The 57671-nt window shown below is 69.8% G+C and carries 44 protein-coding genes (1 of these 44 running past the window's edge); 21 read left to right on the forward strand and 23 right to left on the reverse strand.

Going from position 1 to position 57671, the window contains the following annotated elements:
• Positions 1-167 precede the first annotated feature (167 nt).
• The 3 genes from ACYVD1_RS09075 to ACYVD1_RS09085 all read right to left on the reverse strand — a co-directional run bounded on the left by ACYVD1_RS09075 (position 168) and on the right by ACYVD1_RS09085 (position 2325).
• On the reverse strand, positions 168-692 hold the full coding sequence (locus ACYVD1_RS09075) for an NUDIX domain-containing protein (protein ID WP_460770238.1): 525 nt from the start codon (positions 690-692) through the stop codon (positions 168-170).
• 86 nt (positions 693-778) lie between these two features.
• The gene (locus tag ACYVD1_RS09080) at positions 779-1651 is read right to left on the reverse strand and encodes a 1,4-dihydroxy-2-naphthoate polyprenyltransferase (protein ID WP_460770440.1); all 873 of its coding nucleotides are present in this window, start codon (positions 1649-1651) and stop codon (positions 779-781) included.
• Between the two features lie 116 nt (positions 1652-1767).
• Complete coding sequence (locus ACYVD1_RS09085; RefSeq protein ID WP_460770240.1) at positions 1768-2325, reverse strand: GNAT family N-acetyltransferase; 558 nt, start codon at positions 2323-2325, stop codon at positions 1768-1770.
• A 92-nt stretch (positions 2326-2417) separates the two neighbouring features.
• Here ACYVD1_RS09085 and ACYVD1_RS09090 point away from each other — a divergent pair, with 92 nt between their 5' ends.
• The 9 genes from ACYVD1_RS09090 (at position 2418) to ACYVD1_RS09130 (ending at position 13040) form a co-directional block, all read left to right on the forward strand.
• On the forward strand, positions 2418-2798 hold the full coding sequence (locus ACYVD1_RS09090; protein WP_460770242.1) for a phage holin family protein: 381 nt from the start codon (positions 2418-2420) through the stop codon (positions 2796-2798).
• Between the two features lie 420 nt (positions 2799-3218).
• Positions 3219-4190, forward strand: a complete 972-nt coding sequence (gene dapA / locus ACYVD1_RS09095) for a 4-hydroxy-tetrahydrodipicolinate synthase (RefSeq protein ID WP_460770244.1) — start codon at positions 3219-3221, stop codon at positions 4188-4190.
• Entirely contained in the window at positions 4187-5872 is a 1686-nt protein-coding gene (locus tag ACYVD1_RS09100; protein WP_460770247.1) for a ribonuclease J, read from the forward strand. Before dapA ends, ACYVD1_RS09100 begins: the two co-directional genes overlap by 4 nt.
• 225 nt (positions 5873-6097) lie before the next feature.
• Positions 6098-8575 carry a DNA translocase FtsK gene (locus ACYVD1_RS09105; protein WP_460770249.1) on the forward strand — a complete coding sequence of 826 codons (2478 nt, stop codon included), beginning with the start codon at positions 6098-6100 and terminating at the stop codon, positions 8573-8575.
• Positions 8576-8694: 119 nt separating this feature from the next.
• Positions 8695-9750 (forward strand): helix-turn-helix domain-containing protein, encoded by a 1056-nt coding sequence (locus ACYVD1_RS09110; RefSeq protein ID WP_460770252.1) that lies wholly within the window; start codon positions 8695-8697, stop codon positions 9748-9750.
• A 198-nt stretch (positions 9751-9948) separates the two neighbouring features.
• On the forward strand, positions 9949-11382 hold the full coding sequence (gene rimO, locus ACYVD1_RS09115; RefSeq protein ID WP_460770254.1) for a 30S ribosomal protein S12 methylthiotransferase RimO: 1434 nt from the start codon (positions 9949-9951) through the stop codon (positions 11380-11382).
• Positions 11379-11984: a CDP-diacylglycerol--glycerol-3-phosphate 3-phosphatidyltransferase gene (gene pgsA, locus ACYVD1_RS09120; RefSeq protein WP_460770257.1), complete on the forward strand. Its 606-nt coding sequence runs from the start codon at positions 11379-11381 to the stop codon at positions 11982-11984. The genes rimO and pgsA overlap by 4 nt, the downstream gene beginning before the upstream one ends.
• A gap of 4 nt (positions 11985-11988) precedes the next feature.
• Entirely contained in the window at positions 11989-12522 is a 534-nt protein-coding gene (locus tag ACYVD1_RS09125; protein WP_460770259.1) for a CinA family protein, read from the forward strand.
• Positions 12523-12683: 161 nt separating this feature from the next.
• Positions 12684-13040, forward strand: coding sequence for a helix-turn-helix domain-containing protein (locus ACYVD1_RS09130; RefSeq protein WP_460756979.1), 357 nt, complete (start codon positions 12684-12686; stop codon positions 13038-13040).
• A gap of 113 nt (positions 13041-13153) precedes the next feature.
• Here ACYVD1_RS09130 and ACYVD1_RS09135 read toward each other — a convergent pair whose 3' ends face one another.
• From ACYVD1_RS09135 to ACYVD1_RS09155, 5 genes are all read right to left on the reverse strand, one after another.
• Positions 13154-13618 carry an RrF2 family transcriptional regulator gene (locus tag ACYVD1_RS09135; RefSeq protein ID WP_460770262.1) on the reverse strand — a complete coding sequence of 155 codons (465 nt, stop codon included), beginning with the start codon at positions 13616-13618 and terminating at the stop codon, positions 13154-13156.
• 267 nt (positions 13619-13885) lie between these two features.
• A complete protein-coding gene (locus ACYVD1_RS09140) occupies positions 13886-15352 on the reverse strand; it encodes a glycoside hydrolase family 3 protein (RefSeq protein ID WP_460770265.1) in 1467 nt (488 codons plus the stop codon).
• Between the two features lie 85 nt (positions 15353-15437).
• The gene (locus ACYVD1_RS09145; RefSeq protein WP_460770267.1) at positions 15438-16319 is read right to left on the reverse strand and encodes a carbohydrate ABC transporter permease; all 882 of its coding nucleotides are present in this window, start codon (positions 16317-16319) and stop codon (positions 15438-15440) included.
• Positions 16316-17296, reverse strand: coding sequence for a carbohydrate ABC transporter permease (locus tag ACYVD1_RS09150; RefSeq protein ID WP_460770269.1), 981 nt, complete (start codon positions 17294-17296; stop codon positions 16316-16318). The genes ACYVD1_RS09145 and ACYVD1_RS09150 overlap by 4 nt, the downstream gene beginning before the upstream one ends.
• A gap of 129 nt (positions 17297-17425) precedes the next feature.
• A complete protein-coding gene (locus tag ACYVD1_RS09155) occupies positions 17426-18712 on the reverse strand; it encodes an extracellular solute-binding protein (protein ID WP_460770271.1) in 1287 nt (428 codons plus the stop codon).
• Positions 18713-18969: 257 nt separating this feature from the next.
• Between ACYVD1_RS09155 and ACYVD1_RS09160 the strand changes: the two genes are divergently transcribed.
• Positions 18970-20184, forward strand: coding sequence for an ROK family transcriptional regulator (locus ACYVD1_RS09160; protein ID WP_460770274.1), 1215 nt, complete (start codon positions 18970-18972; stop codon positions 20182-20184).
• Positions 20185-20262: 78 nt separating this feature from the next.
• Here the strand turns inward: ACYVD1_RS09160 and ACYVD1_RS09165 are convergent, their stop codons facing one another.
• The 5 genes from ACYVD1_RS09165 to ACYVD1_RS09185 all read right to left on the reverse strand — a co-directional run bounded on the left by ACYVD1_RS09165 (position 20263) and on the right by ACYVD1_RS09185 (position 29509).
• Complete coding sequence (locus ACYVD1_RS09165; RefSeq protein WP_460770277.1) at positions 20263-20883, reverse strand: hypothetical protein; 621 nt, start codon at positions 20881-20883, stop codon at positions 20263-20265.
• 33 nt (positions 20884-20916) lie between these two features.
• Positions 20917-22563: a serine/threonine-protein kinase gene (locus ACYVD1_RS09170; RefSeq protein WP_460770279.1), complete on the reverse strand. Its 1647-nt coding sequence runs from the start codon at positions 22561-22563 to the stop codon at positions 20917-20919.
• Between the two features lie 143 nt (positions 22564-22706).
• On the reverse strand, positions 22707-24296 hold the full coding sequence (locus ACYVD1_RS09175) for a serine/threonine-protein kinase (RefSeq protein WP_460770281.1): 1590 nt from the start codon (positions 24294-24296) through the stop codon (positions 22707-22709).
• Positions 24297-24342: 46 nt separating this feature from the next.
• Entirely contained in the window at positions 24343-24813 is a 471-nt protein-coding gene (locus ACYVD1_RS09180; protein ID WP_460770441.1) for a GNAT family N-acetyltransferase, read from the reverse strand.
• 154 nt (positions 24814-24967) lie between these two features.
• The gene (locus ACYVD1_RS09185) at positions 24968-29509 is read right to left on the reverse strand and encodes a DEAD/DEAH box helicase (protein ID WP_460770284.1); all 4542 of its coding nucleotides are present in this window, start codon (positions 29507-29509) and stop codon (positions 24968-24970) included.
• 144 nt (positions 29510-29653) lie between these two features.
• On the opposite strand from ACYVD1_RS09185, the gene ACYVD1_RS09190 reads away from it, so the two are divergent.
• From ACYVD1_RS09190 to ACYVD1_RS09200, 3 genes are all read left to right on the forward strand, one after another.
• Positions 29654-29848 (forward strand): DUF3046 domain-containing protein, encoded by a 195-nt coding sequence (locus ACYVD1_RS09190; protein WP_460770286.1) that lies wholly within the window; start codon positions 29654-29656, stop codon positions 29846-29848.
• A gap of 181 nt (positions 29849-30029) precedes the next feature.
• Complete coding sequence (recA, locus tag ACYVD1_RS09195; RefSeq protein ID WP_460770289.1) at positions 30030-32243, forward strand: intein-containing recombinase RecA; 2214 nt, start codon at positions 30030-30032, stop codon at positions 32241-32243.
• Positions 32236-32859 carry a regulatory protein RecX gene (locus ACYVD1_RS09200; protein ID WP_460770291.1) on the forward strand — a complete coding sequence of 208 codons (624 nt, stop codon included), beginning with the start codon at positions 32236-32238 and terminating at the stop codon, positions 32857-32859. Before recA ends, ACYVD1_RS09200 begins: the two co-directional genes overlap by 8 nt.
• 80 nt (positions 32860-32939) lie before the next feature.
• Here the strand turns inward: ACYVD1_RS09200 and ACYVD1_RS09205 are convergent, their stop codons facing one another.
• A complete protein-coding gene (locus tag ACYVD1_RS09205; protein WP_460770293.1) occupies positions 32940-35051 on the reverse strand; it encodes a S9 family peptidase in 2112 nt (703 codons plus the stop codon).
• Between the two features lie 322 nt (positions 35052-35373).
• On the opposite strand from ACYVD1_RS09205, the gene ACYVD1_RS09210 reads away from it, so the two are divergent.
• From ACYVD1_RS09210 to miaB, 4 genes are all read left to right on the forward strand, one after another.
• Positions 35374-36408 (forward strand): TAXI family TRAP transporter solute-binding subunit, encoded by a 1035-nt coding sequence (locus ACYVD1_RS09210; RefSeq protein ID WP_460770295.1) that lies wholly within the window; start codon positions 35374-35376, stop codon positions 36406-36408.
• Positions 36409-36473: 65 nt separating this feature from the next.
• The gene (locus tag ACYVD1_RS09215; RefSeq protein WP_460770297.1) at positions 36474-36944 is read left to right on the forward strand and encodes a DUF1850 domain-containing protein; all 471 of its coding nucleotides are present in this window, start codon (positions 36474-36476) and stop codon (positions 36942-36944) included.
• A 42-nt stretch (positions 36945-36986) separates the two neighbouring features.
• Entirely contained in the window at positions 36987-39983 is a 2997-nt protein-coding gene (locus tag ACYVD1_RS09220) for a TRAP transporter permease (RefSeq protein WP_460770301.1), read from the forward strand.
• Positions 39984-40176: 193 nt separating this feature from the next.
• Entirely contained in the window at positions 40177-41643 is a 1467-nt protein-coding gene (gene miaB / locus ACYVD1_RS09225; protein ID WP_460770443.1) for a tRNA (N6-isopentenyl adenosine(37)-C2)-methylthiotransferase MiaB, read from the forward strand.
• A 125-nt stretch (positions 41644-41768) separates the two neighbouring features.
• Here the strand turns inward: miaB and ACYVD1_RS09230 are convergent, their stop codons facing one another.
• Both ACYVD1_RS09230 and ACYVD1_RS09235 read right to left on the reverse strand, forming a co-directional pair.
• Positions 41769-43049 carry a cytochrome P450 family protein gene (locus ACYVD1_RS09230; RefSeq protein WP_460770304.1) on the reverse strand — a complete coding sequence of 427 codons (1281 nt, stop codon included), beginning with the start codon at positions 43047-43049 and terminating at the stop codon, positions 41769-41771.
• Between the two features lie 18 nt (positions 43050-43067).
• Entirely contained in the window at positions 43068-43808 is a 741-nt protein-coding gene (locus ACYVD1_RS09235; protein ID WP_460770306.1) for a TetR/AcrR family transcriptional regulator, read from the reverse strand.
• A gap of 184 nt (positions 43809-43992) precedes the next feature.
• On the opposite strand from ACYVD1_RS09235, the gene ACYVD1_RS09240 reads away from it, so the two are divergent.
• Positions 43993-44673, forward strand: coding sequence for a class III extradiol dioxygenase subunit B-like domain-containing protein (locus tag ACYVD1_RS09240; RefSeq protein ID WP_460770308.1), 681 nt, complete (start codon positions 43993-43995; stop codon positions 44671-44673).
• 34 nt (positions 44674-44707) lie between these two features.
• Here the strand turns inward: ACYVD1_RS09240 and miaA are convergent, their stop codons facing one another.
• Positions 44708-45700 (reverse strand): tRNA (adenosine(37)-N6)-dimethylallyltransferase MiaA, encoded by a 993-nt coding sequence (miaA, locus tag ACYVD1_RS09245; RefSeq protein ID WP_460770310.1) that lies wholly within the window; start codon positions 45698-45700, stop codon positions 44708-44710.
• Between the two features lie 110 nt (positions 45701-45810).
• Here miaA and dapF point away from each other — a divergent pair, with 110 nt between their 5' ends.
• A complete protein-coding gene (dapF, locus tag ACYVD1_RS09250) occupies positions 45811-46635 on the forward strand; it encodes a diaminopimelate epimerase (protein WP_460770312.1) in 825 nt (274 codons plus the stop codon).
• 17 nt (positions 46636-46652) lie between these two features.
• Here the strand turns inward: dapF and ACYVD1_RS09255 are convergent, their stop codons facing one another.
• The 4 genes from ACYVD1_RS09255 to aceB all read right to left on the reverse strand — a co-directional run bounded on the left by ACYVD1_RS09255 (position 46653) and on the right by aceB (position 52665).
• A complete protein-coding gene (locus tag ACYVD1_RS09255; RefSeq protein WP_460770314.1) occupies positions 46653-48047 on the reverse strand; it encodes a (Fe-S)-binding protein in 1395 nt (464 codons plus the stop codon).
• 38 nt (positions 48048-48085) lie between these two features.
• The gene (locus ACYVD1_RS09260; RefSeq protein ID WP_460770317.1) at positions 48086-49315 is read right to left on the reverse strand and encodes an FAD-binding oxidoreductase; all 1230 of its coding nucleotides are present in this window, start codon (positions 49313-49315) and stop codon (positions 48086-48088) included.
• A 43-nt stretch (positions 49316-49358) separates the two neighbouring features.
• Positions 49359-50849, reverse strand: coding sequence for an FAD-linked oxidase C-terminal domain-containing protein (locus ACYVD1_RS09265; protein ID WP_460770320.1), 1491 nt, complete (start codon positions 50847-50849; stop codon positions 49359-49361).
• A gap of 211 nt (positions 50850-51060) precedes the next feature.
• The gene (gene aceB, locus ACYVD1_RS09270) at positions 51061-52665 is read right to left on the reverse strand and encodes a malate synthase A (protein ID WP_460770323.1); all 1605 of its coding nucleotides are present in this window, start codon (positions 52663-52665) and stop codon (positions 51061-51063) included.
• Between the two features lie 404 nt (positions 52666-53069).
• Between aceB and hflX the strand changes: the two genes are divergently transcribed.
• Complete coding sequence (gene hflX, locus ACYVD1_RS09275) at positions 53070-54605, forward strand: GTPase HflX (protein WP_460770325.1); 1536 nt, start codon at positions 53070-53072, stop codon at positions 54603-54605.
• Between the two features lie 452 nt (positions 54606-55057).
• On the forward strand, positions 55058-56266 hold the full coding sequence (locus ACYVD1_RS09280; RefSeq protein ID WP_460770327.1) for an amidohydrolase family protein: 1209 nt from the start codon (positions 55058-55060) through the stop codon (positions 56264-56266).
• 49 nt (positions 56267-56315) lie between these two features.
• Here the strand turns inward: ACYVD1_RS09280 and holA are convergent, their stop codons facing one another.
• Positions 56316-57278: a DNA polymerase III subunit delta gene (gene holA / locus ACYVD1_RS09285; protein ID WP_460770331.1), complete on the reverse strand. Its 963-nt coding sequence runs from the start codon at positions 57276-57278 to the stop codon at positions 56316-56318.
• A 92-nt stretch (positions 57279-57370) separates the two neighbouring features.
• Positions 57371-57671 carry the final stretch of a ComEC/Rec2 family competence protein gene (locus tag ACYVD1_RS09290; RefSeq protein WP_460770334.1) on the reverse strand. Its footprint extends 2036 nt past the window's final position, so only the last 301 of its 2337 coding nucleotides appear in the window; its start codon lies off the right edge, out of view; its stop codon occupies positions 57371-57373.

A 57671-nucleotide genomic window follows, 5' to 3' on the forward strand; every position in this document is an offset into this window, starting at 1 on the left:
AGCCGCCAACCCGCCGTCGTAGCGGAGCGGGTCAAGGTGGAGCGCCGTTGACGCGCGAAGCGCTCGATGGCGACGACCTTGAGGCGCGCAGCGGAGACGGCCACAATCGGGCGGCGGGAAAGGAGGGCACCCCAGACCAACAAGGAACCCCCACCACCCCACCACCATCACCGTGGCAGGACGGGCTGCCCGTCTTCTAGGTAGACCGGAGCCCCACCACTGTCATCCACCGAGACCGCGGCCAGCATTCGTCGTGCGATGTGCTCGGGCAGGTACTCGTGGAGCTTCTCGGGCGGTACCCACTCCCAACCGGACAGCTCGTCGGGCGGCAGCTGGAAACTCACCTCCGGAGCTCCCATCGGGGAACCCGTCCCCGGAACGCCCACCCGGAACAGCCACTGCAGGGCCGCTGTGCGGGGCGGGCGAGGCGGCACCCAGTCCACCACCAGAAGGCCGCCCACCCGGGCCGTCACGCCCAGCTCCTCACCGATCTCCCTTCGACAGGCGGCGAGTGGGGATTCCTCGGCCTCGATGACCCCGCCGGGGATCCCCCAGGGCTGGTCGGGCTTGTACGTGCGCCGCACGAGCAGCACGTCTCCCGATCCCGAACGGATCAGCGCGCCCGCCGCGCCCCTGGTCGCGGGCAGGCTCGCGTAGAAACTCTCGTCGGTCGCGTCAGACAGGTATCGCATCCGCTCAGCCTCCGCACGGAGCCAGTCCACTTCGGAGCCAGACCCCTCGGAGTCAGCCCCCCTAGGAGTCAGCCCTGCACTCGGTATCAGCCCAGGGCGAGCGCGATCGAGAACAGCACACCGAAGGCCATCTGCAGCTTCCCCGTCTCACCCAGACCCAACACCAGTTCACGCCCCACCTGGCCGCCCAGGACGCGGCGGAGCGGCTGCACGGCCAACGGCGCGGAGAGCAGCACCAGCGGCACCCACCAGGACACGGGGGTCAGCACGAGCGCCACGACGAAGGACCCCACGACCATCCCCGCGAACAGGCGCCGTGTGCCGACCTCGCCGAGGCGGACGGCCAGTGTGATCTTGCCGGTCTCCCGGTCGGTGGGGATGTCGCGCAGGTTATTGATCACCAGCACCGAGCAGGACAGCAGCCCCACCGGGACCGACGCGACCCAGGCCTGCCAGGGTGCCGACTCCAGCTGCACGAACACTGTGCCGACCACGGCGACGACGCCGAAGAACACGAACACGGAGACCTCACCCAGCCCCCGGTACCCGTAGGGCGTCCGACCGCCCGTGTAGTACCAGGCGGCGGCGATCGCGGCCGTACCGATGAGCAGCAGCCACCACGAGGTGGTCGCCACCAGCACCAGTCCGATCACACCCGCGAGGGTGAAACTCCCCAGTGCCGCCGCCAGCACCTGCTTGGGAGCGGCCAGCCCGGTCGCGGTCAGCCGTGTGGGCCCGGTCCGTTCCTCGGTGTCGGTGCCCTTGACCCCGTCGCTGTAGTCGTTGGCGAAGTTCACCCCCACTTGGAGTGCCATCGACACGGCCAGGGCGAGCAGTGCCTTCCACCACACGAACCCGTCCAGGGAGTAGGCCAGCGCGGTGCCGACCGCAACCGGGACGACCGAGTTCGGAAGCGTGCGGGGACGCAGCCCCGAAACCCATTCACTGACCGTGGCCACGCGCCGGTCCTCCAGTTCGCTCAGGCGGTACGCCGTGGGGCGCACCAGACAACTACCCAACGGTAGTACCTGGTGGGACTACTCGGAGCTGGCGGGACCATTCGGAGCTGGCGAGACTACTGCGAGATCGCGGCGTGCAGCCGGGCCATCGGCAGCAGGCGGCCCATGTCGATCTCCCGCCGGGCACCGTCCGCCCGCCAGCCCGACGCTTCGAAGAACGACCGCAGGGCGTTCTCCTCCTCGGGGGTCCACACGTGCACCTTGCCGAACCCGGCCTCCACCAGGTGGTCCACACAGGCGTTCAGCAAGCGGCTCCCGTGCCCCTCCCGAACCCGCTCCGGGTCCACGTGCAGCGCGAACACCTCCGCGTCCGTGGCGGGCCACAGGTCCGGGTCCCCGGCCGGGCCGAAGGCCGCGAACCCCACCACGGTCCGCACCCCGCCGACCTCGTCCGTGGCGACCACCAGCCGGTGCTTGGACGTAGGGGGCGACTCCAGGGACACCGTCCACTGTTCGTGGAACTGCCGACGGGCCTCCGCCCCGGACAGGCCCTCGGTCACGTCCTCGGGCAACAGGTCCCCGTACACCGCCCGCCACGACGCCACCTGCAGGTCCACCACCGTGGCCACATCGGCTGCGCGGGCGGGGCGGACGAACTGCTGGGCACTGGACACGGGGGCCTCCTGAAGGGGCACGGGGCGCGGGTCGACAAGATCACCGTCACCGGAGTTTTCGGACCTTGCCTTGGCATGGGAACATCTACGTTGTGAGCCTCATTATCAGAGTAATCGTGAACGCGCTCGCCCTTTGGGCGGCTGTCCTCCTGGTCTCCGGAGTCGAGGTCAGGACACAGGACACCACCGAGCAGATCGTCACCTACCTTGCGGTCGGTGCGATCTTCGGCTTGGTCAACGCGGTCATCAAACCGATCGTGAAAACGGTCGGCTGCCTGTTCTACGCCCTGACGCTCGGCCTCATCGGCCTGGTCGTGAACGCGCTGCTGTTCCTGCTCACGGAGTGGATCTCCGACGGGTTCGGCCTGCCCTTCCATGTAGAGGACTTCTGGGCCGCCTTCTTCGGCGCCATCGTCGTCACCGTCGTGAGCTGGCTGGCCAGCATGTTCCTTCCGGACAAGAAGGACGACTGAGCACCAAAGGTCGACTGAGTACCACCTGACAACCCCCGCCCCCGCCGCCTAACCGCGGCGTCCCCGGGTCCGGCCCGCGTGGCGCGGGCCCGGGGAGGGTAGGTTCACTGGTCTAGGCTCGACTCGGGCTCCACATTCGGTTTCACCCGCCGGGACGCCCCTCACCTCAACCAACGAGGACGGGGGCCGAACCGGATCAGCTTCCGCGCACTCCCATGAGCGGGGCGACACAGACTTTCCCGCTTCCGGCCGCACACGCCGGTCGCGGCGACGGACGTACAGCGCCGTCTTCGCCCGTGCACGGCGGAAAGCACCCGGCACGGGACACACCCATTGATTTCTGACGCACATGGAGAGGAGGAGGGGCACCCGAGGGCCCACCGCCGTTCCGGCACCGGGCCCGAGAGCCTTTCAGACGCGATGGTAGAGAACCAGTACCGCCCATTCGGCAAGATGTTGACCGCGATGGTCACCCCGATGCTCGAGGACGGGGAACTCGACTACGACGGAGCCGCGAGACTCGCCACCTACCTGGTGGACGAGCAGCACAACGACGGCCTGATCATCAGCGGCACGACCGGTGAGTCGCCCACGACCAGCGACGACGAGAAGGATCGCCTGCTCCGCACGGTCGTCGAGGCCGTCGGTGACCGCGCCCAGGTCGTCGCCGGGGTCGGCACCAACGACACCCGGCACAGCGTCCGGCTCGCGAAGGCCGCCGAGAAGGCGGGCGCGCACGGTCTGCTGGCCGTAACGCCGTACTACAACAAGCCCCCGCAGGAGGGCTTGATCCGGCACTTCTCGGAGATCGCCGACACCACCGAGCTGCCGGTCATGTTGTATGACATCCCCCACCGCACGGGCACGCCGATCGCCTCCGAGACCCTGGTCCGGCTGGCCGAGCACCCGCGCATCGTCGCCAACAAGGACGCCAAGGACAACGTCGGCGCCAGCTCCTGGGTCATGGAGCGCACCGACCTGGCGTACTACTGCGGTACCGACATCCTGAACCTGCCCCTGCTCTCCGTGGGCGCGGCCGGCTTCGTGAGCGTCGTCGGCCACATCGTCGGCAGCGACCTGCGCGACATGATCGACGCCTTCGACGACGGTGAGGTCGGCCAGGCGCTGGCGATCCACCGCCGCCTCACCCCGGTCTACACCGGCATGTTCCGCACCCAGGGCGTCATCACGACCAAGGCCGTCCTCAACCTCTTCGGCTTGCCCTCCGGGCCGGTCCGCACACCGCTCGCCGACGCGTCCTCCGAGCTCCAGGCACTCCTCCGCGAAGACTTGGCGGCCGCCGGGGTCAAGGGCCCGATCGGGCTCGCCCCGCACCAGGCCGTGCCTGCCAGCGCTGTTCGCGTCGAACGTCTCACGGAGGGTTCCGTATGAGTCACCCGCACCCCGAGCTCGGCCCGCCCCCGCCCCAGGGCGAGGGCGTCCTGCGCGTCGTCGCCCTTGGCGGTCTCGGCGAGATCGGCCGCAACATGACGGTCTTCGAGTACGACGGCCGTCTGCTCATCGTCGACTGCGGTGTGCTCTTCCCTGAGGAGGAGCAGCCCGGTGTCGACCTGATCCTGCCGGACTTCGACTACATCCGGGACCGTCTCGACGACGTCGAGGCGATCGTGCTCACCCACGGGCACGAGGACCACATCGGCGGCGTGCCCTTCCTGCTGCGTGAGCGGGCCGACATCCCGATCATCGGTTCCAAACTGACCCTCGCGCTGATCAGCGCCAAGCTGGGCGAGCACCGCATCAAGCCGGAGACCGTCCTGGTGGAGGAGGGGGAGCGCCACGACTTCGGCCCCTTCAACCTCGAGTTCTTCGCGGTCAACCACTCCATCCCGGACGCGCTCGCCGTGGGTATCCGTACCCCCGGCGGCACGGTGCTGCACACCGGTGACTTCAAGATGGACCAGCTGCCGATGGACGGGCGCCTCACCGACCTGGCCGGGTTCTCCCGGTTCGGTGACGAGGGCGTCGACATGCTGCTGTCCGACTCCACCAACGCCGAACAGCCCGGTTTCATCGTCAACGAGCGCGACCTGAACGCCGCCATCGACAAGGTGTTCCGGCAGGCCGAGAAGCGCATCGTCGTGGCGTGCTTCGCCTCGCACGTGCACCGGGTCCAGCAGGTCATCGACTCGGCGACCGCGCACGGCCGCAAGATCGCGTTCGTGGGCCGTTCCATGGTCCGCAACATGAACATCGCGCGCGACCTCGGCTACCTGAGCATCCCCGGCGACACCATCGTCGACGTCAAGCAGCTCGACAAGCTGCCGGCGGACGAGGTCGTGCTGGTCTGCACCGGCTCGCAGGGCGAGCCCATGGCCGCGCTCAGCCGCATGGCCAACCGCGACCACCAGATCCGCATCGCGGAGGGCGACACCGTCCTGCTCGCCTCGTCGCTCATCCCGGGCAACGAGACCTCGGTCAACCGGGTGATCAACGGTCTGACCCGCTGGGGTGCCAACGTCGTGCACAAGGGCAACGCCCTGGTGCACGTCTCCGGGCACGCCTCCGCCGGCGAACTGCTCTACGTGCTCAACATGGTGCGCCCGCGCAACTTCATGCCGGTGCACGGTGAGTGGCGGCACATGCGCGCCCACGCCGACCTCGCCAAGCTCACGGGCGTCCCGAACGACCGCATCGTCATCGCCGAGGACGGCGTGGTCGTCGACCTGTACAAGAACCGCGCCAAGATCGTGGGTGCCGTGCAGGCCGGGTACGTGTACGTGGACGGCTCGTCGGTCGGCGACGTCACCGACGCCTCGCTCAAGGACCGCCGCATCCTCGGAGAGGAGGGCTTCATCTCCGTGGTCCTCGCGGTGGACTCCAACACGGGCAAGATGCTCGGCGAGCCCGAGATCCACACCCGGGGCGCGGGCATCGGCGCGGACGCCTACGACGACGTCATCGACAAGCTCCAGGCCGCTCTGGACAAGGCGGCCTCCGACGGCGTCAACGACCCGCACCAGATCCGGCAGCTCATCCGCCGCAGCACGGGGCGCTGGGTCAACGAGACCTACCGCCGTCGTCCCATGATCATCCCTGTTCTGGTCGAGGTCTGACCCGAACACGCTACGCCGAACGGCCCGGGAGGACTCCCGGGCCGTTCGGCGTGAGTGCCCTCGGCGCCGGAACACTGCCGGCGCCCGAACGGGTATCGCGGCTTGACGGGCATCACGACACGCCGTCCAGCGTTCGTGCCTCGGCTATGCCGTCTTAGTAGGCTTCCGCCGTGCCGGGCGGCTGTGTCCGGGCTCCAACCCCGTCCCCCGTGGAGGTGACCCCCGATGGCCACGCGCGCCTCCTCTGGTGGTTCCGGGCGTAAGAAGTCCAGCGGGCGCAAGCCCCCCGCCCAGAAGCGCATGCCTGACGGGCCCATCGCCTACGTGTTCACCCTCTTCGGCCAGTTCCTGCTCGTGCTGTGGAAGCTCATCGCGCACACCGTGGGCGGCGCGGCGCGAGCGGTCGGTCGCAGCGCACGCGACCTCGACCCGGACCTGCGGCGGGACGGCATCGGCCTGGTACTGCTGGCCTTGGGCATCCTCGTGGCCGCCGCGGTGTGGTGGCAGAGCGACGGGCCTCTGCTGGAAGCCACCCGCTTCGTGATCGTGGGAGGCTTCGGTACCTTCTCCCCGATCCTGCCGCTGCTCTTCCTGCCCATCGCCGTGAAGCTGATGCGCACGCCGAGCACCGGCAAGGAGGGTGATGCCGGTCGGCTCTTCATCGGAGTCACCGCGATCATGCTCGGCCTGCTCGGCCTGATCCACATCGCGCACGGAATCCCGCAGCCAGCAGACGGCATCGAAGGGCTGCAGAACTCGGGCGGCCTCATCGGGTTCGTCGCCTCCGGACCGCTCAGCGCCGTGGTGACACCGTGGCTCACCGGCCTGCTCCTCGCGCTGATCCTGATGTTCGGCATCCTGGTGGTGACCGCCACCCCGATCCGGCGGATCCCGGAGCGCCTCCAGACCCTGTTCGGCGCCCTGATGGAGCGCGACACCGGCCCCGACTCCGGGATCGGCATCCTCGGAGCGGACGCCGAGGAGAAGCCCGCCAAGCGGCGTAAGCGCAAGCCCAAGGGGGAGACGGTCGCGGGCGACCACGAACGCCCCTACGACAGCCCGGTCCTGCCCAGCGAACCCGAACCGGGGCCGGTCGCCCCCGCCCTCACCGACGAGGCAGCGGGGGAGGCGGAGGCCAAGAAGCCCGCTGCCCGAAAGAAGGCCAAGGCGCCTACTCCCGATCCCACACCGCCCCCGGCCACCACCGAACAGCTGTCCATCCCCTCCCGCGTGGTGGAGGGCGACTACGAGCTGCCCGTCCCGACGATGCTCAAGCCCGGCTCGCCCGCCAAGGCGCGTACCAAGGCCAACGACGACGTCGTCGCGGCGCTGTCCGGGGTGATGACCCAGTTCAAGATCGACGCCGAGGTCACCGGATTCACGCGTGGCCCGACGGTCACGCGCTACGAGATCGAGCTCGGGCCGGCGGTGAAGGTCGAGAAGGTCACCGCCCTCTCCAAGAACATCTCGCTCGCGGTCAAGAGCGCTGACGTGCGCATCCAGTCGCCCATCCCCGGAAAGTCCGCGATCGGTGTGGAGATCCCCAACACCGACAAGGACATAGTGAGCCTCGGTGACGTGCTGAGCTCCCCGGTGGCCACGTCGGACCACCACCCCATGCTGGTGGGCCTGGGCAAGGACGTCGAGGGCACCAACGTCGTCGCCAACCTCGCCAAGATGCCGCACGTGCTGGTCGCGGGTGCGACCGGCGCCGGTAAGTCGACCTGCATCAACGGGCTCATCTCCTCGCTGATGATGCGCGCCACCCCGGACGAGGTGCGGATGATCCTCGTCGACCCCAAGCGGGTCGAGCTCACCATGTACGAGGGCATCCCGCACCTGATCACCCCGATCATCACCAGCCCCAAGAAGGCCGCCGAGGCCCTCCAGTGGGTCGTGGGGGAGATGGACCGTCGCTACGACGACCTCGCCGCCTCCGGTTACCGCCACATCGACGACTTCAACGCCGCGGTGCGCACCGGCGAGGTGACCGCCCCGCCCGGCAGCGAACGCGAGTACGAGCCCTACCCCTACCTCCTGGTGATCGTCGACGAGCTCGCCGACCTCATGATGGTCGCGCCACGTGACGTAGAGGACTCGGTCGTGCGCATCACCCAGCTGGCCCGCGCCGCCGGCATCCACCTGGTGCTGGCCACCCAGCGCCCCAGCGTCGACGTCGTCACGGGCCTGATCAAGGCCAACGTGCCCTCCCGGCTCGCCTTCGCCACCTCCAGCCTCTCCGACAGCCGCGTCATCCTGGACCAGCCCGGCGCGGAGAAGCTCGTGGGCAAGGGCGACGCGCTCTTCCTCCCGATGGGCGCGGGCAAGCCCATCCGGCTCCAGAACGCCTGGGTGGGTGAGAAGGAGATCCGCGGGATCGTCGACCACTGCAAGAAGCAGTCCGAGCCCAGCTACCGCGAGGACGTCGCGGCACCCGAGGCCAAGAAGAAGGAGATCGACGAGGACGTCGGCGACGACATGGACCTGCTGTTGCAGGCGGTCGAGCTGGTCGTCACCACCCAGTTCGGGTCCACGTCGATGCTCCAGCGCAAACTGCGCGTCGGTTTCGCCAAGGCGGGCCGCCTGATGGACCTCATGGAGAGCCGCGACGTCGTCGGCCCCAGCGAGGGTTCCAAGGCCCGCGACGTCCTCGTCACCCCCGACGACCTCGCCTCCGTGCTCACCGACATCAGGGGGGGCTGACCGGGGCGCCCGATTTGGTGCGATCTTGGCAGCTCCATGGGGCGTGGTGACCTGCGCTGAGCGGCCTTGGGTAGCAGAGTGGGGTCACGTAGGCACAGATAGTCGCGGGGGGAGTGCGCATGGCGACGATCGGCCAGACCTTGTCCGCCGCACGGATCGCGGCGGGATGCTCGCTGGAGAACCTGAGCACACGTACACGCATCCGCATGCAGGTCCTCAGAGGTATCGAGAACGAGGACTTCGTCCCCTGTGGAGGGGACTTCTACGCGCGCGGGCACATCCGGAGGATCTGCAAGTACCTCGGAATCGACCCCGCGCCGCTCCTGGAGGAGTACGACCGCGAACACGCTTCCACGGAGAAGCCGACCTTCATCCCCCCGCAGCGGCTTCCGTCCGCCAAGTCCGAGTCGGTCCGAGTCGCCGCCGCACAGGGCGGCCCGCCCAGCATCGGAGACGAGGACACCGACCCCGAGCAGCGGGCAGAGAACTGGGGCCACTTCGAACGCACCCAGAAGCTCGCCCGGCGGCCACGGGGAAAACGCGCCAAGCCCGCAGCGGCGGGGGTGCCCGAGCCCCGGCGCTCGGGCAGACGAGGCAGGGCAAAGGCCCAGAAGAACCGCGCGGCCCCGGTCGCAGCCGCGGCCCGGCCCGCGGTCACCCGGACCAGGACGCGCGGCGGCGAGAAGTTCCGACAACACTGGCCCTGGGCCGTCGTCGCCGTCATCATCGTCGCCGGCGTCTTCGTCGGCGTCCGGACCTGGCAGGGCTGGGAAGACGGAAACCCCGCCCGCACCGCCTTCGAGTCCGTCCGTGAAGACGGCGGCGACACCGTCGACTCCTCGGTGCTTTCCGAGGAGGAGGCGGCCAAGACCTCCGAGGAAGCGGCCGTCGAGGACACGGGCCCCGCGGAAGGGGAGGCCGGGGAGTTCACCGTCGCCCTCAGCGCCTACGACCGCACCTGGGTCAAGGTGAGCGACCTCGACGGCGGTGACCTCTTCACCGGATTCCTCACCAACGGAGAGGCCGAGGACTTCGTCACGGAAGAGCCCGTGACCGTGTGGGTCGGCAACGCCGGAGCGGTCGAGGTCGCCATCGACGGAGAGGACCTCGGCCCCAGCGGAGGATTCGGAGAGGTGAAGGAGATCACCGTCGGCGCCGACGGTATCGACGACTGACGAGGGCCTTCACGACGGGGAACGCCACAGTACGGCCCAAGGCCGGGGTACGGGAGGGTTGGTCAACCACGGTAGTGTGGGGGGTTGCGGGCGGCGCCACTCGACGCCGTCGCGCGACCACGAGCCGACCCGGGTATCCCGGCCTCCGGCCGTGCCGCGCCCCGTACCACTCGAAGCTCTCCCACACGCTTGGAAGCCATGTCATCGCGCCGTACTGTCTCACTCGTCACCCTGGGGTGTGCGCGTAACGAGGTCGACTCCGAAGAGCTCGCCGGGCGTTTCGCAGCCGGCGGCTGGGACCTCGTCGACGACGACACCAAGGCGGACGTGACCGTCGTCAACACATGCGGGTTCATCGACGCCGCCAAACAGGACTCCATCGAGACCCTGCTGGAAGCGGCCGAGAACGGCGGAAAGGTCGTCGCCGCCGGTTGCATGGCCGAGCGCTACGGTTCCGAACTCGCCGACGCCCTCCCCGAAGCCAACGTCATCGGGTTCGACGACTACGCCACCGTCACCGAGCGGCTCGACGACGTCGTGGCCGGGCGCGAGCTGGTCCCACACGACCCGCGCGACCGCCGCACCCTGCTGCCGATCAGCCCCGCCGAACGCGACGCCTCCCAGGTGCACGTGCCGGGGCACGCCGGGTTCGAGGACTCCGAGGGCGCGGACGGCACCGACCTTCCCTACCGCGCCACTGTCCCGCGCCGCCGCCTGACAGGCGGCCCGGTGGCCAACCTCAAGATCGCCTCCGGCTGCGACCGCAGGTGCACCTTCTGCGCCATCCCGGCCTTCCGCGGCGCCTACATCTCGCGTCAGCCCGACGAAGTCGTCCGTGAGGCGGAATGGCTGGCCAGCGAGGGCGTGCGCGAGGTGTTCCTGGTCAGCGAGAACTCCACGTCCTACGGCAAGGACCTGGGCGACGTGCGCGCGCTGGAGAAGCTCCTGCCGCGCCTGGCCGCGGTCGAGGGACTGGAACGGGTCAGGGTCAGCTACCTGCAGCCCGCCGAGGTCCGTCCCGGGCTCGTGGACGTCATCGCCAAGACTCCCGGTGTGGTCCCCTACTTCGACCTCTCCTTCCAGCACGCGAGCGGCCCGCTGCTGCGCCGCATGCGTCGCTTCGGTGACCGCGAGCGCTTCCTGGAGCTCCTGGACACCGCCCGCAGGAGCGCACCCGAGGCCGGTGCCCGCTCCAACTTCATCGTCGGGTTCCCCGGCGAGACGGAGGAGGAGTTCGAGGAGCTGGTGGCCTTCCTCACCGAGGCCCGCCTGGACGCCATCGGCGTCTTCGGCTACTCGGACGAAGACGGCACCGAAGCCCTCAACCACGAGAACAAGGTGCCTGAGGACGTGGTCGCGCAGCGCGTGGACACGCTCAACCGCCTCGCCGAGGAGCTCATGGCCCAGCGGGCCGAGGAGCGTATCGGCACCGAGGTGAACGTGCTGGTGGAGGCCGTACTGGAGGACGGCGCCTACGAGGGTCGCGCCGAGCACCAGGCACCCGAGGTCGACGGCAGCACCATCCTGTACGGCGAGGACCTCGCCGTCGGGGACCTGGTGCGGGCCACCGTCATCCAGGCGGCCGGGGCCGACCTCGTCGCGGAGCAGGACGGGGAAGCCGGAGACAGATGAGCACGCACGACCCCGCGGCCTCGTCCGCCCCCCAAGCGCCCTTGTGGAACATCGCGAACGTCCTCACGATGAGCCGGTTGGTCATGGTGCCGGTCTTCGTCTGGTTCATGTTCCTGGACGGGACGTGGTGGGAGATGGCGGCCTTCTCCGTCTTCGTGCTGGCCGCCATCACCGACCGCATCGACGGTGAGCTGGCACGACGCCGGAATCTGGTCACCGACTTCGGGAAGATTGCCGACCCGATCGCGGACAAGGCGCTCACCGGCGCCGCGCTGATCGTGCTCTCCATCCAGGGAGACCTGTGGTGGTGGGTGACCATCGCTATTCTGCTGCGCGAGTGGGGCATCACGGCGCTGCGCTTCGCGGTACTGCGCTACGGCGTCATGCCGGCGAGCAAGGGCGGCAAGCTCAAGACCGTCCTGCAGATCGTCGCGATCAGCATCTACCTGTTCCCGTTGCAGCTCCTGCCGTTCACCGAGGTGTTCGTGTGGATCGCGCACGGCGTCATGGGTGCGGCCCTGGCCGTCACCCTGTGGACCGGCCTGGTCTACGTGGTCGACGCCGTCCGCCTGGCGCGCGCCAAGGGCGCGCAGGAGAAGTAGCCACGTGACGGCGGATGAAGGGCACCGGCTCGGGGGAGCGGCGCTGGACGCGGCCGGGGCCGCCCACCGGGCCCTGCTGCGGTCCGGGGCGACCGCAGCCACTGCCGAATCCCTCACCGGAGGACTGCTCGGCGCCCACCTGACGGCGATCCCCGGGGCCTCGGCCACCTACCGGGGCGGGGCCGTCACGTACGCGACCGATACCAAGGCCTCCCTCCTCGGTGTCCCCGAGGAGCTGCTGGCCGCGCACGGCGCCGTCCACCCCGATGTCGCGGCCCACATGGCACGGGGCGTACGCCGTCTGATGGGTGCCGACCACGGGCTCGCCGTCACCGGGGTCGCCGGTCCGGAACCCCAGGACGGACAGCCGGTCGGTACCGTCTACGCCGCCGTGGCAGGATCAGGCTCACACACCGAGGTCGTCCGCTTCAGTTTCACCGGAGATCGTTCGGGTATCCGCTACGACACGGTCGAGGGTGCGTTGAGGATCCTGAGGACCGCCGTTCGCGGGGACGTGGCGGGAAACACCCGGGACTGACCCTTTCGGCGGGTTCCCCCCGCACCCCAGGGCGCGGGAACAAAACCACCCTCGTACGCGGTTCCCCCTCCAGCGAACAGGACGGCAAGAGGTGCCCGAATCGGGCGTGGGGCAGGTACGGTGTTGTATATGAAGGTCGCTACCGGTGGGAGGGAGCGCGAATGATGGTCCTGCTTCGTCACCTACTTGGTGACGTGCTCAGGCGGCTGCGGCAGCGCCAAAGCCGCACCCTCCGCGAGGTGTCGGCCGATGCGCGTGTTTCCCTCGGCTATCTGTCGGAGGTCGAGCGGGGGCAGAAGGAAGCCTCTTCCGAGCTGCTCGCCTCGATCTGCGGGGCCCTCGGTGTCCCGCTTTCTCAGGTACTCAGAGAGGTCTCCGACCAGCTCGCTCTGGCCGAGCTCCAGGAGGCCGCCCTGTTGGGCGACGCGGTCACGACAGACCCCGTCCCCGCCCAGGACCTCGGCATCGAGCCCGTTCCAGACCGTGTTCCCCAGGTCGCCGATATGGCCGGGGTCTGACACCCGGCCCGCATACGTACGTCAGCCGCCTCACAGGTCTCGTTCCAGGAGCCGGTCACCCCGCGGGGTGACCGGCTCCTCGAGTTCGTGCTCCCCGCCCCGTAGAGCGGCACTCAGCGGTGCGTGTGATTGACCCAGGCCTCGGGGTCCTCAGCCAGGGTGCGCACCTGCTCGGGGAGGTCGTTGCTGACCAGGTGCTGGAGGGTGACCCCCTCCAAGATGCCGCGCTCACTCGCGCGTAGCGCGATCCACACCTGTTGCAGGCTGCGGGCCGCACCGTCGTAGTCCACGTGTTCGGGGCGTTCCCCGCGCACGTTGGCGAGCGGTCCGTCGACCGCTCGGATGATGTCGGCGAGGGAGATCTCCCCCGGGGGCCGGGCGAGCCAGTAGCCGCCAACGGGACCCCGTTGACTGCGCACCAACCCGGCACGGCGTAGCTGGGTGAGGATGTTCTCGAGGAATTTTCCGGGGATGGCCTGCGCGCGTGCGAGCTGCTCGGCCGTCACCGGACCGTCGCTGGCGTGAGCGAGCTCTGCGGCCGCGCGTAGCGCGTAGTCGACCCGGGCTGAAAGGCGCATGCTGTGATTATGCCGTGGTTTGAAGGGCGAATGGGGCACCGGGCGCCTACGGGTGTCGTCGACGGCCGGGGTGCTACATGCTAAGGGTACTTCTCCGACCGGGTTTCGGGGACATCGGAGATGATCTTCCCCCCTTGGCCTCCCCACAGGCTTCCCCCCGCTCCGGCTTCCCCCACCAGTGCGGCCGTGCACCAGTATGGCCGGAATTGGCCACCGGCCCGGCCCGCTGAGGAGTGGGGAGTGGGGCCGGACCGGTGCGGGGGAGGATCAGTTGGTCGCCTTGAGGGCGCCCGCGGAGCCGAGGAGTTCGGCGGCGCTCAGTCCGTTGACGTGGGCGGCGCCGTAGGTGCTCACGTAGGCGCCGCAGTCGGGCCGCCAGATGGGCAGCCCCATCTCCACGACCACGGCCTTGGGCCGGGCGCTCAGCAGGCCGCTGACGAACGCCTGGGCGCTCGGATAGCGGTGCGCGTCCCGCACCACGACCACCAGGTCGCGGCCCTGGGCGGCGGCGAGTACCGCCGCGGGGTCATCCGTCTCGGGGGAGACCCGGACGGTGTCGCGGAACCACGGGCCCAGCCCCCACGGCACCTCGCCGACGGCGATCCCGGCGGGAGCGTCCACCTCGACCACGTACGGGTCCTCCAGTGGTGGGATGTCGCCGTCCACGCGGGTGGCGCGGCGGGCCCCGGCCAGCCCGACCAGTTCGGTGCCGCCGGTGCGGGACTGCCCCTCGGCGGTGCTCTTGATCCAGTCGCGCAGCCGCGCGTTGCGCTCAGCGGCCTCCTCCAGGCGCTCGCCCGGCAGGCGGCCGTCGCCGACCGCGTCGATCAGCGCTGTCCGGACCTGGGCGACCTGGTCGGCGTAGACGTAGCGGCCCAGGCAGAGCAGGTCGCAACCGGCGGCCACCGCGAGCACGCTGGCTTCGGGGATGCCGATCCTGCCGCTGACGCCCTGCATGTCCATGGCGTCGCTGACCACCACCCCGGTGAAGCCCATGTCGTCGCGCAGCAGGTTGTTGAGCAGGTAGCGGTTGAGGGTCGCGGGGCCGTCACAGCCCAGGCCGGGCAGCTCGATGTGGGCGGTCAGGATGGACCGGACTCCGGCGTCGACGGCCGCCTGGAACGGCAGGAGTTCACGTCTGCGCAGCAGATCGGCGTCTGCCTCCACTCTGGGCAGCGTGTGGTGGGAGTCCTGCGAGGTGGCACCGTGGCCGGGGAAGTGCTTGGCGCACGCGGCCACACCGGCCTCCTGGAGGCCCTGGACGGAGGCGGCGGCGTGCCGGGCCACGAGCTCGGCGTCGGCTCCGAAGGAGCGGGTGCCGATCACGGGGTTGTCGTCGGCGACGTTGACGTCCACCGAGGGGGCAAGATCAAGGTTGAAGCCGAGGTCGGCGAGTTGTACACCCAGGGCGCGCAGCGTGGCGCGGGTGAGGTCGGTGTCGTCGACCGCTCCCAGGGCGGCGTTTCCGGGGTAGTCACTGCCCCGGGCCTGGCCGATGCGGGTGACGTCGCCACCCTCTTCGTCCAGTGAGATCAGCGGGGTGTCCGTTGCCTCGCGCAGGCTCGCGTTGAGCGCGGTGACCTGCTCAGGGCTCTCCAAGTTGTTGTGGAACAGACAGACGCCGGAGATCCCGTCCGCCAGTCCGTCCAGGATCCATGTGGGGGCCTGGAGGGACTCGAAGGGCACCAGCAGCGTGGCGTTGGCCAGACGCTCCAGTGTCGGGTCGTGTGGCATGACGAACTCCGTTCGGTGATCAAGGGTGCCCCGGCGAGGGCAGACGCGTGGCGGGGAAGGTGTGCGTTGGTGGTTTGCGGGGCGGTCAGCCCTTGACCGCGCCCATGGTCAGACCGGAGACCATGCGGCGCTGGACGAAGAGGAAGAAGATCATCACGGGCACGGTGAGCAGGGTCGAGGCAGCCATGATCGACCCCCACTCCACGGACACGGCGCCGAAGTAGTACTGGAGGGAGATCGGCAGGGTGTAGGCGCCCGTGTTGTTCTGCAGGAAGGTGAAGGCCACCAGGAACTCGTTCCACGCGGTGATGAACGCGAAGATGCTGGCGGCGGCCAGGCCCGGGGCGACCAGCGGCATCAGGATCCGCCAGAAGATCGTCCATCCGCTGGCGCCGTCGATGGCGGCGGCCTCCTCCAGTTCCTTGGGCACAGCGGCCACGAAGCTGCGGACCATCAGGATGGTGATGGGCAGCGCGACCGCGACGTAGATGATGAACACGCCGCTCAGGTTGCTGACGAGCTCGATGTCGAGGGCGTTGCCCATGTGGAAGAAGTTGATGAAGAGCGAGATGATCAGCGCTTCGACCGGGACCATCTGGATGACCAGCAGCATGATGATGAAGACCGAGCGCAGCTTGAACTTGAAGCGGGCGACGGCGATCGCCGCGAGCAGGGACAGGAGCGCCGCGAAGGCGACCGAGCCCACCGTCACGATGAGGCTGTTGGTGAGAAACGACCAGAAGGACGCCCCCGGGATCAGGACCCCGGAGGTCACGCGCTCGAAGTGCTCGAAGGTGATCTCCCGCGGGAACAGCGTGGGTTCGCGGGTGAAGATCTCTCCGGTGGGCCGCAGGGCCGTGGCCAGGACCCAGTAGACGGGGAAGATCGCGAAGAGGAAGACCGCGAGGGCCGCGACGTACGGGCCGGTCTTCCCGAGGAGCTTGCGCAGGCGGTACCGGTTGTTCATCGGGCCTCCTCCTGGCGGATCATCGTGCGCAGGTAGTAGGCGCTGATGACGAGTACCAGGACGGTCATGATCACGGCGATCGCCGAACCCATGCCGTAGTTCGGCGGGGTCGAGGCGAAGCCCAGCTGGTAGATGTAGGTCGGGATCAGGGCGATCTCGCGGTTGGTGACGCCGCCGCCGAGGATGAACAGCTGCGTGAAGATCCGGAAGTCCCAGATGATCTGGAGGACCAGCAGCAGTGCGAAGAGCGGCCGCAGCATGGGCACGGTGACGCTCCAGAAGGCCGTCCAGCCGTTGGCGCCGTCGATGCGGGCGGCCTCGTAGAGCTCGCTCGGGATGCTCTTGAGCCCGGCCAGGACGCTGATCGCCACGAACGGGAACGACTGCCAGACCACGGTGATGACGAGGATCGGGAACAGCGTGCTCGGTGAGCTGAGCCAGTTGAACTCCTGCCATCCGGAGCCGACGAGCCAGTCGGGAAGGCTGGTCAGGATGGCGTTGAACAGGCCGTACCTGGTGTCGAACAGCCACCTGTAGACGATGGCGGCGCTGATCACCGGGGTGGCCCAAGCGAGCATCAGGCCGATGCCCAGCGTGGTCGACGCCCATCGCGGAAGCCGGTGCATCAGCAGACCGACGAGGGTTCCGAGGACCATGGTCAGGACCACCATGGCCAGGCAGACCAGGATGGTGTTGCGGAAGATCGACCAGAAGCGCTCGTCGGTGAGTACGTGGAGGTAGTGCCCGAAGTTGTTCCACTGTGCTTCCTGCCCCTGGAGCTGCCGCAGACCGTAGTCGTGCAGCGAGATCCACAGCATCTGGCCGATGGGCCACAGGAGGACCACGGCCAGGACGGCCACGGCGGGCAGGATCAGGAAGTAGGGAATGAACGCGTGCCGCGCTCTGGGTGAGAGGCGACTGCGGCTCTTGGGCCGCTCACCCTCAGTGGGTGCGGGGCGTTCCAGCGTTTGTGTCATCAGCCGTTCCTGGCAGGTTGAGCGGGGGCGACCGCCGTTTCGGTCCTTCCGGCCGTGGGGGTGCCGTTAGGGGTACGGTCGGCCGCCCCGGGCGCGTGTGGCGAACGCGCTGGTGATGGCTGGGGTCGGTTACTCGTCTTCGGGGCGGTTGAGCGCCTCGGTGAGCTCCTCGTTCAGCTCGGGGAGGACGTCGTCGGCGGACTCGCCGTCGGCCAAGCGCTGCACGGCGGTCTGGATGGTGGTCAGCTCCCACTGGACGTGGCCCCAGTTGGCGGTGTCCGGGAACAGGCGCAGGTCACCGGTGGCCTGGGTGGCGGCGCCGGCGAGGATCGGGTCCTCCTGGAAGGCGTCGCTCTCGAGGACGTCCTCGTAGACCGGGAACATCGACGCGACCTCGTTGTAGGGAAGCGCGTTGTCCTTGCTGTTCAGGACGGTGATGTAGTCGAAGGCGGCCTCGGGGTACTCGGTGGTGCCCCACACGGACAGGTCGGAGCCGCCGCCGAAGGCGGGGGCCATGCCGTCGGTGCCCGGGATGGGCGCGGTTGCCCAGTGGTCGACGTGGTCGTCGTTGAGCTCCTCGAGCTGGGGCTGGGCCCAGGGGCCGTCGATGAACATGCCGATGTCGCGGTTGACGAAGTCGGCGTGGGCGCACTCGACCTCGTCGACGCCCACACAGGCGCTGGGGGAGTGGCCGTCGACGGTGAGGCCGGCGTAGAACTCCAGCGCTTCGGCGGTCTCGGCCGAGTCGAGCTCGCCGACCCACTCGTCACCCTCCTGGGTGGCGAAGTCGCCGTCGTTGGCCCAGACGAAGCTGGCGATACCGTTGAGGAAGTCGGTCGGGGCGGCGAAGCCGGGAACGTCGTACTCGTCCTCGATGTCCTCGGCGACCTCGGTCAGCTCGTCCCAGGTCTCGGGGGGCTCGTGGCCGAGCTCTTCGAGCCAGTCGGTGTTGTACCAGAGAGCCCGGACCCCGCTGTACCAGGGAATACTGTACTGGGCGTCGTCGAAGGTGCCGTTGGCGTAGGCTCCTTCGAGCATGTCGTCGGTGTCGTCCCACTCTTCGGCGAGCTCGGAGACGTCGTAGAGGGCTTCGGAGTGGGCCCAGGTGGGCACCTGGTCGTTGCCGATCTCGACGACGTCGGGGCCACCGGAGACCAGGGCCGTCTGGAAGCGTTGGCTGAACTCGTCCCAGGGGATCCACTGGACGTCGACGTCGGTGTCCGGGTGCAGCTCCTGGTACTGCTCAGTCACCATGTCCATGTGGTCGTTCTGTTCTTCGCTGGCGTCACCCATGCGCCATACGGTCAGGGTGTCGGGCGCATCGCCGGCGCTTCCGCCGTCGTCGCCGGATCCATTGCCGCAGGCTGCCGCGAGCATGACCACGGCCGAGGCCAAGGCGATCTTGGAGAACCTCATGTGAACCTATCTCCCTTCGCACGACGCGCTGGGGCGCGGCGCCTGTGCCCGAAGCGACCTGGGATCATGGACGGATCCGGGCGCTTCGACGTCTATTTGGGGGGTGTGCTGGGACAGCACGTTTGGCCGCCCCGCCGGCGCGGGTACCGGTGGCCCGGGTTGCTGCTGTGGGCCTGCCGGGACGTGACCTCCTGTGAGGTTGTGAGCTAAATTAACAGGAAACTTTCCTAATAAAAACAGGGTGAGGTGTCACGGTTATGTCTCAACGTCCGGGGACTCCCCGGCTGCTGCGCCAGCTCAACGATCGCGCGGCACTGGAACTCCTCTTGTCCGGAGGTCCCTTGACCAGGACCCAGCTCGGCACGCGCACGGGTCTGTCCAAGGTCACCGCGTCCCAACTACTCGCACGGCTGGAGGAACGCGACCTGGTCCGCGTGGTCGGCAGCCAAGCAGGAGGGCGCGGACCCAACGCCGCCCTCTACGCCGTCGTCCCCGAAAGCGCCTACGTCGCGGCCCTGGACGTCAGCGCCCACCGCGTCACCGCGACCATCGCCGACATCACCGGGGAGGTCATCAGCGACGTCACCGTCGACCCCAGCGCCTCGGACGACCCCGTCGCCCTCGTCCATACCGCCGTGATGCGCCTGGTCGACAGCGCCGAGGTCCCCCTGGACAAGGTCCGCGCCTGCGTCATCGGCACCCCCGGCGTCGTCGACCCCCGCACCGGCGACATCCGCTTCTCCTTCGACCTGATGTCCTGGCACGAAGGCGTCCTCGAAGCCCTGCGCGCCGACCTCAAACGCTCGGTCATCATCGAGAACGACGTGAACCTGGCCGCCCTGGCCGAGCACGCCGAAGGCGCCGCCTCGGGCGTCGACGAGTTCGTGCTCATCTGGCTCAGCGCCGCCGGCGGTGTCGGCATGTCCGCGATGATCGACGGCCGCATCCACCGCGGCCGCTCCGGCGGTGCGGGCGAGATCGGCTACCTCCCCGTGCCCGGCGCGCCCCTCCCGGAGGAAGTGGGCCTGGACGGCGGCTACGAGGACCACAAGGAGCACGGGGACCGGGAACTGCCGCACGGTTTCCAAGCCCTCGTCAAGTCCAAGCAGGTCGTCAAGCTCGCCGCGGAGCACGGCATCAACGGCTCCGACATCACCGAGGTCATGGCCTCCGCCGCCGCCTCGGACACCCCCGAGAGCGACGCCTTCCTCGACGCCTTCGCCGGCCGGCTCGCCCGAGGCGTGGCCGCCGTCAGCGTGATCCTGGACCCCGGCCTGGTCGTCCTCGCCGGCGACGTGGCCAAGGCCGGGGGCACCAGGCTCGCCGAACGGGTCCGGGCCGCCACCGCCCGGATCGCACCGAACGCCACCGAAGTGTCCATGGGCGCGGTGGAGGGCAGCCCGCTCGTGCGCGGCGCGCTCCTGCACGCGCTGGACCACGCCCGCGACGAGGTCTTCTCCTCCACCGTCTGACCGTGTCAGAGCCCTTCGCCCGCGCCCCGGCACCCTCACCCGCCGGGGCGCGGGCGTGCGTCGCGGCGGAAACGGGCGCTACCGGGGCTCGAAGGAGTCGAAGACGTGCTCCCAGACCCCGGAGTAGTCGTCGGCGGCTTCGACCGGGATGTTGAAAGCGATGCTGTAGTTCTCCTGGCCGTCAATGGACACGGTCCGGGATACCATGTGCCGTTCCGGGGTGGTCCAGGAGTCGTTGGTGAGCGTGCGTTCGAAGAACGCCACGTCCCAGTCGTCCGGGTAGTCGTCCGGATCCTCGCGGCGGATCTCGATCCGCTCGTAGGCGCTCGTCGCGTGGTCGGGATCGTCCACGGTGGCGAGGGTCTCCTCCTCCAGCCAGCGCGCGTTGGAGCTGGCGGACAGGAGTTCGTCGGACCAGTAGAAGACCTCGATCGCGTAGTCGCCGTTGGGGTGGTTGAAGCGGACCGTGTGCCCCTGCCCCTGTGACCCGTCTTCCTCGGTGCCCTCGTCCTCCTCGTCGTCCCCGTCCCCCGGCTCTACCTCTTCGGGCTCCCACGCCTCGGGGGCTTCGATGGTGAAGTGGTCGTCGCTGTATGCGGTGTACTCCATATCGGGGCCTACGAGGCCGCACCCGGCGACGGCCGCGGCGAACGGTGCGGCGGCGACACCGCCGAAGACGCGCTGAGCGGGCGTGGGCATGCACTGCTCCAGTCCGTGGGGTCGGTGGGGCCGTCAGGCCGGGGTGAAGGACGTACGGACGTCGTCGATGATGCGGCGGTAGTCGGACCCGTCCTCCTCGGGGACGCTGATCCGCAGGTTGTAGCCCCGATTCCCCTGGACGGTGTACTGCCACACCATGAAGCGTTCGGGAAGCCGCCAGCTGCTATCACTCAGGTAGCCCTCCAGGTCCGAAGTGTCGGTGTCGGTGGATTCCTCGCGTTCCAGTCGGACCTGCTCCCAGGCGTCCGCGTCTTGGGTGAAGTTGTCCGCCATCTCCTGCAGGTCCTGATAGCTGTTCATCGGGTCTCCGGTGAACTCGTAGATCTCGACGTCGATCTGGTGGTCCCCGGCCGGGTGGACGAACACCTGGCTCTGGACCCGGGACTCGTGGTCGTCGTCCTTGGTATCGGTGTTGTCCCAGGTGTCCCAGCCCTCGGGGTGGTCGAGGCTGAAGTACTCGTTGGAGAAGTGCTCGTAGGCCACCCGCTCAGGCCCCCGGACCAGGGCGAGCCCGCCCAGACCGGCCGCGCCTAGCGCCCCGGCGGCTCCCCACCACAGGGCGCGGCGCCGCGAGGGCTGCCGGGGAGATACAGGAGGATACGGCTGCTGATACCGCTGCTGGTGCTCGGGACCCGGGCCGTGGGCCGCCTGCGTGTACTGGCGCGTATGCGGGGTGGGACCGTGCGGAGGGGGCGTGTGCGGGTCGGGCCTGTGCACGGTCGGCGTCTGGTCCGGGTGCGGTGCCGGTCCCCACGACGGCGGAGTCTGCGGGTTCCGGGGACCCGGGAACTGCGGCGGGGGAGCGGGTGGTGCGTGGGGGTTCGGTGTGGCCGTCGCCGGTCCCTTGCGGTCCAACAGGTCGAGAGCCTGCTCGGGGGTGAGCCGCCGGTCGGGGTCCCGGTCGAGCAGACCGCCGATCAGCGGGGTGAGCGGTTCCCCGGCCCGGGGGACGGGCACCGACTGCGTCAGGACCGCGGTGAGGGTCTGGGTGAGGGTGTCCCGACGGAACGGAGACGCCCCCTCCAGCGCCGCGAACAGGGACACACCCAGGCTCCACAGGTCCGAGGGCGGAGCGGCACCACCCTGGTCGAACCGCTCGGGGGCCATGTACTCGGTGGTGCCCACGAACGTGCCCGTCGCGGTCAGGACCGTGCCCTCGTCGTGGAGCAGGTTGGCGATGCCGAAGTCGGTGAGGACCGGCCGCCTGCCGTCCTCGGTGAGCATGATGTTGGCCGGTTTGATGTCGCGGTGCACGACGTCCGCCCCGTGCGAGGCGCGGAGAGCCCCGAGCATCTCCCGCGCGATCCGCGCCACCGCTTCAGGCGGGAACGTGCCCACCCGGTCCAGCCGGTCCTGGAGGGACATCCCGTCCAGCAGCTCCATGACGATGAACGGATTGCCGTCCTCGTCCAGGACGTCGTGGACGGTCACCACCGAAGGGTGGGAGATCCGCGCCGCCGTCTGCGCCTCGCGGACCATCCGGGCCCTGGCGTTCTCCCGGTCGGCCGGGTCCAGTCCGGGCGGGAGCCGGATCTCCTTGATCGCCACGTCGCGGCGGAGCCTGGAGTCGTGGGCGCGCCAGACCGTACCCATCCCTCCCGAGCCGATGGTCTCAGTGAGTTCGTAACGGTCGACGGACGTCCGCTCTGGTGGGGGCATGAGTGCCTTTCACACGGGGGCGATGTGAATGCGGTCGTATCCGTGTGACTACCCACCGATCGCTCCGGTTCGCCGTCAACCGCCACAACTTCGGGAGGCCGGGGGTGCGTGTGGAGGCGTCCCAGTCGAGGCCCGTGGCAAGGTCAGTCCTCCGAAACGGGATCGAGTGAGTCCAGGACCCGCTCGAAGTCCTCGATGCGGTCCTCCCGCTGGTCCAGGGGAAAGTTGAAGGTCACCCGGTAGGAGACACCCGAGGAAGCGTCGCTGACCTCCCGGACCAGCATCCAGCGCTCCGGGTGCTCGCGCTCTTCGTGCTGGAACACCGCCTCGAAGACGGTGCTCTCCCACCCTTCGGGCGTGGCTCCGGTATCCAGCCGCAGACGCTCGACGCCGGCATAGTCCTCGTCCTCGAGGAGGATCTCCTCCAAGCGCAACATGGAGTCCTCGGCCCCACGTGCCAGGACCTCGTAGCCTGTGGCGGTGGCTTCGGCCGTGCCCGTCGCCACCCCGGTCTCGAACTCGTACCCGGCCAGGCGGGTGGACGCCTCGCCCTCGTGCTCGTCGGTGGTGTCCGCGACCCCCCAGTCCTCCGGAACCGCCAAGCCCATGGCATCGTCGTCGATCCAGACGAAGCCATCGGGCACGTCTTCCCCCGTCGCGGTCCCGGACCCGTCGGCCTCCTCCTCGGATCCGGTGCCCCCCTCCGCCGGGGTAGCGGGCGGACCTGCGTCCTCCGCCTGCCCCGGAAGCAGGATCCGTACCGTGAGGGCTGCCGCAACCAGGACCACCAGGGCCGCGGCGGCCGCCCACAGCGCGAACCGCCGCGCGGAGCTCTTGGGCCTGCCACCCTGAGGGTCGTCCGACCCCGGCGCGGACGGGGCCGGGGAGAGCAGGGCCAGCGCCCGGTCCGGAGCCAAGCGCACCCTCGGGTCCCGTTGCAGCAGTCCGCTGATCAGCGGGACCAAGCGCCCCCGGGCCGGAGGGTCCGGTACCGGGAGGGTGAGCACCGCCGTGAGAGTCGACGTGAGCGTCTCCCGCTTGAACGGGGACTCCCCGGCCAGCGCCGCGAACAGCGTGGCGCCCAGGCTCCACAGGTCCGAGATCGCGGTCGTCTCATCCTGGTCCAGGCGCTCGGGCGCGGCGTAGGCCGCGGTGCCGAGGATCGTCCCGGTTCCGGTGAGCGAGGTCGCCCCGCTGTCGGACAGGTTGGCGATCCCGAAATCGGTCAGGACCGGCCGCGCACCGCCCTCCGACAGCATGATGTTGGCGGGCTTGACGTCCCGGTGGATCACCCCCGCCCGGTGCGCGGCCCACAGCGCGCCCAGCAGCGGCCGCGCCATCCGTTCCACCTCGTGCTCCGGCAGGGGCCCCGCGCGTTGGATCCGTTCCCGCAGTGACTCCCCGTCCAACAGCTCCATGACGATGTACGGGACACCGCCGACCTCCAACACGTCGTGGACGGTCACCACCGACGGGTGGGAGACGCGCGCCGCGGCCTGCGCCTCGCGCACCATCCGGGCGCGCGCCCGCGCCCGCTCCCGGGGCGGCATGTCGGCTGGGAGGTGGACCTCCTTGACCGCCACGCTCCGCCCCAGACGGGTGTCGAAGGCACGCCACACCGTGCCCATCGCGCCGCTGCCGAGTTCGTCGCCGAGCTCGTAGCGGCCGACGGCCTTGCTCGGCACGAGCGCGGAGAGGTCTTCGGTGGGTTCCGGGGGTTCGGTGGGAGGCATGGCCGCATTCTTCCAAATCCAGCGGAATGCACCGGACGCGGTCAGCTCAGGGGTGCCGAGACATCGCGACCCGCGGCCGCACCGAGATCCCGGCCCGCTCCTCGTCCACCCACTGCCGCTCCAACCCCGGTCCCCACTGCGACCTCGGCAGCACGGAGAAGCCCCGCCGCTCGTACCAAGGCCCGTTCCAAGCCAGGTCACGGAAGGTGGTGAGCGTGGCGCGGATGTGCCCGTGGTCCGCGGCTTCGGCGCAGACCGCCTCCAGAAGCGCGCTCCCGATACCGCGACGCCCGTGGTCCGGGTGCACGGCGAGCTGTTCCAGATGCGTGGCCCCGTCCAAGGTGACCGTGGCCGCCAGCCCGCACACGCGCCCGTCCGCGACCGCCACCAGAACCCGCTCCACGTGTCCCAGCATCTCGCGCGGGTCGTCCGGAGGAAGATCGAGTCCGGCCTCCGCGAAGAGCGTGTCGGCGGCCAGCGATACCCCCACCAGAGCGTCGACGTCCCCGTCTCCCATCGGACGGATCTCCAGCGCCACGGTTGCCTCCCAGGATCTCAGTGCGCGGACCGGCGAAGATTCTCCCGCGAAGACCAGAGACGGGCGAACGGTTTTCCGCCCCCTTACCCAACCCCGCCAGCTCCGGGCGAGCCCGAACCACTGCCGCCCGCCCTCACCGGCGCAGGCGCAGACCCTTCGGCGTGACGTGGAAACCAGCCGACACCAACGCGGTGTCCACCGGCGTACCGAACACCTCCCCGCCGTCGGCGCGCTCCACCGTCAACGACTCCACCGACCCGCCCCGCACCAAGCCCGCCAGCGCACCCGCGGCCCGCTCCAGCAAGGCCGGCGACGACCCGAAAGTCAGCACCGACCGGCCTCCCCGGCCCAAGTACAGCGTCAACCGCCCACTGTCCACCACCACCAGCGCACCCGCGAGCCGACCCGGCCTGTGCGCCACGTCCATCCCGTCCGCGCCAGCGGGCCAGGCAAGCGCCGCACCGAAGGGGTTGGCCGGATCCGTCGCGGCCAACACCACCGGGTCACCCTCCCCGCCGGGGCCACCAGCTGCACCACCGGACAGTGCCCGCAACCGGTCCACCGCACCCGGCAGCGCGAACTGCGCCCCACCGAGCCCCTCCACGAAATACCCCCGGCGGACCTGCCCCGCCTCCTCCATCGACCGCAGCACCCGGTATTCGTCCTGCGTGATCCCACGCCCCTGCTGCCCCTTGAGCAAGAGCCCGTCACGCTCCAACCGCGCTTCCACACGCGCCAGCGTGCGCCGCGTCGGGTCCGGATCGGGAACCGGCAGCGCCGACCACCGGCCCGCCGCCGTCGGCGGCCCCGACCGCGTGGGTAGAACCGGGCGCCGCCGGGCACGCGACGACGACCGGCGGGGAACCGGCCGAGCACCCAGCACCGACCGCAACGGAGCCAAGCTGTCATTGGTGACACACCCCGACCACACCAACTCCCACAGCGCCGCCACCACATCGGCGTCCGAGACCACCGCCCCACCCAAAGCACGCGCGACCCGGTCCGCGATGTCCCGGAAGAACAGGGCACCGCCCTCCCGCAGCACCCCCAGGACCGTGTCCGAAAGCGCCCCCTCCTCCGGCCAGAAGGGCTCGGGCAGCAGCAGCGGCGCCTCATCGGCCGGAACCAGCGTCAACCAGCCGTCCTCACCCGGCAGCGTCCCGACCCCGGCCCACACCACCTCACCGGCCTGCGTCAGCGCGTCCAACGAAGCCGGAACGTACCCCTCAACCCGACACGGCAACACCAGCGACTCCAAGGCAGAAGCCACCAAAGGCGCACCCCGCAACGACTCCACCGCCTCGAACACCGCGTCCGGGCCGCGCAACCGCTCACCCGCCACCGCCCGCTGCCACAACGGCGCGAACCGGGCCAACGCATCCGGGCCGACCGGTTCGACCTCCCGCCGCAACCGGGCGATCGACCCCCGACGCAGACGCCGCAGCACGTCGCTGTCGCACCACTCCGAACCGCTACCACCGGGCCGGAACCCGCCCCGCGCCACCCGGCTGCCCCGGGCCAACTCCCGCAGCGCAGCCTCCACCACGTCCCGGGCCAACCCCAGGCGATCCGCCGCCTCCGCTGACGTGAACGGCCCGTGCGTGCGCGCGTACCGCGACACCAGATCCAACACGGGCGACTCCACCGGCTCGAGAAGGGCACCCGGCACCCCCGGCGGCGGCTCCGCCCCAAGCGCGTCCCGCAACCGCGCCACATCCTCCACGGCACACCAGCGCTCACCCCCGGCCACCCGCATCCGCACCGCGCGCCCCGCCGCCGCCAGACCGAGCAGCCACTCCTCCCGCACACCCCGCTCGGCCGCCTCCGCCGTGCTCAGCGGACCCACCTCCCGCAGCAGATCCGCGGCACCCTCCAGATCCCGCACCGGCGCCGCGACCCGCTGCAACAGAGCACCCGTGCGCTCCACCACCTCCGGGTCCAACAGATCCCGCAGATCCGCGGTACCCAACAGATCGGCCAGCAACGACGGATCCAGCGTGAGCGCCTGCGCCCGCAACTCAGCGGCCGGAGCATCACCCTCGTACAGGAAAGCCGCCGTGTACTCCATCAGCAACGACCCGGCGAACGGCGACGCCTGAGGCGTCTCCACCTCCACCACCCGGATCCGGCGCGCCCGCACATCAGAGAGCACCTCCGCCAACGCGGGCACGTCGAACACGTCACGCAGACACTCGCGCACCGTCTCCAACACGATCGGAAACGACCCGTACCGACCGGCCACCGACAACAAGTGCTGCGACCGCAACCGCTGCTGCCACAACGGCATCCGCCGATCCGGCCGCTGCCTGGGCAACAGCAGCGCCCGCGCCGCGCACTCCCGGAACCGCGACGCGAACAGCGCCGAACCGGCGAGCTCGTCGGTGACCAGCGTCTCCACCTCCTCCGGATCCACGGACACCAGTCCGGCCAGCTCACCGGCCCTCCCGACCCCGCTCAACTCCACGTCCGGCAGCCGCAGCACGATCCCGTCATCGCCGTGCACCACCTGCGCGTCCACCCCGAACCGCGCACGCAGCCGCCCGCCGATCGCCAGCGCCCAAGGAGCGTGCACCCGCGCACCCAACGGCGAATGCACCACCGCCCGCCAGTCACCGACCTGGTCACGGAAGCGCTCGATCACCACCGTGCGGTCATCCGGCACACTCCCCGTCGCCTCCCGCTGGTCCGCCACGTACTCCACCAGGTTGTCGGCGGCCCAACCGTCCAACCCCGCCGCCGCAGCCAGCTCCCGGCCCGCCACCCGGTCACGCGAAGCCAGCTCGCGCGTCAGCTCACCCACCGCACGCCCCAACTCCGCAGGACGCCCCAACGCGTCCGCCTTCCAGAACGGCATCCGACCCGGCCTCCCCGGCGCCGGCGACACCATCACCCGGTCGGCGGTGATCGCCTCGATCCGCCACGACGTCGAACCCAGCACGAACACGTCCCCGACCCGGGACTCGTACACCATCTCCTCGTCCAGCTCGCCCACACGAGTCGGCGCCTTGCTGTCGGAGTCCGACGCCAGATGCACCCCGTACAGCCCGCGGTCGGGGATGGTGCCACCGCTGATCACCGCCAACCGCTGAGCCCCCGGCCGCCCCCGCAACACATCCCCGTCCCGGTCCCACACCACCCGCGGACGCAGCTCGGCGAACTCATCCGAGGGGTAGCGCCCCGACAACATGTCCAACACCGACTCCAACACCGAATCGGCCAGGTCGGTGAACGGGGCCGCACGCCGCACCAGCGCCGCCAAGTCGGCGACCGGCCAGTCGTCCATCGCCACCATCGCCACCACCTGCTGCGACAGCACATCCAACGGATTGCTCGGCATCTCCAGCCGCTCGATCCCGCCCGCGCGCATCCGCTCGGTCACCACCGTGGTCGCCAACAGGTCGCCCCGGTACTGGGGCAGGAACACCCCGCGCGACGTCTCACCCACCTGGTGGCCCGCGCGCCCGACCCGCTGGAGGCCGTTGGCCACCGACGGGGGAGCGGCGACCTGGACCACCAGGTCCACCGCGCCCATGTCCACCCCCAGTTCCAAGCTGGACGTGGCCACCACGCACCGCAGCCGCCCCGCCTTCAGGTCGTCCTCGATCACCGCCCTCTCGGCCTTCGACATGGAACCGTGGTGGGCGCGGGCGATCACCGCTTCACCGCCCCGGCTCTGCTCGGACTGGCCGGTGACCTGGGCGGCGACCTCCTCCGGCGGGAGCCCGCCAGCGCCGCCCCGTTCGCCGTACAGGTCGTTGAGGCGGGCACACAGCTTCTCGGCGGTCCGGCGGCCGTTGGTGAACACGATCGTCGACCGGTGCTCCTCCACCAGCTCCAACACCCGGCGCTCCACGTGCGGCCACACCGAACCCCGGCTCATGGTGTTGCCCGCCCGCGGGTCCGGCGGCACCCCCTCGGGCGAAGGACCGCCCGGCTCGTCCAGGTCCGGAACCGGAGCCTCCACCCGCAGGTCCATGTGCGGGGTGTCCGGCGGCGCCACGACCGTGGCCCCGCCCAGGTACTCCGCCACGGTCTCCCGGGGGCGCACGGTCGCGGACAGACCGATCCGCTGGGCGGGCCGGTCCAACAGGGCCGCCAACCGCTCCAGGCTCAGGGCCAGGTGGGCGCCGCGCTTGGTCCCCGCCAGGGCGTGCACCTCGTCGACGATCACCGTCTCCACCCCGGACAGGCCCTCGCGGGCCTTGGAGGTCAGCACCAGGAACAGGGACTCCGGTGTGGTGATGAGCACGTCCGGCGGACGCGCCGCCTGCCGGCGCCGCTCCTGGGCCGGGGTGTCCCCGGTGCGCACCCCCACCGTGACCGGCGAGAGCTCCTCGCCGGAGGCCTCGGCCGCCGCCGCGATCCCGGCCAGCGGCCGCCGGAGGTTGCGCTCCACGTCCACAGCAAGGGCCTTCAGCGGCGACACGTACAGCACGCGGCAGCGCCGGGACCGGTCCTCGGGGACTGGCGCGTGGGTGAGCCGGTCCAGGGACCAGAGGAAGGCCGACAGGGTCTTTCCGGAACCGGTCGGCGCGACGACCAGGGTGTTGCGTCCCTCGGAGATCGCCTGCCAGGCCTGGGCCTGGGCCGTGGTGGGGCCGCCGGGGAAGGCCTGGTCGAACCAGGTCCGCGTCGAGGCACCGAAGGGTTCGAGCGGGTTGGTCGCAGGGGTCATGCCGCCAGTCTGGCGAAGGGTTCGGACAGAACGGGGGAGGACACCCGGGGACGCAGACGGCTGGGACCGGGGTAGCGGGGTGAGACCGGCCCCATCCTGTGGACCGGGCCGCGCGGGTCCGTTCCATCACCCATACTGATGGCGATGAGACTCACCCTTTTCTGGCGCAGCATGCACGAGCAGTTCGGCGAGGCCTACGCGGAGAGCCTCGCCAAGGACTACGTCATCGAAGGGCTCGGATCCCGGACCGTCAACCAGGCGCTGTCCGACGGGATCGGGCCCAAGGAGGTGTGGCGGGCGGTGTGTGACGCGTTCGACCTTCCCGCCTCCGCCCGCTGACCTCGGCCGAGGCCCGACACAAGAAGATCCGACACGGCAGGGGTCTGTCCCGGCATTCGAACAGGGGTTCGGGTAGTCTGGGTTTTCCACAGGCCGACGAGGAGCGTCGCGATTGTCGTAGCGACCGCGTAGCGTCAGGCCCATTATGAAGAAAAAGGCATCGACCCAACAGGGGAACCCCGTGGCATCTGGAGACCGAGACAAGGCTCTCGAGACAGCGCTCGCGCAGATCGAGCGGCAGTTCGGCAAGGGCTCCGTCATGCGCCTGGGCGACGACGACCGCCCGCCGATCGAGGCGATCCCCACCGGAGCCATCGCCCTGGACGTCGCCCTCGGTATCGGCGGCCTGCCCAAGGGCCGGGTCGTGGAGGTATACGGACCGGAGAGTTCGGGGAAGACGACCGTCGCCCTGCACGCGGTGGCCAGCGCCCAGAAGATGGGCGGTATCGCCGCCTTCGTCGACGCCGAGCACGCTCTCGACCCGGTGTACGCCAAGAAGATCGGTGTCGACACCGACAACCTCCTCCTCTCCCAGCCGGACACCGGTGAGCAGGCGCTGGAGATCGTCGACATGCTCATCCGCTCGGGCGCCGTCTCCATCATCGTCATCGACTCCGTGGCGGCCCTGGTGCCCCGCGCTGAGATCGAGGGCGAGATGGGCGACAGCCACGTCGGCCTGCAGGCCCGCCTCATGTCCCAGGCACTGCGAAAAATCGCCGGCGCATTGAGTTCCACCGGAACGACCGCCATTTTCATTAACCAGCTTCGTGAAAAAGTCGGCGTGATGTTCGGCTGCATGCATTACAATACCCGCGTGACATTGGCCGATGGCACGCAGGAGAAGATCGGCAAGATCGTCAACCAGAAGATGGACGTCGAGGTTCTCTCCTACGACCCCGAGCGGGACGAGGTCGTTCCGCGTCGCGTCGTCGACTGGTTCGACAACGGTGTGGCCGACCATTTCCTCCAATTCACTGTGGCGCGGTCGGGGAAGAACGGTCGTTCGCAGTTCGCCGCGACCCCCAACCACCTCGTGCGGACCCCGGGCGGCTGGCGGGAGGCCGGAGAGCTCCTCCCCGGCGACCGTGTGCTGACTTCGCAGACGCATTACCTGAACGAGCAGCAGCGGCAGGTGGTCTTCGGCGCCCTCATGGGGGATGGAAACCTCTCCCCGAACACGCGGGGGCGTACGGGTACCCGCTTCAGGATGGGCCAGGGAGCAGCACAGGCTGACTACCTGGACTGGAAGGTCTCCCTGCTGGGCAACATCGGGTGCACCCGGACCAGTAACGCCAAGGGTGCGGTCTTCGCCGACTTCACCCCTCTGCCCGAACTCGCCGAGCTCCGCGAGGCCGTGTACTTCGGAGATGGGAAGAAGCACCTGAACTGGGAGTTCATCAAGGCGCTCACCCCTTTGGCGCTGGCCGTCTGGTACATGGACGACGGATGCTTCACGGTGCGGTCCAAGGGGGCGCAAGGGCGCACCGAAGGCGGCAGCGGCCGTATCGAGATCTGCGTCGAGGCGATGAGCCCCGGTACCCGTGAGCGTCTCACCGACCACCTGCGCGACACCTACGGACTCGACGCCAAACTGGTCAAGCGTGGCCAGCGGGCCATCTCCTACATCCAGTTCAGTACCGCCGCCAGCGCCCAGTTCCAGGAACTGGTGGCACCGTACGTGCACGAGTCCATGGCCCACAAGCTGCTCCCGCGCTACCAGGACCAGTGCCAGGTGGTTCCCGAACTCGCTGAACCGGTTGATCGCCTGGTGGCCTCGCCGGTCCTGGACATCCAGGTCAAGCCGGAAACCCGCAGCATGCGCAAGTTCGACATCGAGGTGGAGGGCAACCACAACTACTTCGTCGACGGTGTCATGGTGCACAACAGCCCTGAGACGACGACCGGTGGAAAGGCGCTCAAGTTCTATTCCTCGGTGCGTTTGGATGTGCGGCGCATTGAAACTCTGAAGGACGGCACCGACGCGGTGGGAAACCGGACCCGCGTCAAGGTCGTGAAGAACAAGATCGCGCCGCCGTTCAAGCAGGCGGAATTCGACATCCTCTACGGCGTCGGGGTCTCCCGTGAGGGCAGCCTGATCGACCTGGGGGTCGAGCACGCGATCGTGCGCAAGTCCGGGGCCTGGTACACCTACGAAGGAACCCAGCTCGGGCAGGGCAAGGAGAACGCGCGCAATTTCCTGCGGGAGAACGTCGACGTGGCCCTTGAGGTCGAGAAGAAGATCAAGGAGAAGATGGGTATCGGCGGTGGTGACGACAGCGCCTCCACCACCGCCGAGGACAAGGACGCCAGGGCCGAACCGGCCAAGGACGAGGCCAAGGCCCCCGCCAAGCGGGCCTCCGCCAAGACCACCAAGGCGCCCGACCCGGATGCGTGAGCGGCGCCGGTCCCCTGACCGCACCGGGCAGGCCCAGGCCGACCCGGTGAGCGCCGACGACGGGTCCGTTCCGGACGGGCAGGACCCGTCCGGAACGGACCCCGAGGGCAAGGCCCGCGACAAGCTGGAGAGCAGGGCGAGGAACCTGGTCCTGCGGATGCTCACGCACTCGCCGCGCACCCGCGCCCAACTGGAGCGGTCCCTGTACCGCAGGGAGTACCCGGACGAGGTGGTGGAGTCGGTCCTCAACGGCCTCGACGAGGCCGGGCTGGTCGACGACGAAGCCTTCGCCCGAGCGTGGGTGTCCTCGCGCCAGCACAGCCGCCACCTGTCCCGCCGGGCCCTGTCGCGGGAGCTGCGTACCCGGGGCGTCGAGGAGGAGACCGTCCGCGAGGCGGTCGCGGAGGTCAGTGACGAGGACGAGCAGGACGGTGCCCGGTCCCTGGCCCGCAAGAGCCTGCGCGGCAGCCGGAACAAGGACGAGGAGGCCCGGATCCGCCGTGCTCTCGGCGCCCTCGGCCGCAAGGGCTACCCGGGCGGCCTCGCCTACCGGATCGTCCGAGAGGAACTCGAACGGGAGGGCCTGGACGTCGACCTCCCCGACCCGGAGTTCTGAACGCCCGGCGGTGAACCGCACCCTGCTTTCTGCGCCGCCGTTGACGAGGGCGCCCGCCGCCGACAGGCAGCGGGCACCCGTCAGTCCCGTTCGGCCGTTTCGCGGACCACCGGCTCACCGGTCCCGGCGGTGACCCCGGACTCGGGGGTGACCTCGGGCAGCTGCTCGGCGACCGGCAGGTCGTCGTCGCCGTCCTCTGCTTCCGGTGCGGTTTCGGGGCGCGGCTCCGGCGGCTCCGTGGTGAGCTCCAGCGGCTCCACCCCCGGCTCGAAGCCGAACACCCTGCCGTAGAAGGCCAGTTCGGCCTCCAAGGAGCGCACACGGGCTTCTTCGGTGCGGAAGCCGTGGGCCTCGCCCTCGAACTCCAGGAGTGCGTGCGGCACCTCGCGCTCACCGAGGGCCTTGGCCATCCTGTAGGCCTGGTCCGGGGTGACCACCGGGTCGTCCATGCCTTGGAGCAGCAGGACTGGGACGTCGATCTCCCCGATCCGGTTGATGGGGGAACGCTCCCTGTAGGTCTCGACGAAGCCCGGCAGCGAGCCGATCAGCGTGTCCAGGAAGCGCGACTCGAAGTCGTGCGTGGTCTCGGTCAGGCCCAGCAGGTCGGCCACACCGAAGTACGACACCCCGCAGGCGAACACGTCGCCGGTCAGGGCCAACAGCGCGGTGAGGCCGCCCGCGCTCGGGCCGCGGATGGCCAGGCGCTTCGGGTCGGCCACGCCCTGTTCCACCAGGGCCCGGGCCGCCGCCGTGCAGTCCTCTACGTCCACCGCGCCCCACTCCTTGTGCAGGCGCTTGCGGTAGGAGCGGCCGTAGCCGGTGGAGCCGCCGTAGTCGACGTCCACCACCCCGATTCCGCGGCTGGTGAAGTAGGCCTTGACCAGGTCGAGTTCGCGGCGGGAGTGGCCCACCGGGCCGCCGTGCGCCCACACCACGTACGGGGCGGGCCCGCTAGAGGAGGCGTCGGGGTGTGTGGGCGGGTAGACGTTGGCGTGCACCGGCGCGCCGTAGCGGCCCGGAAGCGTCTCCACTCGGGGCTCGGGCAGGTAGGCGGGGTCGGGGCCCTCCGTCATCGAGCGCTGGAGTACCTCGACGGTGCGGCGCACAGGGTCCAGCCGCACCACGCACCCGGCGGTGTCCGTGGAGGCGGCGATGGCGACCACGCTCAGCCCGTCGGAGTCCAGCTGCGACCAGGAGGTCAGGTCGGTCGCGACCGGTTCCAGGTCCAGGGTGTCGGGGTCGTACACGCTCGGCCGCATGGCGGTGTCGCCGTGCAGGGCCACGACCCGCCCCGACTCCAGGATCTGGAACGGCCGGTCGCCCAGCTGCCACGGCGGGGTGTGGAACTCCTCCTCGGCCGGGTACAGGGCGATCGCCTGCCCTTTCAGGCCCGCCTGGTAGAGGTTCCAGAAACCGGGCCAGTCCGAGGCCAGGTACAGGGTGCGCTCGTCCGCCCAAGTGGGGGAGAGGACGGACTCGTCCACGCCGCCCTTGAGCGTGTACTCCCCTGACAGGCCGGTGTCGGTCAGTTCGCCCACCCGGAGTTCGGTGCCGTCCCAGGGCATGCGCGGATGGTTCCAGCGCACGTACGCCAGGTGCGCGCCGTCGGGGGAGGGGGTGGGTGAGGCGTAGAAGTGCGCTCCCGAGGCCAGCTCGCGGATCGCCGCCGGGTCCTCGGCGCCCCGGCCGGAGAGCGGTACGGACACGATCGAACGGCGCACGGTTCCTTCGGTGTGCTGTTCGCGCACGCAGACGACCTGCTTGCCGTCCGTCGTCAGTGCGGGGTCGGCGTAGCGCAGCGCCCCTCGCGCAGCGGGTTCGGGGGTGAGGGGTACCGGTTCCCTCGCGCCTCGTTCCAGCAGGTAGAGGCGCTGGTCGGAGGCCGCGGCGAAGACCACCCCGACGCGGGGGATGGCCTTGTCATCACGCCGGGGGACCGGTAGGTAGGAACGGCCGCCGTACTCGTGCACCCTGGTACCCACGCTCCATGGCGCGGGGAGCAGGTCGGAGACGGTGCCGTCCGCGTCTCGCCGCACGAGGGTCGTACGGCCCTCCTCGGCCGGTCGGTACTCCTCCCACCAGACCTCGTCGCCCCGAACGGACGGGTACGCCATCCGGCGCACCCCTCGGGCGACGTCACCGGCGCTGATGGGTGATGGCCAGGAGCCGTGGGGGCTCGACAGTTCAGACATGTCCCGCTCAGGATGGGTCGTTGGTGTGATCAGATGACATGTCGACCTTAGTCCCCAGCGTCTGAGTTGGGGGAGGCCGCGAACCGCCCTGATCTGTCCGAGACCGGAGCGGTCAGTCGTGTGACCCTGGGCAGGGGGTCAATCACGGGTGTGACATCGTTTTCTTTTCGTGACGCACGCGACACAGGCAGGGCATGCGCCGCAGTTTATGATTTCGCGGATATCACGTGGTGGCCGATGGGGTTCAGGTGGTCGTCGGCACTGGTCGACGGTTTCCTGGGGAGGGTACATCGTCACCGAACTGCTAGAGAGGATGCCAGCGATGAGCAAGGCAGGCAGGACCGCCCGGGCCTCCGTGGCTTTCGCCGCGGCCGGTGTGGTCGCACTGTCCGCGTGCGCGGCGCCGGAGGATGTGGACGGCCCCGGCGACGGCGACGCCGACGAGGAAGTGTTCCTTCAGCTGGCGACCGGTTCCACCGGCGGCACCTACTATCCGCTCGGTGGTGAGATCGCCCAGCTCTGGACCAGCAACATCGACGGCCTCCAGGTGGACACGTTCGCCACCGGCGCCTCGGTCCAGAACCTCCGAGCTCTGGAGGGGGAGACCGAGGACGAGGAAGAGGGCGCGATCGACCAGAGCGAACTCATCATGTCGATCAACGGTGTGGCGATGCAGGCCCAGGACAGCGAGGGTCCGTTCGCTGACGAGCCGCTCGCCAACCCGGACGACGTGTACGCGATGGGCAACATCTACCCCGAGGTCCTGCAGATCGTGGTCCGGGAGGATTCGGACATCGAGACGATCGAGGACCTCGAGGGTGCCAACGTCGAGATCGGTCCTCCCGGCAGCGGCAGTGAGGTCGCGGCCCAGCAGATCTTCGACATCTACGGTGTGGAGGACGTCAACACGTTCGACAGTCCCTTCGGCGACGCGGCCACCGCGCTCGGCGACGGTCAGGTCGACGCGGCGTTCGGTGTCCTCTCCGACCCCGCTGCGGGCATCATCGAGGTCTCCGCCAACAACGACGTCCGCATCCTGCCGATCGAGGGCGAGGGTGCCGAGGAGATGATCGAGGGCGACCCGAGCTACACGCCCTACACCATCGAGGGCGGCACGTACTCGGGCCAGGACGAGGACGCCGAGACCCTGACGCAGTGGGCCACGCTGTACGGCACCTCGGCTCTGGACGACGACCTCGCCTACGACATCACCCGCGTGATGTACGAGGAAGCGGAAGCGATCGGCCACGAGGTCGGTAGCCAGGTGGTTCTGGAGACCGCGCTCGACGGGCTGGGCGACCTCGAGGTCCACCCGGGTTCGGCGCGCTACTTCGACGAAGAGGGCGTCGTCGACTAATGACCTACCCGTGTGAGGCCGTCCGGTGGGTATCGGGCGGCCTCGCGCTTGTACTGGTTCTGTCGGTGTCCGTGTTGACGCTGACCGGATCCGTCGGGCCGGGCCCAGCCTGGTTCGGCATCCGGCACGCGCACAATCAGGCGACATTGCTGAGCCTTCCGGTCGAGATCGGCCAGCGCATCGAGTTGAGCCACACGCACTCCGTGCACCGGCGTCCGGTGCACGAGGTCTACTCGGTTTCGCCGTCCTCCGGGCTGGCGATGGAGGAGATGCGTTTCGACGCGCACGGCGCGAACCTCCCCTCGGGGCCTGAGACCGTCGGCGGGGTGACCACCACCTTCGAACGCGAGGGTTCCGGTTACCGTGTCGACCACCATGGGCGCCCGCTGGGGACGGTTCGCATGATGGTCGGCAGTGACGATGTCGACCACACGTTGTCCGTCGCGGGAAGGGATGTCCGGCTCTTGGACCTGGCGGGTCCGGGAACGGGCGTCGAACTGTATGTGCGGACCCACCTGGGTGGGTCGCACGAGTGAGTGAAGGCCGGGGTTCCCCCGCCTAGGACAAGGACGAAGCCGATGACATCCGACCACAAGTCCACCGGGGATCCCGGTGGTGCCGCCACCAGGGGCGGCGGTCAGAACGGGGGCGACCGAGATGTCGTCCTCGAGAAGAAGATCGAAGAGGATCTAGCGGCTCTCGAAGACCACGACTTCACCGAGGACACCGGTGTCGAGGGCAACCGCACCGAACTGCGGCCCCTGTGGCACTGGCTGGTCTTCTTCGGTGCCCTCACCCTCGCCGTCTTCCACCTGTGGACGGCGTTCACCCAGATCCTGCCCCCGATGCAGCAGCGCTCCTTCCACCTCGGGATGGGCCTTGCACTGGCCTTCCTGCTCTTCCCCACCAAACCGCGCAAGGTCCACCAGCACCGTGGTGCGTTCTACGGCGCGGCCATGGCCTTCACGGGCACGTTGATCGGGTACATGGCGGTGGGCGGGTTCTCCGGCGGGAACCCCGCCATGTACCTGTACCTGCCCCAGTGGGCCTTCGGTGCGCTGGCCGTGATCGCGCTGGGTTCGGCCTACGGCCTGATCCGGCGCCGGGGCCCGGTCGCCGAACCCTCGGCGGCCCAGCGCTCAGCGGGGTACACCCTCTTCGTCCTGTCGGCGCTGGCCAGCCTCGACCTGGTCACCAGTGACGCCGGTGGCGGGTACTTCTTCCTGCCGGTCCTGGGCGTGGTGCTGCTGGCGGCCACGATCGGCCTGTCGGTGGCGCTGCTGTGCTTCCCGGAGGCGCTGCCGAAGGTGCTGTGGACCTTCGTCACGACCTGGGGCATGACGGTCCTCGGTGTGCTGGCGCTCGTGTACATGGCCACGGCCAACATCACGGGCTGGAACGTCCTGGCTCCGGCCTTCGTGATCCTCCTGTTGGTGCAGGGCGCACGCTATCTCCACTGGAACATCTTGGGGATGCCCGCCTTCGACGTCGTGCTGGCCGGTATGGGCCTGTTCGCCGGCCTGTACATGTTCATGAACTACCAGGAGATCGTCGAGACGGTCGGCATCCGCAATCCCACCTACGTCATGGTGGGCACCATCGGCATCCTGCTGATCCTGGTGGCGGCTTCGCGCGTGCTCGGTCCGGCCCTGGTGGTCCTGGCCGGGGGCATGCTGGCCTTCGCCTACTTCGGCCAGGAGATGCCCGGCTTCCTGCGCCACCGCGGCGCGAGCGTCGACCAGATCATCACCAACATCTTCGTGGGCACGGAGGGGGTCTTCGGGACACCGCTGGGTATCTCGGCGACGTTCATCTTCCTGTTCATGATCTTCGCCGCGATGCTCCAGCGCACAGGCATGGAGAAGTTCTTCACCGACGTCGCGCTGGGCTTGACCGGCTCCGCGGTGGGCGGTACAGGCAAGGTCAGCATCATCACCAGCGCCTTCTCGGGAACCATCACCGGTAGCTCGGTGGCCAACACGGTCTCCAACGGCGTGTTCACCATCCCGCTGATGAAACGGTCGGGGTTCAACTCCGAGTACGCCGGGGGCGTGGAGGCGGCCTCCTCCACAGGTGGCCAGATCCTGCCGCCCATCATGGGTGCGGGCGCTTTCATCATGATCGAGTTCACCGGCGCCAGCTACCAGCAGATCCTCCAGGCGGCGGCGATCCCCGCGGTCATGTTCTTCGTCTCGCAGTACGTGGTCGTGCACTACGACGCGAAGCGCTGGGGCGTCGGGGGGCTGCCCAAACACCTTCTGCCGAACGTGCGCCAGGTGATGCTCACCCGCGGCTACCTGCTGATCCCCATCATCGCGATCTTCGCCCTGCTCACGGCCGGCTACTCGCCGATGTTCTCGGCGATGGGCGCGGTCGCGGCCACGGTCGGCGTCAACCTCGTGGTGCAGCTGCTCAGCATCCCCTGGGAGAAGGTGGACGGGAAGCTGCGTCCGCGGGCCGTTGGCGTGGCCCTCTTCCTTGCGGTCAGGCTGGCCCTGCCGATCATCGTGGCCGCCGCCGGCGCGTCGGTGGTGGCCACCGCAGTCCAGTTCGCCAACACCACGTTCGATCTGGGCATGGACCGCGGTGTGGTCGCCCTGGCCGTGTCGGTGCTCATCACGCTGACCGCCATGGCCGTCGCCCTGATGTTCAGGAAGTGGAAGGAGACCAGGAACGACCAGCTCAACCTGCACTCCTTCATGGACGGGCTGGTCGGTGCCGCCCGGTTGGCGATGCCGATCATCATCGCCTGTGCCTCCGCGGGCATCATCGCCGGTGTCATCACGACTACGGACCTCGGGCTCAAACTCAGCGCGGGCCTTCTGGGACTGGCCAGCACCATCACCGACGGCATCGCCTACGCCATCACCGCGGTCGCGACCTCCCCGCTGTTCGCCTGGACCGGTGCCGGTCCGGAGTTCGGGGCCCAGGCCGTGGTCGACCTGCGCCTGGACCTGGCGCTGGTGCTGTTCATGTCGATGATCGCCTGCCTGGTGCTGGGTATCGGCCTGCCGACCACCGCCAACTACGTCATCACCGCGACCCTCGCCGCTCCGGCGATCGTGATGGTGCTGGAGGGCGAGTTCGACACCCGCACGCTGTCGATGATGCTGATGGCGCACATGTTCGTGTACTACTACGGCGTGCTGGCGGATATCACACCGCCTGTCTGCCTGGCCTGTTACGCGGCCTCGGGCGTCTCCGGCGGTGATCCGATCCGGACGTCGTTCTACGCCGTGCGCGTGGGCGTCGCCGCGTTCGTCATGCCGTACATGTTCGTGTTCTCCCCGGAGCTGCTGCTCCAGGACGTGAACCTCGTCACGGGCACGATCGCGCTGATCTCCGGCATCGTCGGAGCGAGCCTGGTGGCGGTAGGTCTGGTGGGTTTCCTCGACCGCTACATCGCCTGGTACATGCGCGGTGCGCTGATCCTGTCGGGCCTGTTCGTGGTCTCCTCGAACTACTTCACCACTGTGCTGGGCATCGCCCTGGCCGCGGCGGTCATCTTCTACGAGCGCTGGGCGACCAAGGACATGGAGAAGGTGGAGCCCAAGCCGGTCACGCACATGCACTGATCCGGACGTGCTTCCAGCCGTGCCCCGACCCGCCGGGTCGGGGCACGGCCTCTTTCTCGGGTTTCTCGGGATGTTTCTCGGGGGCCGTCCCCGCGGGCGTTCCCCTCCGTTACCGAACCGGACCTGCCACCCGTACCCGGGCGCCCACCGCAAGGGTTAGCCTGAAACGGTGAGCCAGAGTCGTACCTACCAAGTGCGTACCTACGGCTGCCAGATGAACGTCCACGACTCCGAGCGCCTCTCCGGTCTGCTGGAGGACGCTGGGTACGCTCGCGCAGCTGAGGACAGCACCGCAGACATCGTCGTCTTCAACACCTGTGCGGTCCGGGAGAACGCGGACAACCGCCTCTACGGCAACCTCGGGCATCTGCGTCCGGTCAAGGACGCCCATCCCGGGATGCAGATCGCCGTGGGCGGGTGCCTGGCCCAGAAGGACCGCGGCGAGATCGTGCGCCGCGCCCCCTGGGTCGACGTGGTGTTCGGAACGCACAACATCGGTTCCCTGCCGACTCTGCTGGAGCGCGCGCGTGTCCAGCGCGAGGCGCAGGTGGAGATCGCCGAGGCGTTGGAGCACTTCCCGTCCACGTTGCCCAGCCGCCGTGAGTCCGCCTACGCCGCCTGGGTGTCGATCTCGGTGGGGTGCAACAACACCTGCACCTTCTGTATCGTGCCCGCTCTGCGCGGCAAGGAGAAGGACCGCCGCCCCGGCGACGTGCTCGCCGAGGTCCGGGCCCTGGTCGAGGAGGGCGTCACCGAGGTGACGCTGCTGGGCCAGAACGTCAACGCCTACGGCAGTGAGTTCGGCGACCGGCAGGCCTTCTCCAAGCTGCTGCGCGCCTGCGGCGAGATCGAGGGCCTGGAGCGGGTCCGCTTCACGTCTCCGCATCCGCGGGACTTCACGGACGACGTCATCGAGGCCATGGCCGAGACCCCCAACGTCATGCCGCAGCTGCACATGCCGCTGCAGTCGGGGTCCAGCAAGGTCCTCAAGGACATGCGCCGCTCCTACCGCCAGGAGCGTTTCCTGGGCATCGTGGAGAAGGTGCGCGCGGCGATGCCCCAGGCGGCGATCACCACCGACATCATTGTGGGTTTCCCCGGTGAGACGGAGGAGGACTTCGAGGAGACCCTCCACGTGGTCCGCGAGTCCCGGTTCTCGATGGCGTTCACCTTCCAGTACTCCAAACGTCCTGGGACCCCGGCCGCCACCATGGAGGGCCAGGTGCCGCCGGAGGCCGTCAAGGAGCGCTACCAGCGGTTGGTGGCGCTGCAGGACCAGATCTCCTGGGAGGAGAACCAGAAGATGGTCGGCCGCGAGGTCGAGCTGATGGTGTCCGAGGGCGGGGGCAAGAAGGACGGTGCTCACCGCCGCCTGTCCGGCCGTGCCCCCGACAACCGCCTCGTGCACTTCGCCGTGGGCGATGCCGAGGAGCCCCGGCCGGGCGACATGGCGACCGTGGAGGTGACCTATGCCGCCCCGCACCACCTGGTCGCCGACTCCGGTGTGCGGAACCTGCGCCGGACGCGCGCCGGTGACGCGTGGGATGCCCGTCAGGGCAAGCCGGTCCGGATCAGCAAGCCGGACGTGCTGCTGGGCATGCCCAAGGTCGGGGCGCCCGCCGAGGAGCCGGCCCCCGCGGGCGGCTGCTGCGACGCCTGACCCGGAAGGCTCTCCGAGGCCCCCGGTGCGCTGCCTGAGTTCGGGCGCGGTACCGGGGGCCTTCCTGATTCCCCTGGGCAGGAGGGGTTTGTTCCCGGGACACGGGGATCCTCGGGTCCGGGCTCTTAGGGTGTGAGCCGCAGGGGCAGGGTGCTCAGCCGTAGGGCCCCTGGGACCAGGTCGGGCCGGGGCGGGCGGCCGGGGACCAGGGCGAGGTCGGGGAAGGTGTCGAAGAGCGCTTGGACGGCGACCTCGCCCTCCTGCCGGGCCAGGGCGGCACCGAGGCAGTAGTGCATGCCGTGGCCGAACGCGACGTGCGCCTCGCCGGGCTTCCCTTGGTGCCGGGTGATGTCGAAGCGGTACGGATCGGGGTGCACGTTCGGGTCCCGGTTGGCGCCCGCGACGAGCGCGATGGCGCGTTCCCCCGCGGCTACGTCCCCGCACTTGAGTCGGACGTCTTCGGTGGCGTAGCGGGCCCGGGTGATGACGGCGGTGCCGCCGTAGCGGAGCATTTCGTGGACGGCGGCGGGCAGCAGCCCCGGGTCGGACCGGAGCAGGGAGAGCTGTTCGGGGTTCTCGAGGAGTGCGCGGGTGCCGTTGCCCAGCAGGTGCGCGGTGGTCTCGTGCCCGGCGATCACCAGGCTGAACACCATGGTGACGAGTTCGGCCCCGCTGAGCCGCCCGCCGTCCTCGTCCCGCTCCCGGATGAGCGCGTCCAGGAGGTCGTCGTGCGGGGTCTCCCGGCGTTCGGCGATCATCCGTTCGATGTGGTCGATCATCTCGCCGAGGGTCTCGTTCATCTCCGTGGGGCGGGACGGGTCGAACCTGGTGAGCTGATGGCTCCAGGCCAGCCACTGGGCCCGCTCCTCTTCGGGGACCCCGACCAGGTCGCAGATGACCGCGATGGGCAGCGGGTAGGCGAAGTGCTCGATCAGGTCGACCACGCCGTCCGCGTCGGCGTGCGAGGGGAGTTCGGCCAGCAGGTCCGCGGTAATGCGTTCGACGCTGGGGCGCAGCTCCCCCACCCGGCGGACGGTGAAGGTCCGGGAGACGAGTTTGCGCAGCCGGGTGTGGTCGGAGCCGTCCTTGTCCAGTACGGACTCGGTCAGGTAGGTGACCAGGTCGGGACGGATGCCCAGGGTCGCCAGGGCGTGGGTGCGGGAGGCCCCCTCAGTGCCTTCGGGAACGTTCTCCGCGTTCACGACGAACCGCCGGTCGCTGAGGATGGTGCGCGCGTCCTCGTCGTCGACGAAGACGCGCGCTTCCTGGCCGTCGACGAAGAGTACCGGTGCGGAGCCGCCCGCCTCCCGGATCCGTTCGATCACCCTGAACGGTTCCTCGACGAACTCCTGTTCGCGCAGGTTGAGTCGGTTGTCACCGGGGGTGGACGTGGCTGCGGTGGGCATGGTGACTCCTCGGGAGGGCTACGTGGTGCGCTTGACGCGCTTCTGTTCCTCGAGCTCGCTGTTCAGCCGGTGGCGGAGCCCCTCGAAGAGGGCGACGGCCTCGGCCTGGGCGGATCTCATGGCGGTTTCGGCGACGTCCTGCTCCAGGAGCAGGCGGATGCTGCGGGCGGTCAGGTCGGCCCTGGCATTGACGTCGGGTACGGGAAATCCCTGTTGGGCGAGCAGGGAGTCGGCGACGAGGTGCCCGGTGACGGTGGCGCTGTAGGCGTAGATCTGCTGTTCCGCGGGGAGCTGCGTGCTGAGCACCCCGTGCTCACCCAGTACGCCCCAGTATTCGGCCAGGACCTCCTGTCGGGCTTTGGCCAGGTCGCCGACCTGGTCGGTGACGGTGCGGGAGAGGGTGCCCAGTGCCTCTGTGTCGTTGGTGAAGATCGCCCGGATGATCGGCGCGCCGAACTGCAGGAGGTAGATGTTGCGGGCGATCTCGCTGGGCCGCACGGCTTCCGGGTCCTCGCGCATGAGCTGAACGAGGCGGGTGACCATACCGTGCTGGGCGCGCATCACCACGGTGAGGAACAGCCGTTCCTTGGTGGGGAAGTGCAGGTAGACCGTGCCCTTGCCCACACCCGCTCTGCGGGAGACGTCTTCGATGGTGGTCTTGCGGTGGCCCCAGGCCACCATGAGCTCCTCCGCAGCGTCGAGGATGCGGTCGGCCCGAAGCTCGCGTTCGGTCGGGGACTGGTTGGCGGTCGGGGACACGGGCGGCTCCTCTGGTTCGGGTGGTGCGAAGACCATATCCAGCCCCCGTTCCTCGGCCGCGCCCTTCTGACTGTGTGACCGAATTTCAAATATGGTCACGCAGTCAAATATAGGCGAGGATCGGACCTCGGGCAAGGGGTGGGAGGGGCCGCGGGGAGCGCGGCCCGGGTATAGCCTCGCACCTGTGTTGAACGCCGCTGCTGTCTGTCCCCACCCGCCCGTCCTGTACCCGGAGGTCGCCCAGGGGGCCGCGCCGGAGCTGGCGGACCTGCGTGCCGCCTGTGACCGGGCGGTCGCCGGGCTCGGCGCTTGCGGGGCCGACCGACTCTACGTGGTGGGCCGGGGACCGGAGGAGCGGTGGCACGGGCCCGAGGCCGGGGGAGACCTCTCCGCCTTCGGGGTGGGCCTGCGGGTCGGGCCGGAGCCGGGTGTCCTGGGCCTGGCCGCGACCACCGGCCGGTGGCTGGCCGACCGCTCCGGGATGAGTCCCGACGGATACCTGGAGGTCCCGTCCGAGGCCCCGCCGGAACGCGCGGCAGCGCTCGGTGCCGAACTGGCCCGGGACGGGGACAGGGTCGCGCTGCTGGTCATGGGGGACGGCAGCGCCCGCCGTACCGAACACTCACCGGGGTTCGTGGACCGGCGCGCCATCCCGTACGACGACGCCGTCGCCGAGGCGCTGGCCAAAGCGGACACCGCGCGCCTGGCCGGGCTCGACCCCGCGCCGGCCCGCGATCTCATGGTCGCCGGGCGCCCCGCGTGGCAGGTCCTGGCCGGTGCTGCCGGTGACCGCGCGTTCACCGGAGATCTGATCGCCTACGAGGCGCCCTACGGCGTGGGGTACTTCGTGGCTGCCTGGTCCTGAACAGTCCGGTCCTCAACTTCCCGGCCCCGAACCGTCAGCGCTGGGAGTTCGGCAGCAGGGTGGCCACGTCCACCAGGGCCTCGCCCGGATCCTCGCTCTGGCCCGCCAGGGCAGCCTCGACGTGGGCCATCGCCCGCTCCAACAGGTTGGGCGCGTCGTAGGGCAGCCACCGCACCCGCGGGTCGCGGCGGAACCAGGACTCCTGGCGGCGGGCGAACCGGCGGGTGGCCTGGGCGGTCTGCTCCTTGGCCTCGGTCTCGCTGATCTCGCCGTCGAGCTGCGCCAGCGCCTGCGCGTATCCGAGCGCCTTCGACGCGGTGCGGCCGTCGCGCAGCCCCTGCTTGTCCAGGCGCCGGACCTCCTCCAGCAGGCCCCGGTCCCACATGTGCTCGACCCGAAGGTCGATGCGCTCGTCGAGTTCGGGGCGCGGTGCGGTCAGCCCGAGCTGCAGGCACGGGTAGAACGAGGTGTGGTCGGGCAGGTTGGCGGTGAACGGCTGGCCGGTGAGTTCGATGACCTCCAGCGCCCGGACGATCCGGCGCCCGTTCCCGGGCAGGATCGTGCGGGCGGCGTCGGGGTCGGCTTCGGCGAGCCTGGCGTGCAGCAGCCCGGGGCCCAGGTCGGAGAGCTCGGCCTCCAACCGGGCACGCACCTCGGGGTCGGTGCCCGGGAACTCCATGTGGTCCAGGACCGCGCGCACGTACAGCCCGGACCCGCCCACCAGGACGGGGATGACGTCGCGGTCGGCGCAGTCCTCCACCCGCTCCCGGGCCAGTGTCTGGTAACTGGCCACGTCGGCGGGTTCGTGTACGTCCCAGATGTCCAGCAAGTGGTGGGGCACGCCTCTGCGCTCCGCCTCGGGGAGCTTGGCCGTGCCGATGTCCATGCCCTCGTAGAGCTGCATGGAGTCGGCGTTGATCACCTCGCCGCGACGGCCGGTGCGTTCCTCCAGCCACTCCGCGAGATGCGCGGCCAGGTCCGACTTGCCCACAGCGGTCGGGCCCACGACCGCGATCACCTTGATCATCCCCCCAGCGTAGCCAGACGGAGCACCGGCTGGGCCCGGTACGGGTGAGAAGACGGTGGGAATCGTGCTGGTCGTGCGGCCGGTCGGTAGCTGGAGTGTGAGCATCTAGGATGGTCCGCATGCGATTCGCCAAGGGCCACGGAACAGAGAACGACTTCGTGATCCTCCCCGACCCCGAAGGGGAGCTCCAGCTCACGGAGGAGGCCGTCCGGCTGCTGTGCGACCGCCGGGCGGGCATCGGCGGTGACGGCGTCCTCCGGGTGGTGCGCACGCGCGCGTTCGATGGGACCCTTGCCCCCGCGGCCCGCACGGCCGAACGCCCCGAGTGGTTCATGGACTACCGCAACTCCGACGGCAGTATCGCCGAGATGTGCGGCAACGGTGTGCGGGTGTTCGCGCACTACCTGCGGCACGCCGGCTTGGTCGAGGGAGACCGGTTCGAGGTCGGCACCCGCGATGGCGCCAAGGGTGTGGTGGTCGAGGACGACGGCGACATCACCATAGACATGGGCCGGGTGGAGATGCAGGGCACCTCGTCGGCCAAGCTCGCCCAGCAGGTCGTGCACGGCGCACAGATCTCCGTGGGCAACCCGCACCTTGCCTGCGAGGTCGAGGGGCAGGTCGCCGACGTCGACCTGACCAGACTCCCCGAACTCGACCCCGAGGCCTTCCCCGAGGGCGCCAACGTCGAGGTGTATGCCGAGGCGGCCCCCGGCGTGCTGGACATGCGCGTGTACGAGCGGGGCTCCGGTGAGACCCGGTCCTGCGGCACCGGCATCGTCGCGGCCGCCGCCGCGGCCACCCCCGAGGGCGAGGGCGCCACGTGGCGGGTACGCGTGCTCGGCGGCGAGTGCACGGTCTTCCTGGACGCCTCCGGCGCCCGCCTGCGCGGCCCCGCCGTCATCGTCGCCGAGGGCGAGACCATCCTGGTCTGACCGCCGCGCACGGCAGTTTAGGACCGGCCGAACAGCTGCTCCGCGCTCAGGCCCCGCAGAGAGGCGTCCAACAGCTGGGCGGTGTGGGCTACCGCCACCGACGAACCCGCGCGCTCCATCGCCGACGCGATCTGCAGCGAGCACCCCGGGTTGCCCGACACCAGGACCCCGGCACCGGTCGAGGCGACGTCCTCGCCCTTGCGGTCGCCCAGCTCGCCGGCGGCCTCCGGCTTGAACAGGTTGTACACGCCAGCCGAACCGCAGCAGACCTCCTTGTTGGGCAGGTCGGTGACCTTGAGTCCGGGGATCTGCTCGAGGAGCTGGCGGGGCGGTCGAGTGATCCCCTGCCCGTGCGCTAGGTGGCAGGCGTCGTGGTAGGCGACGCGGAGCTGGATCGGGTGGCGTTCGGCGCGGGGACCCAGTTCGACCAGGTACTCGGTGAGGTCGACGACCTTCGCCGAGGCCGCGCGGGCCCGGTCCACCCAGGCCCGGCTCTCGCCCGCCTCCTCCAGGGTCCGGTCGAAGTGCTTCATGCTGGAGCCGCACCCCGCCGAGTTCACCACGATCCGCTCCACCTGGCGGGCCTCGAACACCTCGATCAGGTCCTTGGCGAGGCGGACGGCCTCGGAGAGCCTTCCCGAATGCCCGGAGAGCGCGCCGCAGCATCCCTGGGAGCGCGGGATCACCACCTCGCAGCCCTCCAGGGCCAGGACGCGCGTGGTGGCGGTGTTGACCTCGGGGAAGAACGCGCCCTGTACACAGCCCACGAGCATGCCGACCCGGGCGCGCCTGTCTCCCTCGGCGGGCACGAGTTCCGGCAGCGGGGGAGGGGGTGCCGAGAGCGGCGGGGCGATGCGCTCCATCGTGGCCAGGGTCGGTGAGATCCGCTCCAGGAGTCCCGACCCGCGGACCAGTTTGGACAGCCCGCTGGCCTGGTAGGCGCGCAGCGGTCCGCGCATCGCCCGGAGCCGGTTCCGGTAGGGGAACAGGGAGAACACCGCCCCGCGCAGCGCACGTTCGCTCCGCGGGCGCTCGTGTTCCTCCTCGACCCGGTGCCTGGTGTGCTCGAGGAGGGCGTCGTAGGCCACCCCGGACGGGCAGGAGGACACGCAGGCCAGGCAGCCCAGGCAGTTGTCGAAGTGTCCGACGGCGGTCTGGCTGAGCACGTCCTCCTCGTGCATCTGCCCCATGAGGTGGATGCGCCCGCGCGGGGAGTCCATCTCCTGACCCCACAGCACGTTGGTGGGGCACGTGGGCAGGCAGAAACCGCAGTGCACGCATTCGTTGAGCAGGTCGCCGAAGAGCCGCTCGCGCTCGCCGGACGTACTACTGGGCGTATCGCCAGACGTCCTACCGGGCGTACTGCCGGGCGCGCTGCCGGATCCGGCCGGTTCGGTCGGTAGGTCGGTCACGGGCCCTCCCAAGGGTCGTCGCGGGGGTGTTCGGCGATTCAGATGCCACCGGCGAAGCGGCCGGGGGAGAGGCGGTGCCCGGGGTCGAGGGAGTCCTTGACCGACCGCATCAGGGCCAGACCGGGTACTTCGCCCCACGGGTCGACCCCGGCGGCGTGGACGTGCGGTTCGGCGCGCAACAGCGCCGCCGACCAGTGCGGATGCGAACGGGCCCCGTCCAGGAGCGCGGCCACGGCCTCGGCGGACGCACCCGGTGGGAACGCGGCGTACAGTGCGCCGGCCGGGACCGAGCCGGTGATGTGCGCGTCCGCCCCGGAACCGCCTCCGGCCAAGCCGCCCAGAGCCTGGGCAGCCGAGGGGAATTCGGAGGGTGGTACCGACACCTGTACCAGGGAGCCCTCCGCGGCCAGCACACCCCAGTCCTTGGGAAGTTCCTGGGCGACCTCGGCCTCTCCGCCCAAAGCGTGTTCGGTCTCGGCCACGCGCGTGGCCAGGCCTTCGGGCGTCCCCTCCAGGACCACCGTGAGCTTCGCGTGGCCGTCCGGGCCGCCCTGCGGCCGTTCGAGCTCCACCGCGGCCGGGACCACGGTGCTCGCCCGCAGCGAGGCCAGAGCGCGCTCCGCCGCCTCGGTGGAACGGACCGGGGCGCTGACCACGCGGAGCGCGTTCGGGACGGGGTGCAGGCGGAAGGCGACCGAAGCGATCACGCCGAGCGTGCCGAACCCGCCGGTGTGCAGCTTGGCCAGGTCGTATCCGGCCACGTTCTTGACCACCCGGCCGCCGCTTCGCGCCACCACCCCGTCCGCGCGCACCACGGTCATGCCGATCACCAGGTCGCGCAAGGCGCCGGAAAGCAGGCGGCGGGGGCCGCTCACACCGGTGGCCACCGCCCCGCCGACGGAGCAGCCGATCCGGACGGGGTCATGGGACAGCCGCTGACCTGCCGCGGCCAAGGCCTCGTGGAGCTCGGCCACCGGGGTGCCGGCCCCGGCCTCCACCACCAGGTCACCGGCGTTGTGGTCGATCCAGGACAGCGCGGAGGCGTCCACCAGCAGGTCCAGGGAACGCGGCGGCGCTCCCCAGTCCAGAGCGGTCCCGCCGCCGCGTGCGGTCACGGAGAGCCCGCTCCGACGGGCGGCCGCCAAGAGGCGGGCCAGCGCCTCGGTGTCGGTCGGCCGTGCCACGCGCCCGGGCACGACCCCGCACACGGCGTCCTCGGGGGTTCCCTCCCTCAGGACGCAGCCCTCGACGTCCAAGTCCTCTGTCACGCTCGGCCCTCCCGGCCCTGTGAGTTGGTCACGACCGTCCGGTTCAGAACTGCTCGGCCCTGCCGGACTCCACCAGCGGGTGCACGCCGGTGGTGACCCCTGGCCGTTCTCCGCACAGGCGCGGGGTGGGCAACAGCTTCTCGGGGTTGGCGATCCCGTCGGGGTCGAAGGCCCGCCGGAACCGGTCGAAGGTGTCCAGCGCGGCGTCGTCGTACATGCGCGGCATCTTGCACGCCTTGTCCACTCCCACGCCGTGTTCACCGGTGATGGAGCCGCCGTGCTCGATGCACAGGTCCAGGATCGCGCCCGAGACCTCTTCGGCGCGCTCGCCCGCGCCGGGTTCGGCGTCGTCGAAGAGCACCAGGGGGTGCAGGTTGCCGTCACCGGCATGGAAGACGTTGGCGACCCGGATCCCGCTCTCGGCGGACAGCGCGGCGATCCGGCCCAGGACCTCGCCCAGGGCGGTCCGCGGCACCACGCCGTCCTGGACGATGTAGGCGGGGCTGATCCGGCCCACCGCGGCGAAGGCGGACTTGCGGCCCTTCCAGATGAGCGCGCGTTCCTCGGCGCCGCTGGCCGCGCGGGTCTCGAAGGCACCGGCGTCGGCGCACAGGGCGGTGACCCGCTCCAGTTGGGCGTCGACCTCCTCGGCGGGGCCGTCCAGCTCCACGACCAGCACGGCCGCGGCGCCTTCGGGGTAGTCACAGGCCACGGCCCTCTCGGCGGCCTCGATGGCGAGTGCGTCCATCATCTCGATCGCCGAGGGGAGGAGGCCGTCGGCGATGATGGCGCTGACCGCTTGGCCTCCGGCGTCCATGGAGGTGAACGCGGACAGCAGGGTGACGGTCTTCTGCGGTGAGCGGGTGAGGGACACGGTGATGCGGGTGGCCACGCCCAGAGTGCCCTCGGAGCCGACGAACGCCCCGATGAGGTCGTAACCGTGCGCACCGGTGGCCTTTCCGCCCAGTTCGACGACCTCTCCGGCCGGGGTGACGATCTCCAGGCCGCGCACGTGGTTGACGGTGAACCCGTACTTGAGGCAGTGGGCTCCGCCCGAGTTCTCCGCGACGTTGCCGCCCACTGAGCACACCTGCTGGCTGGAGGGGTCGGGCGCGTAGTAGTAGCCGTGGGGGCTCGCGGCACGGGTGATGTCGAGGTTGGCGACGCCGGGTTCGACGACCGCGCACTCGTTGTCTAGGTCGATCTCGATGATCCGGCGCATCCGGGAGGTGACGAGGAGGACGCCTTCGGAGTGGGGGAGCGCTCCCGCCGAGAGTCCGGTGCCCGCCCCGCGGGGAACGTAGGGAACGCCGTGCTCGGCGCAGAGCCGGATGACGGCGGCGACCTGCGCGGTGGAGGTCGGCATGGCCACGACGCCCGGCGTGGAGCGGTGGTAGGCGAGGCCGTCGCTCTCGTAGACGCGCCGCTGGGCGAGGTCGGTCAGGACGCCGTCCGCACCGCAGATCTCCCGTAGTCGCGGCACCAGCGCGGCCAGTGCCGCTGGAGTGCTCTGTGGATGTGCGGTCGTGGCCATGGGCGCCTCCCGGGTTCGGTCGGAGAGTGTGGCCGGGGTCTCCTTCTCCGACTGCGACCTCGCAAGGGGACCGTACGACCGCGCCCCTTGCCAGGGCAAGGGGCGCGGTGGAAACGTTCTTCCGTTTTATGAAATGACCTGCGGCACGGGGCCCAAGTGGTCGCCCTTGGCCGGGACGACCCGGTGTGCGCCCGGCCACCGGAGGCCGCTGCTAAGGCATGCGCTCGTAGGCGGGCAGGGTGAGGAAGTCGACGTAGTCGTCGTCCAGCGCGACCTCGGTGAACAGCTCGCTGGCCTGGGTGAACAGGTCCTCGCTGTAGTTGTCGCCGAGTCCCTCCTTGATGGTGGCCAGCTCCTCGCCGATGATCTGCTTGACCAGCTCGGCGGTGACCTTTTCGCCGCCGTCGAGGGTGACGTCGTTGTGCAGCCACTGCCAGATCTGCGAGCGGGAGATCTCGGCGGTCGCGGCGTCCTCCATGAGGTTGTGGATGGCCACCGCGCCGTTGCCGCCCATCCAGGCCGCCAGGTACTGCAGGGCGACGTTGATGTTGCCGCGCAGGCCGTCGATCGTGCTGCCGCCCGGAGTCTTGTCCACGGCGAGCAGGTCGGCGGCGCTGACCTCGACGTCGGGGCGCTGCTTGTCGATCTGGTTGGGCTTCTCGCCAAGGACGCCGTCGAAGATCTCCTTGGCGACGGGGACCAGGTCGGGGTGGGCGACCCAGGAGCCGTCGAAGCCGTCACCGGACTCGCGGGACTTGTCGTCGCGGACCTTGGCGAAGGCGACCTTGTTGACCTCCTCGTCCTTGCGGGACGGGATGAAGGCGGCCATACCGCCGATGGCGTGGGCGCCGCGCTTGTGGCAGGTCTTGACCAGCAGCTCGGTGTAGGCGCGCATCATCGGGGCGGTCATGGTGACGGCGTTGCGCTCGGGCAGCAGGAACTTGCGGCCCCGGGTGCGGTGAGTCTTGATGATGCTGAAGAGGTAGTCCCAGCGCCCGGCGTTCAGGCCGGCGGAGTGCTCGCGCAGCTCGTAGAGGATCTCCTCCATCTCGAACGCGGCCGGGATGGTCTCGATCAGGCACGTGGCGCGGATGGTGCCGCGGGGGATCTCCAGGCGCTCCTGGGCCAGCACGAAGATGTCGTTCCAGAGGCGGGCCTCGAGGTGGCCCTGCATCTTCGGCAGGTAGAAGTACGGGCCCTTGCCCTTGGCGATCTGGCGCTTGGCGCTGTGGAAGAAGTACAGCGCGAAGTCGACGATGCCGCCGCTGACCCGCTCGCCGTCGACGAGGATGTGCTTCTCGTCCAGGTGCCAGCCGCGCGGGCGCACGACGATCGTGGCCAGCTCGGAGTCCTCCTTGAGGGAGTACGTCTTGCCCTGGGGGGAGGTGAAGTCGACCTCGCGGTCCAGGGCGTCGCGCAGGTTGAGCTGCCCCTGGACCATGTTCTCCCACAACGGGGTGTTGGCGTCCTCGAAGTCGGCCAGCCACACCTTCGCGCCGGAGTTGAGCGCGTTGATCGTCATCTTCCGGTCGGTGGGACCGGTGATCTCGACTCGGCGGTCGGTGATGCCCGGTGCGGGCGGCGCGACCTTCCAGCTGTCGTCCTCACGGATGTGCTTGGTCTCCGGGAGGAAGTCGAGGTCCTCACCGGCCGCGACCCGCGCCTCGACGGTCTTGCGCGCGGCCAGGAGTTCCTGGCGGCGAGACTCGAAGTTGCGGTGCAGCTCGGCGACGAGCGCGAGGGCGTCCTCGGTGAGGATCTCGTCGAACCGTTCGTTGAGGGGGCCGGTGATCTCAACCCCGTGCTTGGCGCCCATGGAAAACCTTCCGCAATACGAAACAAGCTTCTGGTATGTGGAAGTGAAACTACTATCTTGATGTCGAGCGGTCAATGTCACTCGTGGTGTCAGTGACGTGCAATTTTTCCACAGAGGGAAGCGCAGTAAAACTTCTTCTGGAAGTTTCGTGATTCTTCAGTCTTGGCGCTGATTGGCACGGATACCCGCGGCTCTGGGGGTGGTGGCCTGTGTCACGTCACCCGCGATAATTAACGTGCCTTCACCCGTAGCGAGGTGTCACCATCGACCCAGTGAGCACTTTCCCGGCCGCGTACCGGGCCTCGGCGGTCGCCGACCGCTCCACGGGGCAGCGGGGCGGTGCCGCGTACGCGGCGGACAGGGAAGAATCACGGCCGCATCAGCGTTGACCCACCTGGAGGGATATGAATACAGCTGACACCCACGGAAGCGACCGCTCGGGCCACGGGGCCCAGGGCGAGGACCCGTTCCGTGAGGCGACCACCGTCGGGGGCGGGGTCCACACCGGCGACGCACCCCGCGAGACCGCGGGCAGCGAGCGCTACGAGGACCCGGGCTACGCCCCCGACCAGGGCGAGATGGAACTGGCCGAACGGCACGCGCTCCGCCGCGTCCAGGGCCTGTCCACAGAACTCACCGACGTCACCGAAGTCGAGAACCGGCAGCTGCGCCTCGAGCGCGTCGTCCTCATCGGTGTCTGGACCAGGGGGACCCAGGTCGAAGCCGACAACTCCCTGACCGAACTCGCCGCACTTGCCGAGACGGCGGGCGCCCTCGTCCTCGAAGGGCTCACCCAGCGCCGCTCCAAGCCGGACCCAGCCACCTACGTCGGCAAGGGCAAGGCCGGCGAACTCCGCGACATCGTCGAGGCCACCGGGGCGGACACCGTCGTCTGCGACGGAGAGCTCACCCCGGGCCAGCTGCGCCAGCTCGAGGACGTCGTCAAGGTCAAGGTGGTCGACCGGACCGCCCTCATCCTCGACATCTTCGCCCAGCACGCCCGCAGCAGCGAGGGCAAGGCCCAGGTCGAACTCGCCCAGCTCAACTACCTGTTGCCGCGCCTGCGCGGCTGGGGTGACTCCCTGTCCCGACAGGCGGGCGGCTCCGGCGGCGGCTCCGGCGGCGGTGTGGGACTGCGCGGTCCCGGTGAGACCAAGATCGAGACCGACCGCCGACGCATCAACGACAAGATGGCCAAGCTGCGCCGTCAGCTCGCCCACATGCGTACCGCGCGCGACGTCAAGAAGGACGTCCGCCGCACCCGCAAGGTCCCCTCGGTGGCGATCGCCGGATACACCAACGCGGGCAAGTCCAGCCTGCTCAACCGGCTCACCGGAGCCGGGGTGCTGGTGGAGAACGCCCTGTTCGCCACCCTCGACCCGACGGTCCGCCAGGCCCGCACACTCGACGGCCGCGGCTTCACCCTGAGCGACACGGTCGGCTTCGTCCGGCACCTGCCGCACCAGCTGGTGGAAGCGTTCCGTTCCACCCTGGAGGAAGTGGCCGACGCCGACCTGATCCTGCACGTGGTCGACGGCTCCCACCCCGACCCCGGGCAGCAGATCAGCGCGGTCCACGAGGTGTTCGCCGAGATCGAGGCCGTCGACGTGCCCGAGCTCGTCGTGGTGAACAAGGTCGACGCCGCCGACCCGGACACGCTCAAGGCGCTGCGTACCCGCTACCCCGACCTGGTCGAGGTCTCGGCGCGGACCGGAGAGGGCGTCCCCGCAGTGGTCACGGCACTGGCCGAGGCGCTGCCGGAGCTCGCCGAGGAAGTACGCGCGCTCGTCCCGTACTCCCGGGGCGACTTGGTCGCCAAGGTGCACGACGAGGGCCGCATCCTCAGCGAGGAGCACACCGGGGAGGGCACGGCGCTCCACGCCTTCGTCCCCGAACTGCTCGCCGCCAAGCTGGAGGAGTTTACGCCCAGTAACGTTTAGGCGGGGCTGACTGGCGGGTCCAGACTGGCGGACCGGATAACGGGAACAAGAAGCGAGGCACGGCCCGCGGGTGCGCGGGCGGTGGCGGAACACGGCCGGGGCGCCCACGAGGCGGCCCGGCCGCGCTGTTGACCAGGCCTCCAGGGCGATAGTGGCCTTCATCACCTTTTCGGCTTGCGAATTTCGGTCGTGAACGCTCGCATTCGTCCCCGAGAGGAGGTGTACACGGAGTCCGCGGATGGACTACGGTCTTTGAGCACTGGCCGACAGTGATCGCTGTCCCCCGAGGCCGACGCGAACCCCCACTGTCACGGCACCGCGAAGCGACCCAGGGTCGCTCACGGCCCTGTCGGAATCGCACCCAGATACGAGGTCCCCATGTCCGCCCGTGCACCCCACGCGCCCGTTCCGCACGTACCCCAGCGGAACTGACCGGCGAGGGCGGACCACCCATGCCGGTAGTACTCCTCACCAACATCGGTCGGCTCTGGACCGGGAACGAGCTGCTCACGAAAGCCGCCGTCCTCCTGGACAACGACCGGATCGCCTGGGTCGGCGCGGCCGCGGAGCTTCCCCAGCACATCCCGGGCGTGATGGAGGACCTCACCGACGTCGACGAGATCGTCAACATCGGCGGCGGCCTCGTCACCCCCGGACTGGTCGACGCCCACTGCCACCCCGTCTACGCGGGTGACCGCTACGCCGAGGTCAACATGTGGGCCAAGGGGGCCACCCGCGCCGACATCTTCGCGGCGGGCGGGGGTGTGTCCACGACCGTCACCATCACCCGGGGAACCGACCCTTGGACACTGTGCAACGCCGTCCGCGAACGGCTGCGGCACTGGGTGCTGTCCGGTAGCACCACCGTGGAGGCCAAGACCGGCTACCACCTCACCAGGGACGGCGAGCTCGCCGACGTGCGCCTGCTGCGCTCTTTGGAGGAGGAACCGGGCATGCCGCGCCTGCACGTCACCTTCTTCCCCGCGCACGGTGTACCGCCCGAGTTCTTCGGCCGCACCAAGGAGTACGTGAGCACGGCCGCCTCCTGGCTCAGCGACGCGTCCATGGCCGGAGCCGACGGTGTCGACGTCTACTGCGACAACCAGCAGTTCACCACCGAGGACGCCCACATGCTCCTGGGCGTGGGCCAGTCAGTGGGACTGCGCACCACCCTGCACGCCTGTTCCCGGCCCCGGCACGGCGCCGTCCGGATGGCCACCGAACTGGGCTGCACCTCGGTCGACCTGGTACACGAGGCCGACGACCAGGACCTACTGGCCCTGGCGTCCACCCGCACCCCCGTCGTGGCCTGCCCCACCACCGCCCTGCACGAGCGCCGCAGCCCGCCGGTGCGAGCACTGCTCGACCACGGCGTTCCGGTGGGTCTGGGGACCGACCACAACCCCGGCCAGGCCGGCACCATGTCGATGCCGCTGGTCATCTCCTTGGCCATCTCCATGTTCGAGATGACGGTCCAGGAGGCGCTCAACGCGGCCACGGCGGGCAGCGCGCACGCGCTGGGCCTCAACGACCGGGGCCTGATCGCTCCAGGCAACCTGGCCGACCTCGTGCAGTGGGACGCCGACCACGAGGGCGCCTTCGCCTGGTCCATGGGCCTGAACACCCTGCGCGTCTGGCAGGGCGGCAAGACCATCCGCTGAATATGCGGGGCCCGACGTGCGGAGGGAGTCCGAAGCGGGGCCCGGGACGTCAGCGTGTGCCTCGGGCGCGGGCGATCTCGATCACCGCGCGTTCCAGTGCGTATTCGGGGTCGCGTCCGGCGCCCTTGATGAGCGCGTCGGTCTCCGCGATCACCGCCATCGCCCGGGTCACCCCGGCCGCACTCCACCCCCGGGCCTGTTGGCGCAGGTCGCGCATCTTCCACGGCGGCACCTTGGCCCGCTTGGCGAGGTCGGCCTCGCTCATCCCGCGCGGCGGCTGGGCGGCCACGGCGATCCCGCGCACGGAGCCGGCCAGGGCGCTGTTGATCAGCACCGGGGCCGTACCCACGGCGAGGGACCAGCGCAACTGCTCCAGCGCCTCGGGCAGACGGCCCTCCACGGCCCGGTCGGCCACGCTGAACCCCGAGGCTTCCGCCTTGCCGGAGTGGTACTTGGCCACGGCCGCCGCGTCCACGCGGCCCTCGGTGTCGGCGACCAGCTGGGTGCAGGCGGCGGCGATCTCGCGCAGCTCGGTGCCGACCGCGTCCACCAGTGCCTGGGCGGCGTCGGAGGTGATCTGCCGCCCGGCCGCGGAGAACTCGCCCTTGACGAAGGCCACCCGCTGCGGCCCCTTGGTGGGGCCCTTGCAGTCCACCCGCTGGGCCCCGGCCTTCACCGCCGCTTGGAGCAGTGCCTTGCCCTTGGCCCCGCCCGCGTGGGTGAGGACCATGTACACGTCGTCGGCGGGTGCCTTGAGGTAGTCGGTAACGGTCGCCGCCAGGTCCTTGACCAGGTCCTGGGAAGAACGGAGCACCACCACCCGGCGGTCGCCGAACAGGGAGGGCGAGGTGACCTCCACCAGGGTGTTCAGGCCCACCTGGGAGGGCACCAGGTCGTGGACGTCCACGTCGGGGTCGGCCTCTCGGGCCGAGGCGACGACGGCGGCCACGGCCCGGTCGACGAGGAGTTCCTCGTCACCGACGATGAGCGTGATCAGGGCGGGTGCAGGCATACAACGAGGATGCCACGCCTCGGGGACCATCCGGTGCCTGAACCCGAACCCGCACTCCTCCCGCTGTTCGGTCCGGACCGGTGGCGGGGCGGTCAGGGTTCCCTGTCGGCGTCGGGGCCTCTGCCCACCACACGGACCGGACCGCCCAGGACGGCGACGTCACCGTCGAGGTCGGTGCGCGCGTTCACCCGGGCCACCCCCTCCAACAAGCCCCAGGTGAAGGGTGTCGGGTGGCCGTAGGGATTGTCCGCGCCCACGGAGGTGACCGACACCGTCGCCTCGGTCGCGGTGAGGAACTCGGGGACCTGCGTACCGGCACCGTGGTGGGGTGTCGTCAGCACCGTCACCGACAGCAGCTCCGGCTCCGGACCGTCCAGCAGCTCCCCCTGGGCC

The sequence above is a fragment of the Nocardiopsis nanhaiensis genome (assembly GCF_054778635.1).

Excerpts from the sequence above, each read along its gene's own strand:
- ACYVD1_RS09075 (WP_460770238.1), bottom strand. The coding sequence starts at position 692 with ATGCGATACCTGTCTGACGCGACCGACGAGAGTTTCTACGCGAGCCTG.
- dapA (WP_460770244.1), top strand. The coding sequence starts at position 3,219 with ATGGTAGAGAACCAGTACCGCCCATTCGGCAAGATGTTGACCGCGATG.
- ACYVD1_RS09100 (WP_460770247.1), top strand. The coding sequence starts at position 4,187 with ATGAGTCACCCGCACCCCGAGCTCGGCCCGCCCCCGCCCCAGGGCGAG.
- ACYVD1_RS09105 (WP_460770249.1), top strand. The coding sequence starts at position 6,098 with ATGGCCACGCGCGCCTCCTCTGGTGGTTCCGGGCGTAAGAAGTCCAGC.
- ACYVD1_RS09110 (WP_460770252.1), top strand. The coding sequence starts at position 8,695 with ATGGCGACGATCGGCCAGACCTTGTCCGCCGCACGGATCGCGGCGGGA.
- rimO (WP_460770254.1), top strand. The coding sequence starts at position 9,949 with ATGTCATCGCGCCGTACTGTCTCACTCGTCACCCTGGGGTGTGCGCGT.
- pgsA (WP_460770257.1), top strand. The coding sequence starts at position 11,379 with ATGAGCACGCACGACCCCGCGGCCTCGTCCGCCCCCCAAGCGCCCTTG.
- ACYVD1_RS09130 (WP_460756979.1), top strand. The coding sequence starts at position 12,684 with ATGATGGTCCTGCTTCGTCACCTACTTGGTGACGTGCTCAGGCGGCTG.
- ACYVD1_RS09135 (WP_460770262.1), bottom strand. The coding sequence starts at position 13,618 with ATGCGCCTTTCAGCCCGGGTCGACTACGCGCTACGCGCGGCCGCAGAG.
- ACYVD1_RS09140 (WP_460770265.1), bottom strand. The coding sequence starts at position 15,352 with ATGCCACACGACCCGACACTGGAGCGTCTGGCCAACGCCACGCTGCTG.
- ACYVD1_RS09145 (WP_460770267.1), bottom strand. The coding sequence starts at position 16,319 with ATGAACAACCGGTACCGCCTGCGCAAGCTCCTCGGGAAGACCGGCCCG.
- ACYVD1_RS09150 (WP_460770269.1), bottom strand. The coding sequence starts at position 17,296 with ATGACACAAACGCTGGAACGCCCCGCACCCACTGAGGGTGAGCGGCCC.
- ACYVD1_RS09155 (WP_460770271.1), bottom strand. The coding sequence starts at position 18,712 with ATGAGGTTCTCCAAGATCGCCTTGGCCTCGGCCGTGGTCATGCTCGCG.
- ACYVD1_RS09160 (WP_460770274.1), top strand. The coding sequence starts at position 18,970 with ATGTCTCAACGTCCGGGGACTCCCCGGCTGCTGCGCCAGCTCAACGAT.
- ACYVD1_RS09165 (WP_460770277.1), bottom strand. The coding sequence starts at position 20,883 with ATGCCCACGCCCGCTCAGCGCGTCTTCGGCGGTGTCGCCGCCGCACCG.
- ACYVD1_RS09170 (WP_460770279.1), bottom strand. The coding sequence starts at position 22,563 with ATGCCCCCACCAGAGCGGACGTCCGTCGACCGTTACGAACTCACTGAG.
- ACYVD1_RS09175 (WP_460770281.1), bottom strand. The coding sequence starts at position 24,296 with ATGCCTCCCACCGAACCCCCGGAACCCACCGAAGACCTCTCCGCGCTC.
- ACYVD1_RS09180 (WP_460770441.1), bottom strand. The coding sequence starts at position 24,813 with ATGGGAGACGGGGACGTCGACGCTCTGGTGGGGGTATCGCTGGCCGCC.
- ACYVD1_RS09185 (WP_460770284.1), bottom strand. The coding sequence starts at position 29,509 with ATGACCCCTGCGACCAACCCGCTCGAACCCTTCGGTGCCTCGACGCGG.
- ACYVD1_RS09190 (WP_460770286.1), top strand. The coding sequence starts at position 29,654 with ATGAGACTCACCCTTTTCTGGCGCAGCATGCACGAGCAGTTCGGCGAG.
- ACYVD1_RS09200 (WP_460770291.1), top strand. The coding sequence starts at position 32,236 with ATGCGTGAGCGGCGCCGGTCCCCTGACCGCACCGGGCAGGCCCAGGCC.
- ACYVD1_RS09205 (WP_460770293.1), bottom strand. The coding sequence starts at position 35,051 with ATGTCTGAACTGTCGAGCCCCCACGGCTCCTGGCCATCACCCATCAGC.
- ACYVD1_RS09210 (WP_460770295.1), top strand. The coding sequence starts at position 35,374 with ATGAGCAAGGCAGGCAGGACCGCCCGGGCCTCCGTGGCTTTCGCCGCG.
- ACYVD1_RS09220 (WP_460770301.1), top strand. The coding sequence starts at position 36,987 with ATGACATCCGACCACAAGTCCACCGGGGATCCCGGTGGTGCCGCCACC.
- ACYVD1_RS09230 (WP_460770304.1), bottom strand. The coding sequence starts at position 43,049 with ATGCCCACCGCAGCCACGTCCACCCCCGGTGACAACCGACTCAACCTG.
- miaA (WP_460770310.1), bottom strand. The coding sequence starts at position 45,700 with ATGATCAAGGTGATCGCGGTCGTGGGCCCGACCGCTGTGGGCAAGTCG.
- dapF (WP_460770312.1), top strand. The coding sequence starts at position 45,811 with ATGGTCCGCATGCGATTCGCCAAGGGCCACGGAACAGAGAACGACTTC.
- ACYVD1_RS09265 (WP_460770320.1), bottom strand. The coding sequence starts at position 50,849 with ATGGCCACGACCGCACATCCACAGAGCACTCCAGCGGCACTGGCCGCG.
- aceB (WP_460770323.1), bottom strand. The coding sequence starts at position 52,665 with ATGGGCGCCAAGCACGGGGTTGAGATCACCGGCCCCCTCAACGAACGG.
- hflX (WP_460770325.1), top strand. The coding sequence starts at position 53,070 with ATGAATACAGCTGACACCCACGGAAGCGACCGCTCGGGCCACGGGGCC.
- ACYVD1_RS09280 (WP_460770327.1), top strand. The coding sequence starts at position 55,058 with ATGCCGGTAGTACTCCTCACCAACATCGGTCGGCTCTGGACCGGGAAC.
- holA (WP_460770331.1), bottom strand. The coding sequence starts at position 57,278 with ATGCCTGCACCCGCCCTGATCACGCTCATCGTCGGTGACGAGGAACTC.